Origin of the sequence: Tissierella sp. P1 (assembly GCF_002266425.1) — a bacterium.
Taxonomy (GTDB): domain Bacteria; phylum Bacillota; class Clostridia; order Tissierellales; family Tissierellaceae; genus Tissierella; species Tissierella carlieri.
Genome location: NZ_NPMN01000024.1, coordinates 1 through 57,671, shown reverse-complemented (window position 1 = coordinate 57,671; position 57,671 = coordinate 1). Strand labels below are relative to the sequence as shown.

The 57,671-nt window shown below is 32.5% G+C and carries 59 protein-coding genes and 3 pseudogenes (1 of these 62 running past the window's edge); 49 read left to right on the top strand and 13 right to left on the bottom strand.

What is annotated here, in order from left to right; translation table 11 throughout:
- Positions 1-175, bottom strand: partial view of an amidohydrolase family protein gene (locus CIW83_RS16130; protein WP_094903058.1) — the beginning only. It extends 1,067 nt beyond the left edge of the window; only the first 175 of its 1,242 coding nucleotides appear in the window; it begins with the start codon at positions 173-175; its stop codon lies beyond the left edge, outside the window.
- 147 nt (positions 176-322) lie between these two features.
- Here CIW83_RS16130 and prdR point away from each other — a divergent pair, with 147 nt between their 5' ends.
- The 10 genes and pseudogenes from prdR to CIW83_RS24955 all read left to right on the top strand — a co-directional run bounded on the left by prdR (position 323) and on the right by CIW83_RS24955 (position 9,437).
- Positions 323-2,116: a sigma-54 dependent transcriptional regulator PrdR gene (gene prdR, locus CIW83_RS16125; RefSeq protein ID WP_158220150.1), complete on the top strand. Its 1,794-nt coding sequence runs from the start codon at positions 323-325 to the stop codon at positions 2,114-2,116.
- 451 nt (positions 2,117-2,567) lie between these two features.
- Positions 2,568-3,872: a proline reductase-associated electron transfer protein PrdC gene (gene prdC / locus CIW83_RS16120; RefSeq protein ID WP_094903054.1), complete on the top strand. Its 1,305-nt coding sequence runs from the start codon at positions 2,568-2,570 to the stop codon at positions 3,870-3,872.
- Positions 3,873-3,894: 22 nt separating this feature from the next.
- Positions 3,895-4,395 (top strand): hypothetical protein, encoded by a 501-nt coding sequence (locus CIW83_RS23185; protein WP_201259956.1) that lies wholly within the window; start codon positions 3,895-3,897, stop codon positions 4,393-4,395.
- A gap of 161 nt (positions 4,396-4,556) precedes the next feature.
- The gene (locus CIW83_RS23180) at positions 4,557-5,048 is read left to right on the top strand and encodes a glycine/sarcosine/betaine reductase component B subunit (protein WP_201259955.1); all 492 of its coding nucleotides are present in this window, start codon (positions 4,557-4,559) and stop codon (positions 5,046-5,048) included.
- Between the two features lie 17 nt (positions 5,049-5,065).
- Positions 5,066-5,986 (top strand): glycine/sarcosine/betaine reductase component B subunit, encoded by a 921-nt coding sequence (locus tag CIW83_RS23175; protein ID WP_201259954.1) that lies wholly within the window; start codon positions 5,066-5,068, stop codon positions 5,984-5,986.
- An 18-nt stretch (positions 5,987-6,004) separates the two neighbouring features.
- The gene (locus tag CIW83_RS16110) at positions 6,005-6,256 is read left to right on the top strand and encodes a CBO2463/CBO2479 domain-containing protein (RefSeq protein ID WP_094903052.1); all 252 of its coding nucleotides are present in this window, start codon (positions 6,005-6,007) and stop codon (positions 6,254-6,256) included.
- Positions 6,256-6,981, top strand: a complete 726-nt coding sequence (gene prdB / locus CIW83_RS24480) for a D-proline reductase (dithiol) protein PrdB (protein ID WP_094903050.1) — start codon at positions 6,256-6,258, stop codon at positions 6,979-6,981. The genes CIW83_RS16110 and prdB overlap by 1 nt, the downstream gene beginning before the upstream one ends.
- Before the next feature lie 78 nt (positions 6,982-7,059).
- Positions 7,060-7,848 (top strand): proline reductase cluster protein PrdD, encoded by a 789-nt coding sequence (gene prdD / locus CIW83_RS24475; protein WP_201259951.1) that lies wholly within the window; start codon positions 7,060-7,062, stop codon positions 7,846-7,848.
- Positions 7,849-7,891: 43 nt separating this feature from the next.
- Entirely contained in the window at positions 7,892-8,368 is a 477-nt protein-coding gene (locus CIW83_RS24470; RefSeq protein WP_094903048.1) for a glycine/sarcosine/betaine reductase component B subunit, read from the top strand.
- A gap of 62 nt (positions 8,369-8,430) precedes the next feature.
- Positions 8,431-9,437, top strand: a pseudogene (locus tag CIW83_RS24955) (proline racemase).
- Between the two features lie 189 nt (positions 9,438-9,626).
- Here the strand turns inward: CIW83_RS24955 and CIW83_RS16085 are convergent.
- The gene (locus CIW83_RS16085; RefSeq protein WP_201259949.1) at positions 9,627-10,406 is read right to left on the bottom strand and encodes a class I SAM-dependent methyltransferase; all 780 of its coding nucleotides are present in this window, start codon (positions 10,404-10,406) and stop codon (positions 9,627-9,629) included.
- Positions 10,407-10,762: 356 nt separating this feature from the next.
- On the opposite strand from CIW83_RS16085, the gene CIW83_RS16080 reads away from it, so the two are divergent.
- A complete protein-coding gene (locus CIW83_RS16080) occupies positions 10,763-12,049 on the top strand; it encodes a putative DNA modification/repair radical SAM protein (protein WP_094903046.1) in 1,287 nt (428 codons plus the stop codon).
- Positions 12,049-12,783: a TIGR03915 family putative DNA repair protein gene (locus CIW83_RS16075; RefSeq protein WP_094903044.1), complete on the top strand. Its 735-nt coding sequence runs from the start codon at positions 12,049-12,051 to the stop codon at positions 12,781-12,783. Before CIW83_RS16080 ends, CIW83_RS16075 begins: the two co-directional genes overlap by 1 nt.
- 164 nt (positions 12,784-12,947) lie before the next feature.
- Here the strand turns inward: CIW83_RS16075 and CIW83_RS16070 are convergent, their stop codons facing one another.
- Genes CIW83_RS16070 through CIW83_RS16055 form a run of 4 tightly spaced genes read right to left on the bottom strand, consistent with a single transcriptional unit; the run spans position 12,948 to position 15,979 of the window.
- Positions 12,948-13,703, bottom strand: a complete 756-nt coding sequence (locus tag CIW83_RS16070) for an ABC transporter permease (RefSeq protein WP_094903042.1) — start codon at positions 13,701-13,703, stop codon at positions 12,948-12,950.
- A 28-nt stretch (positions 13,704-13,731) separates the two neighbouring features.
- Entirely contained in the window at positions 13,732-14,652 is a 921-nt protein-coding gene (locus tag CIW83_RS16065; protein ID WP_235601370.1) for an ABC transporter ATP-binding protein, read from the bottom strand.
- A gap of 2 nt (positions 14,653-14,654) precedes the next feature.
- Positions 14,655-15,110, bottom strand: coding sequence for a GyrI-like domain-containing protein (locus CIW83_RS16060; RefSeq protein WP_094903040.1), 456 nt, complete (start codon positions 15,108-15,110; stop codon positions 14,655-14,657).
- Positions 15,107-15,979 carry an AraC family transcriptional regulator gene (locus CIW83_RS16055; RefSeq protein WP_094903038.1) on the bottom strand — a complete coding sequence of 291 codons (873 nt, stop codon included), beginning with the start codon at positions 15,977-15,979 and terminating at the stop codon, positions 15,107-15,109. The genes CIW83_RS16060 and CIW83_RS16055 overlap by 4 nt, the downstream gene beginning before the upstream one ends.
- A 305-nt stretch (positions 15,980-16,284) precedes the next feature.
- Between CIW83_RS16055 and CIW83_RS16050 the strand changes: the two genes are divergently transcribed.
- On the top strand, positions 16,285-16,965 hold the full coding sequence (locus tag CIW83_RS16050; protein WP_094903036.1) for an N-acetylmuramoyl-L-alanine amidase: 681 nt from the start codon (positions 16,285-16,287) through the stop codon (positions 16,963-16,965).
- A gap of 599 nt (positions 16,966-17,564) precedes the next feature.
- A complete protein-coding gene (gene rsgA / locus CIW83_RS16045; protein ID WP_094903034.1) occupies positions 17,565-18,596 on the top strand; it encodes a ribosome small subunit-dependent GTPase A in 1,032 nt (343 codons plus the stop codon).
- 48 nt (positions 18,597-18,644) lie between these two features.
- On the opposite strand, the gene CIW83_RS16040 is transcribed toward rsgA, so the two are convergent.
- Complete coding sequence (locus CIW83_RS16040) at positions 18,645-19,301, bottom strand: N-acetyltransferase (RefSeq protein ID WP_094903032.1); 657 nt, start codon at positions 19,299-19,301, stop codon at positions 18,645-18,647.
- A 291-nt stretch (positions 19,302-19,592) separates the two neighbouring features.
- Between CIW83_RS16040 and CIW83_RS16035 the strand changes: the two genes are divergently transcribed.
- The 7 genes from CIW83_RS16035 to CIW83_RS16005 all read left to right on the top strand — a co-directional run bounded on the left by CIW83_RS16035 (position 19,593) and on the right by CIW83_RS16005 (position 25,883).
- The gene (locus tag CIW83_RS16035; RefSeq protein ID WP_094903030.1) at positions 19,593-20,168 is read left to right on the top strand and encodes an HD domain-containing protein; all 576 of its coding nucleotides are present in this window, start codon (positions 19,593-19,595) and stop codon (positions 20,166-20,168) included.
- A gap of 351 nt (positions 20,169-20,519) precedes the next feature.
- The gene (locus tag CIW83_RS16030; RefSeq protein WP_201259948.1) at positions 20,520-21,434 is read left to right on the top strand and encodes an exosporium glycoprotein BclB-related protein; all 915 of its coding nucleotides are present in this window, start codon (positions 20,520-20,522) and stop codon (positions 21,432-21,434) included.
- A 168-nt stretch (positions 21,435-21,602) separates the two neighbouring features.
- Positions 21,603-22,676: a glycosyltransferase family 2 protein gene (locus CIW83_RS16025; protein ID WP_094903028.1), complete on the top strand. Its 1,074-nt coding sequence runs from the start codon at positions 21,603-21,605 to the stop codon at positions 22,674-22,676.
- Between the two features lie 274 nt (positions 22,677-22,950).
- Positions 22,951-24,117: an alanine racemase gene (gene alr / locus CIW83_RS16020; protein ID WP_201259947.1), complete on the top strand. Its 1,167-nt coding sequence runs from the start codon at positions 22,951-22,953 to the stop codon at positions 24,115-24,117.
- A gap of 42 nt (positions 24,118-24,159) precedes the next feature.
- Positions 24,160-24,837 (top strand): uracil-DNA glycosylase, encoded by a 678-nt coding sequence (locus tag CIW83_RS16015; RefSeq protein WP_094903026.1) that lies wholly within the window; start codon positions 24,160-24,162, stop codon positions 24,835-24,837.
- A 91-nt stretch (positions 24,838-24,928) separates the two neighbouring features.
- Positions 24,929-25,543 carry an acetate uptake transporter family protein gene (locus CIW83_RS16010; RefSeq protein WP_094903024.1) on the top strand — a complete coding sequence of 205 codons (615 nt, stop codon included), beginning with the start codon at positions 24,929-24,931 and terminating at the stop codon, positions 25,541-25,543.
- A gap of 169 nt (positions 25,544-25,712) precedes the next feature.
- Positions 25,713-25,883 carry a zinc-ribbon domain-containing protein gene (locus CIW83_RS16005; protein WP_094903022.1) on the top strand — a complete coding sequence of 57 codons (171 nt, stop codon included), beginning with the start codon at positions 25,713-25,715 and terminating at the stop codon, positions 25,881-25,883.
- A gap of 35 nt (positions 25,884-25,918) precedes the next feature.
- Here CIW83_RS16005 and CIW83_RS16000 read toward each other — a convergent pair whose 3' ends face one another.
- Together CIW83_RS16000 and CIW83_RS15995 are read right to left on the bottom strand one after the other, a co-directional pair.
- Positions 25,919-26,218, bottom strand: a complete 300-nt coding sequence (locus CIW83_RS16000; protein ID WP_094903020.1) for a DUF1294 domain-containing protein — start codon at positions 26,216-26,218, stop codon at positions 25,919-25,921.
- A 1-nt stretch (position 26,219) separates the two neighbouring features.
- Positions 26,220-27,086, bottom strand: coding sequence for a DUF4438 domain-containing protein (locus CIW83_RS15995; RefSeq protein WP_094903018.1), 867 nt, complete (start codon positions 27,084-27,086; stop codon positions 26,220-26,222).
- 340 nt (positions 27,087-27,426) lie between these two features.
- Here CIW83_RS15995 and nuoE point away from each other — a divergent pair, with 340 nt between their 5' ends.
- The 7 genes and pseudogenes from nuoE to CIW83_RS15960 all read left to right on the top strand — a co-directional run bounded on the left by nuoE (position 27,427) and on the right by CIW83_RS15960 (position 35,193).
- Positions 27,427-27,912 (top strand): NADH-quinone oxidoreductase subunit NuoE, encoded by a 486-nt coding sequence (gene nuoE / locus CIW83_RS15990; RefSeq protein WP_094903016.1) that lies wholly within the window; start codon positions 27,427-27,429, stop codon positions 27,910-27,912.
- Between the two features lie 16 nt (positions 27,913-27,928).
- A pseudogene (locus CIW83_RS15985) lies at positions 27,929-29,817 on the top strand (NADH-ubiquinone oxidoreductase-F iron-sulfur binding region domain-containing protein).
- Positions 29,818-29,833: 16 nt separating this feature from the next.
- Entirely contained in the window at positions 29,834-30,769 is a 936-nt protein-coding gene (locus CIW83_RS15980) for a 2Fe-2S iron-sulfur cluster-binding protein (RefSeq protein WP_094903014.1), read from the top strand.
- Positions 30,770-30,843: 74 nt separating this feature from the next.
- Complete coding sequence (locus tag CIW83_RS15975) at positions 30,844-31,299, top strand: ferritin family protein (protein ID WP_094903012.1); 456 nt, start codon at positions 30,844-30,846, stop codon at positions 31,297-31,299.
- A 97-nt stretch (positions 31,300-31,396) separates the two neighbouring features.
- The gene (gene fdhF / locus CIW83_RS15970; RefSeq protein ID WP_094903010.1) at positions 31,397-34,078 is read left to right on the top strand and encodes a formate dehydrogenase subunit alpha; all 2,682 of its coding nucleotides are present in this window, start codon (positions 31,397-31,399) and stop codon (positions 34,076-34,078) included.
- Positions 34,079-34,099: 21 nt separating this feature from the next.
- Positions 34,100-34,588: a molybdenum cofactor biosynthesis protein B gene (locus CIW83_RS15965; RefSeq protein ID WP_094903008.1), complete on the top strand. Its 489-nt coding sequence runs from the start codon at positions 34,100-34,102 to the stop codon at positions 34,586-34,588.
- Between the two features lie 11 nt (positions 34,589-34,599).
- Entirely contained in the window at positions 34,600-35,193 is a 594-nt protein-coding gene (locus CIW83_RS15960; RefSeq protein ID WP_094903006.1) for a molybdenum cofactor guanylyltransferase, read from the top strand.
- Between the two features lie 40 nt (positions 35,194-35,233).
- Here CIW83_RS15960 and CIW83_RS15955 read toward each other — a convergent pair whose 3' ends face one another.
- The 4 genes from CIW83_RS15955 to CIW83_RS15940 all read right to left on the bottom strand — a co-directional run bounded on the left by CIW83_RS15955 (position 35,234) and on the right by CIW83_RS15940 (position 38,403).
- Positions 35,234-36,283, bottom strand: a complete 1,050-nt coding sequence (locus CIW83_RS15955) for a sulfate/molybdate ABC transporter ATP-binding protein (RefSeq protein ID WP_255374487.1) — start codon at positions 36,281-36,283, stop codon at positions 35,234-35,236.
- 17 nt (positions 36,284-36,300) lie between these two features.
- On the bottom strand, positions 36,301-36,975 hold the full coding sequence (gene modB / locus CIW83_RS15950) for a molybdate ABC transporter permease subunit (protein ID WP_094903002.1): 675 nt from the start codon (positions 36,973-36,975) through the stop codon (positions 36,301-36,303).
- Between the two features lie 18 nt (positions 36,976-36,993).
- Positions 36,994-37,851, bottom strand: coding sequence for a molybdate ABC transporter substrate-binding protein (modA, locus tag CIW83_RS15945; RefSeq protein ID WP_094903000.1), 858 nt, complete (start codon positions 37,849-37,851; stop codon positions 36,994-36,996).
- A gap of 201 nt (positions 37,852-38,052) precedes the next feature.
- Complete coding sequence (locus CIW83_RS15940) at positions 38,053-38,403, bottom strand: winged helix-turn-helix domain-containing protein (protein WP_094902998.1); 351 nt, start codon at positions 38,401-38,403, stop codon at positions 38,053-38,055.
- A gap of 380 nt (positions 38,404-38,783) precedes the next feature.
- Here CIW83_RS15940 and CIW83_RS24670 point away from each other — a divergent pair, with 380 nt between their 5' ends.
- From CIW83_RS24670 to tatC, 21 genes and pseudogenes are all read left to right on the top strand, one after another.
- The gene (locus tag CIW83_RS24670) at positions 38,784-39,533 is read left to right on the top strand and encodes a Tat pathway signal protein (protein WP_094902996.1); all 750 of its coding nucleotides are present in this window, start codon (positions 38,784-38,786) and stop codon (positions 39,531-39,533) included.
- Positions 39,534-39,563: 30 nt separating this feature from the next.
- A complete protein-coding gene (locus tag CIW83_RS15930; RefSeq protein WP_369819404.1) occupies positions 39,564-41,834 on the top strand; it encodes a molybdopterin-dependent oxidoreductase in 2,271 nt (756 codons plus the stop codon).
- Between the two features lie 14 nt (positions 41,835-41,848).
- Entirely contained in the window at positions 41,849-42,511 is a 663-nt protein-coding gene (locus CIW83_RS15925) for a molecular chaperone (protein WP_094902994.1), read from the top strand.
- 20 nt (positions 42,512-42,531) lie between these two features.
- Entirely contained in the window at positions 42,532-43,125 is a 594-nt protein-coding gene (locus CIW83_RS15920) for a 4Fe-4S dicluster domain-containing protein (RefSeq protein ID WP_094902992.1), read from the top strand.
- Between the two features lie 42 nt (positions 43,126-43,167).
- Positions 43,168-43,350, top strand: a complete 183-nt coding sequence (locus CIW83_RS15915) for a twin-arginine translocase TatA/TatE family subunit (protein ID WP_094902990.1) — start codon at positions 43,168-43,170, stop codon at positions 43,348-43,350.
- Positions 43,351-43,505: 155 nt separating this feature from the next.
- Positions 43,506-44,648 carry an ATP-binding protein gene (locus CIW83_RS15910; RefSeq protein ID WP_094902987.1) on the top strand — a complete coding sequence of 381 codons (1,143 nt, stop codon included), beginning with the start codon at positions 43,506-43,508 and terminating at the stop codon, positions 44,646-44,648.
- A 2-nt stretch (positions 44,649-44,650) separates the two neighbouring features.
- Entirely contained in the window at positions 44,651-45,661 is a 1,011-nt protein-coding gene (locus tag CIW83_RS15905; RefSeq protein ID WP_094902985.1) for an ABC transporter substrate-binding protein, read from the top strand.
- A gap of 6 nt (positions 45,662-45,667) precedes the next feature.
- Complete coding sequence (locus tag CIW83_RS15900; protein ID WP_094902983.1) at positions 45,668-46,804, top strand: HAMP domain-containing protein; 1,137 nt, start codon at positions 45,668-45,670, stop codon at positions 46,802-46,804.
- A 2-nt stretch (positions 46,805-46,806) separates the two neighbouring features.
- Positions 46,807-47,169 (top strand): sensor histidine kinase, encoded by a 363-nt coding sequence (locus CIW83_RS15895; RefSeq protein ID WP_094902982.1) that lies wholly within the window; start codon positions 46,807-46,809, stop codon positions 47,167-47,169.
- Positions 47,170-47,189: 20 nt separating this feature from the next.
- A complete protein-coding gene (locus CIW83_RS15890; RefSeq protein ID WP_094902980.1) occupies positions 47,190-47,534 on the top strand; it encodes a sensor histidine kinase in 345 nt (114 codons plus the stop codon).
- Positions 47,521-48,849: a sigma-54 dependent transcriptional regulator gene (locus CIW83_RS15885; protein WP_094902978.1), complete on the top strand. Its 1,329-nt coding sequence runs from the start codon at positions 47,521-47,523 to the stop codon at positions 48,847-48,849. The genes CIW83_RS15890 and CIW83_RS15885 overlap by 14 nt, the downstream gene beginning before the upstream one ends.
- A 246-nt stretch (positions 48,850-49,095) precedes the next feature.
- A complete protein-coding gene (locus tag CIW83_RS15880; RefSeq protein ID WP_094902976.1) occupies positions 49,096-49,872 on the top strand; it encodes a hypothetical protein in 777 nt (258 codons plus the stop codon).
- A 12-nt stretch (positions 49,873-49,884) separates the two neighbouring features.
- Positions 49,885-52,170, top strand: coding sequence for a molybdopterin dinucleotide binding domain-containing protein (locus tag CIW83_RS15875; RefSeq protein WP_094902974.1), 2,286 nt, complete (start codon positions 49,885-49,887; stop codon positions 52,168-52,170).
- Between the two features lie 13 nt (positions 52,171-52,183).
- Positions 52,184-52,918: a molecular chaperone gene (locus CIW83_RS15870; RefSeq protein WP_094902972.1), complete on the top strand. Its 735-nt coding sequence runs from the start codon at positions 52,184-52,186 to the stop codon at positions 52,916-52,918.
- Between the two features lie 18 nt (positions 52,919-52,936).
- A complete protein-coding gene (locus tag CIW83_RS15865) occupies positions 52,937-53,512 on the top strand; it encodes a 4Fe-4S dicluster domain-containing protein (protein ID WP_201259946.1) in 576 nt (191 codons plus the stop codon).
- Positions 53,513-53,774: 262 nt separating this feature from the next.
- On the top strand, positions 53,775-54,047 hold the full coding sequence (locus CIW83_RS23150) for a hypothetical protein (RefSeq protein WP_201259945.1): 273 nt from the start codon (positions 53,775-53,777) through the stop codon (positions 54,045-54,047).
- A 4-nt stretch (positions 54,048-54,051) separates the two neighbouring features.
- The gene (locus tag CIW83_RS15860; RefSeq protein WP_201259944.1) at positions 54,052-54,795 is read left to right on the top strand and encodes a molybdopterin-binding protein; all 744 of its coding nucleotides are present in this window, start codon (positions 54,052-54,054) and stop codon (positions 54,793-54,795) included.
- 11 nt (positions 54,796-54,806) lie between these two features.
- Positions 54,807-56,039: a gephyrin-like molybdotransferase Glp gene (glp, locus tag CIW83_RS15855; protein WP_094902970.1), complete on the top strand. Its 1,233-nt coding sequence runs from the start codon at positions 54,807-54,809 to the stop codon at positions 56,037-56,039.
- The gene (mobB, locus tag CIW83_RS15850) at positions 56,039-56,530 is read left to right on the top strand and encodes a molybdopterin-guanine dinucleotide biosynthesis protein B (protein ID WP_094902968.1); all 492 of its coding nucleotides are present in this window, start codon (positions 56,039-56,041) and stop codon (positions 56,528-56,530) included. The genes glp and mobB overlap by 1 nt, the downstream gene beginning before the upstream one ends.
- A gap of 24 nt (positions 56,531-56,554) precedes the next feature.
- Positions 56,555-56,743: a twin-arginine translocase TatA/TatE family subunit gene (locus CIW83_RS15845; protein WP_094902966.1), complete on the top strand. Its 189-nt coding sequence runs from the start codon at positions 56,555-56,557 to the stop codon at positions 56,741-56,743.
- A 59-nt stretch (positions 56,744-56,802) separates the two neighbouring features.
- Positions 56,803-57,524 (top strand): annotated as a pseudogene (gene tatC / locus CIW83_RS15840) (twin-arginine translocase subunit TatC).
- Positions 57,525-57,671 lie beyond the last annotated feature (147 nt).

Sequence of the window (57,671 nt, the reverse complement as noted above, 5' to 3'; positions counted from 1 at the left end):
TTAAACCAGGCATAATAGTTTTACCAGTTATATCAATTACTTCACCATCGAATTTAGTATCTGTAATAGGTCCAGCATATTTGATTTTTTTATCCTCTACAACTACCATAGAGTTTTCGATTACTTCTCCTGTACCATTTATTAATAGACCGCCAGTAAATATAAACTTACTCACTATGTATTCGCCCCCTTATAGTAATATTCATATACATTTTAACCTTTAATACTCCACTAATCAATCATTAAATTTATGCAAGTTTTTTTAAAATGTGATAGAATTATAATAATATTGAAAGCAAGAAAATATCGAGTAGGTGATAAAATGGCTGAATATTATACTGCAGATTTTAAGAACATTGCTGATATTATGAATGAAGATATTATATTTGCAGAGGAATCAATATCTATAGAGTCGGCCTTGAGAGAAATGCTTATAAGATCCAGATATGAGATTGTAATAGTTAAAGAACTTAAAAATAAGGCTGATTATAACAATGCTTTAGGGATTATTACAATTGAAGATATAGGGAAATTAGTTAAGAAGGAGATAAATCTTAAAGACAAGGTTGGAAATTGGATAAAGGGTGATGTAACTGGCATCAATGTAGAGGAAAGCATAAGGACGTCAAAGCTCCTTATGAAGGAAAAAGGTGTAGAAACATTGCTGGTTTTAAGGGAGGAAAAAATAGTAGGAATATTGACACCCTTGGAATTGTTCAGACATCAGGATTTCCAAAGAGATGAAATAGAGCTTCAGCTAAGGCTGATATTAGGTAATCTTCATGAAGCAGTATGTGTCATAAATACTTCTGGTATAGTTACATTTTGGAATGCTAGTTCTGAAAAATTATATGGTATAGAGGCAAATGAAATAGTAGGATCTCATATAGAAAAATTCTTTCCTAATGCTTTGCTTATAAGGGTTCTGAAGGAGAAAAGAACTTTCCAAAACTTAAAATATAAGCCTAAGGATGAATCAGATGTAATAATATCTGCTACCCCCCTTATATATAAAGGGGAACTAATAGGAGCAGTTTCTACGGATAGAGATCTTAATGAAATCACCAATTTATATATGGAATTAGATAGAGAAAAGACAAAGGTGGAAATCTTAAAGCAACAAATGAAGGAAATAACTCAGGATAAATATTTCTTTGGTAAGATTATCGGTAAGTCTAAGGCCTTAGTAGATGCCATGACTATAGCTAAACAAGTAGCTAAAACAGATGCAAGCGTATTAATCACTGGTGAAAGCGGAACTGGAAAAGAAGTATTTTCAAGGGCTATACATCAGGAAAGTGATAGAAAAGGAGATTTTATTCCAGTTAATTGTAGTGCTATACCTTCAAATCTTTTAGAATCTGAATTATTCGGATATGTGGAGGGGGCCTTTACAGGTGCTTATAAGAAAGGAAGACCAGGAAAGTTTGAACTAGCCAATGGTGGAACTTTATTTTTAGACGAGATTGGTGATATGCCTTTACTTATGCAGGCAAAGCTACTTAGAGTATTACAAGATGGAATCGTGTATAGAGTAGGAAGCAGTAAATCTATAAAGGTAGATGCAAGGATAATAGCTGCAACAAATAAAGACTTGCAACAACTTATGGAGGAAGGTAAATTTAGAGAGGACCTTTATTATAGATTAAATGTGGTATCCATACAAATACCTCCGCTTAGAGAACGAAAGGAAGATATACCAGAGCTTATAAATAATTTTATTGAAGAATTCTCAGAGAAAAATAATAAAGGAAAGATAGATATATCTCCAGATGCCATGAAGATACTGTCAGACTATCATTGGAGAGGTAATATCAGGGAATTAAAAAACACTATTGAAAGATTAGTAATTTTATCTAAGAATAATATAATTGAGAGTAATGATATACCTGCAGAAATAATAAGCAGTACAAATATGTCTCCTTTTATAAATTTGGATATAGACAATTCCTTTGATTTAAAGAATGCTGTAGAGGAATTTGAAAAGAATATAATTATAAATGCTTTAGCCACAGTAAAAGGTAATAAAGTTCAAGCAGCAGAATTACTGAATATAAAAAGATCTACACTATATTATAAATTAGACTTATACAATTTAACTGAATATTTTTCATAACATTGAATCTAAATAGGTATTTAAAAGAAAGTGTCAATTAATTGACATTCGAGTACAAAAAACTGACACTGGCTTTGTAGTTATTTTATCATGATAAATAATATTAATATCATTGTTATTATATATCAACTTGGTTAATGACTAGGTTTCTATAAAAAATATCTATAATAGGTGCGAATTAAATAAACCTAATATATGTCAGATATCTGACATATATTAGGTTTATTTTTATTTAATAAAGAAAAAAGATGTAATAATTAACAAATCAATGAAAAAGTTAAGAGACGTTTCATTCTTTGAAAGCATTGAAAATGTGTGGTTTATAGTGATTGAAGGTTATGAGAAATAAATTACAAAGTGCAAATATATTAGATAATGGGGTAATGGCATAATATTTGCATAGTAAATAATAAACAAATAATTATCAATATTTATTGTTGGGAGGAAGAAAATGGCATTATATAGAATTCCGCTAAGACAACATGTAGGTGCTCCTTGTGTAGCAACAGTACAAATAGGAGATGAGGTATTAAGAGGCCAATGTATTGCTGATCCAAATGGACTTGGAGCTAAAATACATTCTAGTGTGTCAGGTAAGATTATAAATATAACAGAAGAAGCTATTGAAATAGAAGGAGAAGTTATAGATAAACAAGATTATGTAAAAATAAAAAAATGTGAATCTATAGTAGAAATTGCCTATGAAGCTGGAATAGTAGGTGCTGGCGGAGCTGGATTTCCTACTCATATAAAGCTTAAATCAGAAATTCCAGATGGATATGTAATTGCAAACTGTGTAGAGTGTGAGCCGATTTTAAATCATAATATAAGACTTTTAGAAGAAAATCCTGAGATAGTTATAAAAGGTATTAGATATGCTATGGAATCTACAAAGGCTCCAAAAGGATATATAGCAATAAAAGCTAAAAATAAGAGAGCCATTGAATCATTGAAAAGTGCAATTGGTGAGGCAAAGGATATTGAAGTAAAAGAACTTAGAGATATGTATCCTATGGGAGAAGAAAGAGCAATAATTCATGAAATCTTTGGTAAATGGCTTACTCCAGAGCAGCTGCCTATTGAAGCCAAATGTGTAGTTATGAATGGTGAGACTTTGGCAAACCTTACAAGGGCAGTTGAGGATTTAAAACCTGTAATTGATAAGGATATTACAGTAGGCGGTAAATTAAAAAGTGGTAAAGAAGCGAATGTTTTCTTCCAAGTACCTATTGGTACTCCAATAAACAATCTCATTAATGAATGTGGAGGAATTGATGGAGATTTTGGTGAAGTAGTAATTGGAGGACCGTATACAGGAAAATCTGGAGATATTCATAGTTCTGTAGTTACTAAAATATCTGGCGGTGCCATAGTTACTATTCCTTTACCGGAATTTGATGGACCAATTGGACTTCTTGTATGTGCGTGTGGTGCAGACGAATCTAGACTTAGGGATATAGCTGAAAAAATGAAATCAGAAGTTGTTGCTGTAACAAAATGCAAAAATATTGTAGAAGTAAGAGGTACAAATAAATGCCTTACACCTGGGGACTGCCCTGGACAGGTTCAAGGAGTAATGCATCTTAAGAGAAATGGTGCCAAAAGAATTTTAATATCAAACTGTAGTGATTGTACAAATACGGTAATGTGTTGTGCTCCTAATATGGGGATACCGGTATATCATCATACAGATCATATATTTAGAACAGTTGATCATGAATTAACAAGAAGACTTCCTATGGAAGAAGAAAAATAGATTTTATCGAGGAGGTATGAATATGTCAATAAGCGCTGATGAAGCACAAAAGTTTAAAGATGAAGTTGCTGTAGTATGCTGTAGAACAGAGGCAGGGACAATAATATCAGCAGATAATCTGGAAGATCCAAATATATTTCCTGATCTTGTAGATTCAGGATTACTTTCTATACCAGAAAATGCTGCTAAGATAGGACAGGTTATTGGAGCTAAACTCTTAAAGACTATTGATTCATTGACACCTATAACACCAGAAATTATAGAGGGAATGAAGGTAGAAGGAACAGTTGATACAAATATAGAAAAGCTTATAGACTCAGATAAGAAGGCAGTATTAAAATTTAATATGAAGGCTGGAGATGTGATTAAGGCAGCTGATTTAGAAAATCCAATTAATTTTGACAAACTAGAGGATTCACTTCTGATTAAACTGGGTGACGGGGTGTTGACAAGAGGAGAAGTTATTGGAGCAAAACTTAATCAGAACGTACCAGCCTTACACCTGTTATTCCAGATATACTAGAAGGATTTAGTGTATCATCAGAAAAAGAAGTTATAGAAGCACCTTCTATAGCAAGCTCCATACAAGGTGGAGTACTAAAAATAAAAATAGCCGAAGGAAAAGGAATAGATATCGAAGTTCCTTTAGGAGGATATTCAATATCACCAACTTCAGCAATGCCAGTGCAGACTGTAGTAGCAGAAGCACCTTTAGCGGCAGAGAAAGTAGAAATGAAGGATGAAGAAGTTCCTGCTAAAGAAATCAGAAGGCTTGTTAAAAAACATTTCCAAATAGATGAAGTTAAATTTGGACCAGAAACTAAAATTGATGGGACTACTTTATATATCAGAGAAAATATTGGAGAAGATGCAGTTAAGGTAGATGAATTGGTAAAAAAGATAAAGGTAGAGATTATCACTCCTGATAAATATAATATGTATTCAGAAACCATAATGGATGTTCAGCCTATAGCAACAAAAGAAGAAGGAAGTAAATTAGGCACAGGAGTAACTAGAGTACTCGATGGAGTAATCATAATGGTAACTGGTACTGATGAAAATGGAGTTCAAATCGGTGAATTTGGTTCATCAGAAGGTATTCTTGAAGAAAATATTATGTGGGGAAGACCTGGTGCTCCTGATAAAGGGGAAATATTTATAAAACTGAGGTTGTAATTAAAGAGCATACTAACATGGAAAGACCAGGACCTCTTGCAGCTCATAAGGCTACAGATTTTATCACGCAAGAAATTAGAGATGTATTAAAAAAATTAGATGAGTCTTTAGTAGTAAATGAGGAATTATTTATTCAAACAAGAAGACATGGAAAGAAAAAGGTAGTAATAGTTAAAGAGATTATGGGACAGGGTGCTATGCATGATAATTTAATACTTCCTGTTGAACCAGTTGGAGTGCTGGGTGCTAAACCAAATGTTGACCTTGGCAATGTTCCAGTAGTTTGTTCACCATTAGAAATATTAGACGGGGCTATACATGCACTTACTTGTATAGGACCTGCATCTAAGGAATGTTCAAGACATTATTGGAGAGAGCCTCTTGTAATGGAAGCACTTAAAGATGAAGAGTTGGACCTATGTGCAGTTATATTAGTTGGAAGTCCTCAAATCAACTCTGAAAAATTCTATGTATCTGAAAGAGTTGGTATGACAGTTGAAGCTATGGATGTTCATGGTGCATTTGTTACTACAGAAGGATTTGGAAATAATCATATTGATTTTGCCAGCCATATTGAACAAATAGGTATGAGAGGAATACCAGTAGTTGGCTCATCATTCTGTGCAGTTCAAGGTGCATTAGTAGTTGGTAATAAGTATATGACACATATGATAGACCACAATAAATCAGAAGCAGGAATAGAGAATGAAGTATTATCCTGTAATACATTGACCAAAGAAGATGCACTTAGGGCAATTGCAATGTTAAAATCTGCCATTGCCAATGAAGAAGTAGCTCAGCCTGAAAGAAAATGGAATCCAAATGTTAAGGAAAATAATCTAGAATTAATAGAGAAGACAACAGGGATGAAAATTGAAAGACCAGAAAACGAAACTTCCATTCCAATGAGTGAAAAAAGAAAAGAAAAATATAGTTAATAAAATTAGGGTGCTAAAATGAAATATATTGATAATGTAAGATATATGGAAGGTATTATTGTTGAAGTAAGTGATGGTGCTGTAAGTATAGATTTCAAAGGAAGATTAGGATTTTTAAAGATTCCAATGAGAATGTTGATTACTGACTATCCACTAGAAGTGGGTCAGGAAGTTTGCCTCAATATGAGCTATGTGGAAGTTTTAAGTCCTATACCAAATGATAAATATATAAGTAATTTAGATAAGAAAAAGGATAAGGAGGTAAAGTAATGAGCCTAACGGTAGTGAAGGGATTACAATCTGAAATATTTGTACCAATTACACCACCACCAGTATGGACTCCTGTAACTAAAGAGTTGAAGGAGATGACCGTTGCTTTAGTTACAGCGGCTGGTGTTCACGAGAAAAAAGATAAAAGATTTAATCTTGCTGGCGACTTTTCTTTTAGAGAAGTCAAAGATACAACTCCATCCAGTGAATTAATGGTATCACATGGCGGATATGATAATGGAGATGTCAATAAGGATATTAACTGTATGTTTCCAATAGATAGATTACATGAGCTTGCAAAGGATGGAATTATAGAAAGAGTTGCCCCAGTTCATATTGGATTCATGGGTGGCGGAGGAAACCAAGAGAAATTTAAGAATGAAACAGGACCAGAAATTGCAAGGATACTTAAAGAAGAAGGTGTAGATGCTGTATTGATGACTGCAGGATGAGGTACTTGCCACCGCTCTGCCGTGATTGTGCAGAGAGCGATTGAAGAAGCAGGTATACCAACTATAATAATAGCTGCTCTTCCTCCAGTAGTAAGACAAAATGGTACTCCTAGAGCAGTTGCTCCATTAGTACCTATGGGAGCAAATGCAGGAGCTCCTAATGATATAGAAATGCAATATAATATTTGTAAAGAATCTTTACGAAAATTAATAGAAATCGATACTCCGGGAAAAATAGTTCCTCTTCCATATGAATATATAGCAAAAGTTTAAGAGATATGATAAATTTATTAGAAAGAGATTGCAGATATAGTAAAATATAGCTGCAATCTTATCTGATGAATAGTGACAGTGAAAAGGAATGATGATATGATGCTTGAAAAGGATGAAATTGAAAAAAGAAGGCTTGTAATAAAAAGTTTTCATATAAATGAAGTTCAGCTTTCATCTGAAACATCTATTGAGGACGGAGTATTGAGGGTAAATAAAGATTTAATTGATGAGATATTAAAAACAGAGCCTTTAATTGAGAGAATTGATTTAAATATAATAGAACCAAGAGCCCATAATAGATGGACTAATAGTATTATGGATATAATACCTATATCTGTAAAGGTCTTAGGTGTCTTAGGTGAAGGTATAACTCATACTATTACAGGAGCTTGTTTTATGCTTACAGGAGTTGATGCTGAGGGAATGCAAGTTGCAGAATTCGGCTCATCAGAAGGGATATTGAAAGACCAGTTGTCCTTGAATAAGGCTGGTACTCCAGCTGATACGGATATTATTATTTCTTTTGATGTAGTGCTTAAAGCTGGGGAAGGTCACCGCAGACAAGGACCAACAGCGGCTCATAGAGCTTGTGATAAAATGGTGCAGGATATTAGAGAAGTCCTGAAAAGGTTAAAACCCAATAGTTTTACTGAAAGACATGAGTACTATGACATAGCGAAACCGGGAAAGAAAAAAGTGGTTATAATAAAGCAAGTTGCTGGACAAGGTGCTATGTATGATACTCAATTGTTTTCAAAGGAGCCTTCAGGATTTGCAGGAGGACGATCTATAATAGACATGGGAAATGTACCTATTATAGTGAGTCCCAACGAATATAGAGATGGTGCAATAAGAGCGATGCATTGATTCAAATATGTAAAGCTATTCTATTAAAGGATGGTGTGTATATATGGGAATTGGACCTTCAACAAAAGAAACTACTCTCCATCATTTTAGAGATCCAATATTAAATATAGTATCTAATGATAAGGATATTGACTTATTAGGAATTATTATTGTGGGAACACCTCAAGATAATGAGGATAAATATTTTGTTGGCAGGAGAGCTGCCGCTTGGGTAGAGGCCATGAGAGCCGACGGAGTAATAATTTCTGCAGATGGCTGGGGAAATAGCCATGTAGATTATGCAAATACAATAGAAGAAATCGGAAAGAGAAATATTCCGGTAGTGGGAATTAGTTTTGTTGGTACTCAAGCCCAGTTTGTTGTAAAGAATAGATATATGGATACCATAGTAGATATTAATAAATCTAAAGATGGTATAGAGACTGAAGTAGTTGGAGAAAACACATTATCAGAATTAGATGCTAAAAAAGCCTTAGCATTGCTGAAGCTAAAGATGAGAAATAAAGAATCTAAAGAATAGAAATTAGGTTATTTGCATAAAGGATTGTTAAAAATCAAACTATAGTCAAAGGAGAGTAAGACATGAACTTTAGTAAAAGCTTACACGCAATTGATTCCCATACAATGGGAGAACCGAATAGAACTATAATAGGTGGATTACCTACTATACCTGGAAAGACTATGGCAGAGAAAAAAGAGTACTTAGAAAATCATTTAGATTATATAAGAACAGCTGTAATGCATGAACCAAGGGGACATAATGATATGTTTGGCTCCATAATTACTGCACCTACATTACCAGAGGCTGACTTAGGAATAATCTTTATGGATGGCGGCGGATATCTAAATATGTGTGGACATGGCACTATTGGTGCAGCTACTATTGCAGTGGAAACTGGAATGGTGGAAGTTACCGAACCAACTACAGATATAGTGTTAGAAGCTCCTGCTGGCTTAGTTAAAGCTAAGGTAAAAGTGGAAAGGGGAAAGGCTAAAGAGGTTTCAGTAGTCAATGTTCCTTCCTTCTTATATAAAAAAGATGTGCAAGTAGATGTACCGGATATCGGCACAGTTACCTTTGATATTTCATTTGGCGGCAGTTTCTTTGCATAGTAAAAGATAGTGAATTAAAGGTTGATATTGACCCGAAAAATACTAATCTAATAATTGAAAGAGCTATGAAGCTAAGAGAGATCATTAACAAGGAAATCCAAGTACAACATCCAACTCAGGGACATATAAAGACCGTTGATTTAGTGGAGGTATATGGACAACCTAAAAGCGAAGATGCAGATTATCAAAACGTAGTAATATTTGGCTCAGGACAGGCTGACAGATCACCATGCGGAACTGGTACAAGTGCAAAAATGGCAACATTATATGCTAAGGGAGAACTAGGTATTAATGAACCTTTTACATATGAAAGTATAATTAATACTAAATTTAAAGGAAGAATTTTAGAAGAAACTGCTGTTGGTGAATTTAAAGCTGTTATACCTGAAATAACAGGTTCTGCTTTTATAACAGGATTTAACCACTTAGTAATAGACGAAGAAGATCCAGTAGGATATGGATTTATTTTGAAATAAATAGGAATTAAACGCTAGAATTTTGTATATTTTAGATTAAAGAAGAATAAATAATTTTTATTCTCATAGATTTTGTTAAATAGTTTATAGAAGTAAAAGGACTTCGTGATGGCAAAGAAGTCCTTTTGCTTATTTTATTGTTACATTTAAATATTTCACTAATTCAAATAAAAATAAGATAGATAGTAACTATTCTACTTTCTTACAAGTATAAATCATTTGATAACTATCATTTTTTATGGGAGATTCATTCCAGTCACTGTAAATATTTAAAACTTCTAATTTATGAGCAAGTAAAAGTCGTTCCATTTCTTTTGGGAATACATATCTTAAACTTATTTTTGTTCTTTTTTCATCTATAACTTCACCATCTTGGTTTTTAGATCTTCTAATTGTAATATAATGTTGAAGTTGACTAAGAGAATCATAATTACTTATAGTATAAACATCTACTTTGTTTTTAGTATCACTATCTATATAGCTTTTCCAATATTCCTCTCCACTTGGTTGTAATAGTTCTTCTATACTTGGAAATCTCGTTTCAAAAATGAAAATTCCTCCAATGTCTAAGTGATTGTTTACAGAAGATAATAGTCCATCTTGGGCTTCATTTGTAAGGAAATGTTGAAAAGAGTTCCCAACTGAATATATAAACTTACTTTTTATATTTAGATTTAACTTAGTGCAATCTTGCTCTACCCACTGTATTTGTAAATTAAGATTAGATGCCTTTTTTTTAGCTTCTTCTAGCATTCCTCTATGAAGATCTACACCAATAAGAGAATATCCTTCGCTTGCTAAGGGAATAGTTGCTCTTCCAGTTCCGCAAGCTAAATCGATGATAGGCCCTTTTGTCTGTGAAGCCCATTTTAAAAGGAGTGAAATTTCGTCTAAGCCTTTATTTTCTTTGTCGTATAGGATTGGATCATTATATTCTTCAAAATTATCTAATATCATTTTATTGTCCATAAAACTTTCTCCTTTGATATAAAAATTTTAGAATTCATATGAAAAAAATACATCTCTTAAATAATAAAAATCTTAGTATGATAACTAACAGGCTTTATAAGCTAAAACTCAATGATTAGTTAAGTTCTTCAATTTTCCTATAATCTTAAGACGATTTATAGGGCATATTGTATAATAGGGTTAAGATTAAGTCAACATCCGCTGTAGGTTTAAATTAATTATATTTAAAGTAGGCATATTAGTAATAATTCTAAAGAGAAAAATAGATGTATAAAATTTTGCTCAAACATATGTTTGAACTTTTGTTCTTCTTGTGGTATAATTTACCTAAAATAATCGGTAATGAGGTGTTAGTGGTGGATGTTCTAGAGAAATTAAAGATATTATCTGATGCAGCTAAATATGATGTATCTTGCTCATCTAGTGGGAGTAATAGAAAAAACAAGAATGGTGGATTAGGAGATGCAAAAGCTTGTGGAATATGCCATAGCTGGTCAGATGATGGAAGATGTATTTCTTTATTAAAGATTTTAATGACTAATTATTGCATCTATGATTGTGTTTATTGCATCAATAGGTCTTCTAATGATCTACCTAGGGCTATTTTTACTCCAGAGGAGATAGTTGATTTAACTATAAATTTCTATAAAAGAAATTATATTGAAGGATTGTTTTTAAGCTCTGCTGTATTTAAATCACCTAATCATACTATGGAAATGATTTTTCAAGTAGTTAGGAATCTAAGAGAGGAACAAAACTTCAATGGATATATCCATACAAAAGCAATACCAGGGGCAGATAGGGAAATGGTTGAAAAAGTTGGTAGATATGTGGATAGAATGAGTGTAAATATAGAATTACCCACAGAAGAAGGATTAAAACTCTTAGCACCTCAAAAGAATAAAGAAAGTATCTTAAAGCCTATGGGCCTAATCAAAACAGGAATCACCCAATACGTAGAGGAAAAGAAAAAGTTTCGCTTTAGTCCAAAATTTGTTCCAGCCGGACAGACTACACAATTAATAGTAGGAGCAACTGTGGATAATGATTTAAAGATATTAAGATTATCTGAAGGTCTATATAATTCTTATAATCTTAAAAGAGTATACTATTCAGCCTTTGTACCTGTGTCAAATAATCCTAAGCTTCCATTGATTAAATCTCCCCCGCTGGTGAGAGAAAATAGACTTTATCAAGCAGATTGGCTGCTTAGATTTTATGGATTTGAAGCAAAGGAATTATTAGATGAAGATAAACCTGATTTTGATTTAGCATTAGACCCTAAATGCGATTGGGCACTTCGCAATATTCATTTATTTCCAGTAGAGATAAATAAAGCAGATTACGATATGCTTTTAAGAGTACCCGGTATTGGAGTAAAATCAGCAATGAAGATAATTCAAGCAAGAAGATTTTCATCTATAGATTTTTATGATTTAAAAAAGCTGGGAATTGTCTTGAAAAGAGCTCAATATTTTATTACCTGTAAAGGAAAATATTATGGAGTAAAGTCCATGGATAGCCAAATAATCCGTAATCAATTAGTAGAGGGTCCACAACTAGGAAAAAACTATCAGCAATTATCTTTATTTGACCAAGTCTCTCTTGAAGATAAATATATTCAGATAGGAGGTCAACTTTGATGCTTCATTATATTTATGATGGTAGCTTTGATGGACTCTTGACTTCAATTTATGAGGCTTATTATAGAAGAGAGGATATTGAGGATATAGTACCTAAAGACAGTATGGAAGAAAATTTTCTAGTACAGAAGGTTTTTATTTCAACAGATGGAGAAAAATCTAGAAAGGTATATGAGGCTATAGAAAACAAGATTTCGGAAGAAGCTTTAAAAAGAGTATTCTATGCTTATTTATCTGAGTTACCAAGACATGGAATAACAATACTTAAATACCTTCAATTAGGATTTAAATTTGGACCTCAAGTAGATTTGAACTTATCAAATGATATCATATTAAAAATGGATAATATTAATTATAAGGTGGGCATGGAAAAGCACAGGATGTTGGGACTTATTAGGTTTAAGCAACTTGAAAATGGGATACTTTATTCTTCTATAGAACCAGACTACAATATCGTAGGATTACTGGCACCTCATTTTGCATCTAGAATGATGAATGAAAACTGGGCAATACACGATGTAAAGAGAGGAATCGGTGTACTTTATAACAAAAAAGAATGGGTTATCAAAGATATAGAAGTCACCGATTCTTTAATGATAAAAGAAGATGAGGAAGATTATCAGGAGCTTTGGAAAGCATATTTTAAATCTATAGCTATTCAAAGTAGAATTAATCCAAAACTACAAAAAAGAAATATGCCAATGAGGTATTGGAAGCATTTGGTGGAGAAGTGATTTGAAATAAACTATTCTCAAAATACTGATTCAATAAATAGGGAAAAGATATAATAGAGTTATCTTTTCCTACTATCTTTAACAAGGAGTTCAGAACAGTGAGCATATGACGTGGCTAAGCCATTACCATAATCAATAATTACTGTTTTACCATATGCGATTTTCTATAAACTGGTTTCTCTTTTAAGTCTGTGTAATGCCCATAGAAAGCTGATGCCACACATAATGGCAAATAGGAGAAGTATATAGAATATTCTTGCAGGCTCAATATTTCCGTACAGAATTAGAGAACGTAACGCGTCAATTATATGGGTAAAAGGGTTAAGTTTGATTGCAATAGCAAAAATGCCTTTTATTTCATTAACGGGAAACAAAGCCGTACTAAGAAAGAATATGGGTAATACGATTGCGTTCATAACGGTTTCATATACAACTTCATTGGGAAGAATAAGGCTAATTGTATACGATAGACCCGCCATAAAGAACGCTGTTAGAAATACTAATAAAAGAATAAATAGTATTCCTGTTAAGCCAGTAGCGACTTTAACAGAGAATAAAAGGCTGACAATACTCATTATTCCTACTTCAAGAAACGTACATAAAACAGCTTCTAAAAGTTGTCCTAATACGATAGAGCTTCTTCGGACAGGAGCGATTAACACTCGGTAAAAACTTCCCTCTGATTTCATCATGTAATTCATAATTCCGCTGCTGCTGCAAGTGGAAAAGCTAACTAATATGACCAAACCAGGCAAAATGAAAGCGGTGTAGTTTTCAATCCCTGTATTCCTCATAGTTTGTCCTGCAACCGCGCTATAAAGGATTAACCAAAGTATGGGCTGTAAAATGGTAGTAACGATTGTAAAAGCATTATAAAAACGCCATTTGATATTTCTCTGTAAAATTGTAAAAACACTCATTCACATTCCCCCTATTCATTCTTTGCAGTTAAGCGTAAGAATACATCTTCCAAAGTAGGCTGCGATATTTGAATCCCATTATAGGGATATGGCTCTCTATTAAAAAAAGGTTTATCTTTTCTAAGTCAGCATGGCTATCCTTTGTATTGATGATAATGGTATCATTCTGTAAACGCACTTCTTTCAAGGAGCAATGTTCTGCAATATGGGTGACATATTCTTTTGCTTCTGCATTGGTTATAAACCTAATTTGCAAGGTATCTTGTCTGATATATGTCCTTAATTCAAATGGAGTTCCCTGTATTACTTCCTTTCCGTCTTTCATAATGCAGACAGTATCACTTAAACTGTCTGCTTCCTCCAAATAATGCGTTGTCAGAAAAATGGTTGTCCCGAAATCATCACGGATTTTCTTCATCATTTCCCACATAGCCATACGGGACTGAATATCCATTCCAACAGTAGGCTCGTCTAAAAACAAGATTTTTGGTTTTGACATCATATTAAGCGCAATATCAAGCCGCCTTTTGATACCGCCGGAATAGGAAGATACAGGATATTCCATATACTGTTTTAAGCCGAAATCAGAAATAAGGGTTTCCATGCGCTTTTTTGCTTCTGTTTTCGGAATTCTGTATAGTCGGCTTTGAAACATCATATTTTCCACTAAAGATAAATGCGTATCAATAGAGGTCTGCTGTGCAACACAAGCGATTTCTGAACGGATAGCCGCCGCTTCCCTAAAAATGTCTTTCCCTAACATCATAATTGTTCCAGAAGTAGGTTTTAAGTAAGTGGTTAATATGCGGATAAGCGTAGATTTTCCTGCACCATTTTGCCCTAACAGGGAAAAAATTTCGCCCGTCTTTACAGATAAGTTGAGATGTCTTAATGCCTGTACCCCATTCTTATACCGCTTATCTATGTTTTTTGCTTGAATGGCATACATGGTTATTCCTCCTTAATCGGGAAGTGGATTTCCGTAATGTATTTATCGGAATTACCTTTTAAGAGCATTCCTGGTCCTTTGATAAAGACCTCCCGAAAAGGGGGGATTAGTACGAGTCTCTTATCAGCCGCATATTTATCAATGGCGTTATAGGCATTAAAAAGTGTTTCATAAGATCCAATATGAGTAACGCATACTGCCTTTATCCGTGGCATTTCTTTTACTTCAATCCCGTTTCCATTTGGAGTTTCTTCAGTTGGTACGCATAATTCCATATTCCCCACTTTGGTTTCCGGGTTCATGGATAAGTAATTAAAAAACGGTGCGCCGCTGGTTTTACCACGGATTGACTTGAAAACATTTGGGAAAACCTTGTTAGCTTCGGTGGCCATTCCATTGTATTTCATATAAGCTATTCTCATAGGTTCAATATCTCTGATTTCGATTTGATAGTTCATAAATCAACTCTCCTTTTCTTTTTTACGGCAATCCATACTTCGGAATGACCGTTTAATGTTTTTTTCTCATAAATAGGGTATACCTCAATGTCCGGAAGCCCTGCATATTCGTAACCAGAAAACGGCAGCCACTCTATATAAAAACGCTGAAAAACACTTTGCACATTTTCTTTGAAACGTCCGTCATTTTCAAAGACTACCCATGTGGCGGCAGGTATTTCATACCCGTACATGCCTGTTGGTATAGGTTTGTCAGTAGCCGCAGCAATGTAGTAGAAAATATCTTTTGGACTTTGATAAATGCTGACACCTAATATTCCTTGCGGCTCTTGATTGGAAAGCTGGCATATTGGGGAAAATTGTTGTCCCTGTAATGTATTGTTCCAAAAGACAGGAACAGACTTCTGATTTTCCTCCATATCCTCAACTAATGGGGTACGAATACCAACGATACGCATAGCTTCTTTTTCTGCAATGTAATATGACATAGCACTTCCTCCCGTAACTTTAACTGAAAATTTAATTGGCGGGTACGCATTTAATGTGATTCCCATATTTCTAGCAGCAGCTGGGGCAATGCCATGAACATTCTGAAATGCCCGGTTAAAAGAGGTGGGAGACGTATACCCGTATTTAAGGGCAATGTCTATAACCTTTTTATCTGTCTGCTGTAATTCAAAAGCCGCCTGAGTCATTCTACGGCGACGAATATAATTTGATAAGGGAATACCCGCAACGTAAGAAAACATACGCTGAAAATAATAGGTTGAACAGCAAGCGATACTGGCTGCTTCTTCATAGGATATTTCTTTATCCAAATTATTTTCTATATACTCTATGGCATTGCTTAAATTGTTCAGCCATTCCATTTGTGTGTACCTCCTTGTGAATATCATATCTGAATTACAAATTTTATTCCTCGCTTTTCATGTCCTCTTTTGTAAACTGTAATGTAATAAAAATTTTATATCAATTCTTAAAAAATAAAATTTTTTGTTATAAAGATGAAGCATTTGATGGAGAAGTGATAATCTATTATTAGGAGAACTTTAAATTATTTTTAATATGTTCAGAGACTGTTACTTTAAGTCGCAGTCTTTTTTTATTTTCTTTCGTTATAATATGGTAAGGGGTATTTTCAACTTAAAAATATAAGCATATATGGAGGAGACAGATGATACTTAGAAGGATTAGAGCTATTTTTCTATTAATATTATTAATATTTATTATTTTTTTTGCATTTAGAGGATTATCCTTTTTTAGGAAGGACTTTATATCATCGAAGAAAGTTATAGTTATAGATCCGGGACATGGTGGAAAAGATTCTGGGACTATTGGATTTAACAATAGTTATGAAAAAGATATAAATCTAGACATATCTAAGAAATTATATAAAAAACTTAAGTCAGTGGGTTACAAAGTTATTTTAACTAGAGCAACAGATGAATTTATTGATAATAATACTAGAGCAGATATTGCAAATAAGAAGAGAGCTAGAGTATTTATTAGTATCCATGGTAATGCAATAGAAAATAATAATACTGTAAATGGAGTTCAAGTATTGTATTATCCTGATAGAGAAAGTACTATAAATGACCCAAATAGTGATTCATTAGCTCAAATCATATTAGATAAATTATTAGAGGAGACCGGAGCTGACAATAAGGGAATAGTAGATAGACCAGACCTAATCGTATTAAACCAAACAAAAATGCCAGCTATAATAGTTGAATGTGGATTCTTATCTAATGAAAACGAAGAAAAGCTTTTATTAACTGACGATTATCAAGATAAGATAGTGGATTCTATAGTAAATGGATTAGAAGATTACTTTGAGTTAAATTTAGACAATTAGGCAGGTTCGTTTAATTAATATAAGACTCTAGAATTTTTCAATAGAACATCTTAAGATATTATGTTAACCTAATATTGATAATATTAAAGGAATCAAGATAGAAGAATAATATATGATGATATTATAAGGAAAAGTGATGCAGATATAATTATGTTTATCTATAATAATACGGATTTCAAAATGATGATAGAAACAATGAGAAAATAAAGATAATAAAACTTTGATATCATTTCAAATATGTCTTGACAACAATATTTGGCAGATATATACTTAAAATATGTAAATAGTAAGGAGTCGATGTGATATGATAAAATTGATAATGGAGATTGTTCAATAAAATCAAATATGGGCCAAGGAATTAATGATTAGTGGTATGTTATTTTGTTGTGCAATAAAGTTACCTTGTGCCGTAGAAATCAACCCTTCACATCTACTTAAATCTAATAATAATTAAATAATATTACCGTAGATATCCATGGATGGTTTTGTCTGCGGTATTTTTATGCCCATTTTTAAGGAATTAAAAGGAGTGATGTTTTATGAAAAAGAATATAACTTTAATGTTACAAGTATAAAATTAATAAAATTGGAGGAATTAAATGATTAAAGGTATTGAAAACTATGGTTTTACAAATTATTTTAGTAACCAAATAGAATTAATTAATGGAGATAAAGATGATCTTGTACCAGCAAGAATAACTGAAGTACACAAAGAGATGTATACAATAATGTATGATAATATAGAAAAAAGAGCAAGGCTCAAGGGTTCAACATTCTATAACGATAAATATAGTATATATCCTGCTGTAGGTGATTTTGTTTTAGTTAAAAAAAATCCTTATGGAGAGGATATAATCCATCATGTATTAGATAGAAAAAGTAAATTTTCCAGATATGATTCACATTATGAGAAGGAGCAAATGGTCGCTGCGAATTTTGACCATGTATTTATAATTTCATCTTTAAACCATGATTTTAATATAAAACGAATTGAGAGATATCTTTCAATTGCATGGGAGAGTGGAGCGAATCCAGCAGTTATCTTGACGAAATCAGATTTAGTTGATGATATTGAAGAATATAGTATACAAGTAGATAATATTGCTATGGGAATACCAATTTTCTATATTAGTTCAGTAACAGGAGAAGGAATAGAAGAGTTAAAGGAATATCTTAAACCAAGAGAAACTATAGTGTTTCTAGGATCTTCGGGTGTAGGTAAATCTTCTCTGGTAAATGCCTTATCTGGTGAGAATATTATGAAGGTCAATGATATTAGGGAAGATGATAGCAAGGGAAGACATACTACAACTCATAGACAATTGATTATGTTAAGCAACGGAACTATGATTATCGATACTCCTGGTATGAGAGAGCTTGCACTTTGGAATATTGAGGATGGATTAGACACTACATTTTCAGAGATAGAAGAATTAAGTAGATTATGTAGATTTAAAGACTGTAGTCATAGTAAGGAGCCGGGATGTGCTATTAAAAAAGCACTACTAAGCGGTGAACTTTCCTATGATAGATGGAATAATTATATAAAGCTCCAGAAGGAGGCTAGGTTTGCCGCTAGAAAGGAACAGTTAAATCTTAGGAAGAAAGAAAAATTATCAAAGAAAAGATGATAGAATAAAGGAGATATGTAAAAGTGAAACCAGCTAGAATGGCTGGTTTTACTGATATATTACTTCATAAGAAAGTTTTCGTTTGTATAGATTTAGGTGATTTAAATCTAAATACATATAATTTGGATTAGTCTTCATCTCTACAAAGCCTAAAGATGAATAGAAAAGTTTCAAGTGCTTAACGGCTTTTTCCCTTTCTTCTCTACTCATTGATTCCATAGAATCATATTCTAAATTATCAGTAATGGGGTCAAGAAAAAGTCCTATATATCTAACATTATTCTCCATAAATAAATCTATATTTTTTTCAAAGGTATCTAATACATGCCGTCCAACTCCACTACCCCTATACTGAGGAAAAATGAAAAAACGATCTAGGTGATAGATGTTTTCGCAGCCCATTTTATAACATGATGTTTCTTTTATTAAACTATTGCAAATATCAAAGGTTTCTTCATCGTATTGATGAATTAAAGAGATGATATTATTTAATTGTTTATCATCATAAAGCTTACATAAGTTGAAAAAATGACCCTTTAGTTCACCTATAATAATTTCTGCACCATTTATCTCTTGGCAGATATCTATAAATATTTCTTTAGTATAAGGGTTAGACTCATGAGATAATTTAAAATTTTCTCTTAGATAAATAGTAGGGTCATGATCAATGTCTGAATCTTCACTATCAGTTTCGATACATCCCACTCCTTTTAATTATTTTGAATAAACTAGATTTAAAATATAAAACCCTGCATATCTCGCCTCCCTTTATATTATTATACCCATTATCTATGAAAAGTTTAAAAAATATGTTAATCTATTTTATAAGATGAACTGTCTACATTTTAAAGGAATCTTAAAAAATGAAAATTATACTTTTATTTTAATTTAAAAAATATATATTTAGGTTATTAGGTTATATAATATAGGCTAATATTATTAAATGCAGAGAAGGATATTTAATATATTGATTCATTTATTAAAGGGGGAAATATTATGACATATTCAGTAGATAGAGAAAGATTAAACTATATACTTGGTTCAAACAAAGATATAAAGGATTACAAAGATGAAATTCTTAGAATCATTCCAGAACTTATTATTTGTGTTGACTGTGAACAGAATATTCCTGCTCATATTTATAATGTATTCGATCATATATTAGAGACTGTAAACAGAGTAGATTCTGATTTGATTTTGAAGGTAACGGCACTCTTACATGATATAGGTAAACCTTATAAAAAAATTGTTATTAATAATGTTGATAGTTTTAAAGGACATGAGGAGGTAAGTGAAATAATTGCAAACTTAATTTTAGCAAGACTAGGATATGAGGAAGATTTTATAAATAAGGTATGTAAACTTATTAAATATCATGATTATCAAATTTTGCCCACGGTGGAAGGTGTGAAAGAATCTATTAATCTAGTAGGAGATGAGCTTATATCATACCTTTTTTGTTTTCAGAAAGCAGATTTGTTAGCTCACTCGGAACAACGCTATAAACCACTATTGCCCAAACTGAGTCAGGCTAAGGAAATATATGAATCGCTGTGTGGAAGAAGCTCTTAAAAACCCTAATATCGGCATCTTTTTGCCTAGATATTTATGCTCAATGATAATTATATTATCATATAAAAAGTTAATCTGTATAACATAACAATAGAAAATTTTAAAACCAATAATGGAGTTTAGTTAACTCTGTTATTGGTTTTTTTAGTCTTTCTTTTATAACATGTGCTTGTATAAAAAAACGTACACCTTTTATATTGTATTTCATATTATATTATAGAGATAAATTATTTAATAAACTGTTATAAAATAAAATACTGAATAGAAATTCTATTTTTACTGGATTGTACACACTTTATATTAAAGTGTAAAAAAATCATTGTAGTTGTAAATATAGAAAGGAGATTTAATATGTCATATATAGCTTATAATAATTGGTATGGATCAAAATGTGACCCTTGCAGAAGAGATCATGATTGCTGTAGAAGAGATCATGATTGTTGTAGAAAAGATCATGATAAATGCAAGCTTGAATGCGAATGTGTTCTAAGGTGTCCAACAGGTCCGACAGGTCCAACAGGTCCAACAGGTCCGACAGGCCCAACAGGTCCAGTAGGAACAGGAGTAACAGGTCCGACAGGTCCGACAGGTCCAACAGGTCCGACAGGTCCAACAGGTCCAACAGGAGCAACAGGTGCAGCAGGTCTGATAGGTCCAACAGGTCCAACAGGAGCGACAGGCGCAACAGGAGCAACAGGAGCAACAGGTGCGACAGGTGCAACAGGAGCGACAGGTGCAACAGGTGTAGCGGGAGGCGGGGCTATTATCCCATTCGCTTCTGGTGTAACACCTGCAGTGCTGACAACTGTATTAGGTGGAGTATTGAACACAGGTAGTATCGTGGGGTTTGGTTCCAACGTAACAGGTGTAACCGGTCTGGGTGGTGCAATTGATATTACACTAATAGGCGACCTAGCCTTCAATGTACCTCGCAGTGGAACATTAGATTCCTTATCTGCTACCTTTAACGTCACTCTAGGTTTGAGTTTAATTGGTTCTACTGCTACGGTTTCTGCAACAGTATATTCTGCACCAGCTGGAAGCAACTCTTTTACACCAGTTCCAGGTGCAACAGTTACACTTTCTCCTAGCTTTAGTGGTGTTATCCCTGTAGGAGCAATTGCCACAGGTTCAATTAGTGGTATTGGCTTCCCTGTCACAGCAGGTATGCGTTTGATGCTTGTATTCTCTTCTGCAATTACAGCTGGAATTGATATAGCATCTACACTAACTGGTCAGGCAAGTGGTGGCATTGGAATTATCTAAAAGACATCTTTTGGGTAAGAAGACCTTTATAAATCATGACCGTCGGCTTAGCCGGCGGTTTGTTTTGTCCCTATAAGGGGGCTGTTACCTATGTATATTTTAGTATAAATCACAAAAATAAATACTTTATCATATTATATAATGGAAAATTGTTTTTGAGGTGATTAGATGATAACTATAAGTTTATGTATGATTGTCAGGGATGAAGAAGATGTTATATCTAGATGCTTAGATAGCGTAAAAGATATCGTTGATGAAATAATAATAGTAGATACTGGATCTAAGGATAATACAAAAGAAATTGTCAAAGGATATACAGGTAAGGTGTTTGATTTTGAATGGATTGATGATTTTTCTGCAGCAAGAAACTACTCTTTTTCCAAAGCTACAAAGGATTTTATCCTTTGGCTAGATGCTGATGATGTTATTCTTGAAGGAGATAGAGAGAAGTTCAAGGATCTGAAACAAAAGTTAGATCATAATGTTGATATAGTAATGATGAAATATAACGTAGGTTTTGATGAAAATGGTAACATTACTCTATCATATTTCAGAGAACGCTTGCTAAAAAGAATAAATAATTATCAGTGGATGGAGCCCGTTCATGAATATCTAGAATTAAATGGAAACATAATAAATTCTGATATTTGTATAACTCACAAAAAAGAACGTCCCACTGTTGGAGGTAGAAATATAGCTATCTATAAAAAAGCTATATTAAGGGGAACAGATTTAACACCTAGGGGACTATATTATTATGCTAGAGAATTGTTTTATAATGAAGAATATGATGATGCAATAGAATACTTTAATAAGTTCTTAGACACAGAAAAAGGGTGGAGAGAAGATAATATAAGTGCTTGCCATAATCTTTCAATTTGCTATAATAATAAAAATGATAAAAAAAATATGCTAAGGGCTTTACTGAAGAGCTTTGAATATGATACTCCAAGGGCAGAAATTTGTTGCCAGCTTGGATATTATTATCTTAGTAATAAAGAGTATGAAAAAGCCATATTTTGGTATAAGTTAGTTTTAGAATTAGAAAAGCCAATTGATAATTGGGGATTTATTCAACATGATTATTGGGGATATATTCCATGTATACAATTATGTGTGTGCTATGAGAGGCTTGGAAACATAGAGGAAGCAATAAAATATAATGATAGAGCAGCAGAATATAAGCCTAATGATCCAGCTGTAGAATATAATAGGAGTTATTTTAAAAACATTGGTAAATAAGAAACTAAATATAGATTTATATAAATAAGTATTTAGCTATAAGAGGTAAAGAATGATATTAGCTGGATTTACAAATAGATTTTCGTTAAGACTTCCTATACATATAATAATCACATTATAGATGAGATTATTTATATATTTATCATAGTATGAATAGGAAGTCCCGTTTCTATAATTAAAGCTAAGCTGAAAAAGCTTAGCTTTAATTATAGATTTTTGATAGAATATATTATAATTTAATATACAAAGGATTAAAATAACGGAGGTGTCTTTATTGGAAAAACTAACAAGACCAGCATGGATGGAAATAGATTTAGACAATCTTATCCATAATCATAAGGAAATCAGAAGTATATTGAAAGAAAAAACTGAACTAATGGCAGTAGTTAAAGCAGACGCATACGAGCACGGTGCTGTACAAATAGTTAGGACTCTAATGGAAGAAGGTGTTAAAAAGTTCGGTGTGGCACATCTTTCAGAGGCACTTCATATACGAAAATATGTGAAGGATGCAGAAATATTAATCATGGGTTATACACCAGAGTACTTAGCAGAAAAGGCTATTTTAAATGATATTACTTTAACTGTGTATCTTAAAGAACAGGGTGAGATTTTTTCTCAGTTAGCAAAGAGATTAAATAGAACAGTAAAGATACATGTAAAAATTGAAACTGGAATGAATAGGTTAGGATTTATGCCTAATGAAGATGGTATAAAAGATATTAAGGATATTTATAACATGGATAATATAGAAGTAGAGGGAATGTTTACTCACTTTGCCGCTTCCGATGATGATCCTAGTTATACAATGGAGCAGGTAAGAAGATTTGATTATGTTTGTAACGCATTACAGAAGTTAGATATAAATATTCCAATAAAGCATATTAGCAATAGTGCAGCTATAATGAATTTCCCAGACTTAAACTATGATATGGTAAGAGCTGGAATTATTTTATATGGCGTATATCCATTCCCTAATGCCGATAGAGAACTTTTAAAACTTAAAAATATTCTAACATTAAAAGCTCAAATATCTCATGTGAAGGAAATTGGAAGTGGAGAAAAATTAAGTTATGGGCTTATATATGAAGCTAAAAAGAAAACAAAGATAGCCACAGTGCCAATAGGATACGCAGACGGATTTAGTAGAGAACTTAGCAATAAAGGAAATTGTATAGTTAATAATACTGTAGTTCCTATAGTAGGTAGAATTTGCATGGATCAATTAATGATAGATGTAACTGGATTAGATGTAAAAAGAGGAGATGAAGTAATACTTATGGGTAAGAGCTTAGATAAAGAAATTACCATAGAGGAAGTTGCAAATAAAAGTGGTCAAATTCCAGCAGCCGTGCAATGTATGTTTAACAAGAGATTGCCTAGAATATATATAAAGAATAAAGAAATAATAAATGTAACGGATTATTTATTAGAATTGTAGGATATGGAATTGACTCAGGATAATAAATAGAGGTGAAACTATATGAAAAAAATATTTAATAATGATTGGCAAGACTTATTAGAAGGAGAAATGCAAAAGGAATATTATCAAAAATTGAGACAATTTTTGATTAATGAATATAGGACTAGAACTATATATCCAGATATGAATGATATATTTAACGCATTACATTATACTTCTTATAAGGATGTTAAAGTAGTTATATTAGGGCAAGATCCTTATCATGGTCCTAATCAAGCATATGGACTAAGCTTTTCAGTAAAACCAGGAGTTAGGATACCACCTTCATTGGTAAATATTTATAAGGAATTAAAAGATGACTTAGGCTGTTATATACCAAATAATGGTACTCTAACTAAATGGGCTAAAGAGGGAGTATTGCTACTAAATACATCTTTAACTGTAAGAGCTGGAGATGCTAATTCCCATAGTAAAATTGGTTGGGAAATATTTACAGATCATATTATTAAATTGCTAAATGAGAGAGAAGATCCTATAGTATTTATTCTTTGGGGAAACAATGCAATTAAGAAGAGAGCTTTTATAACTAATCCAAAACACTATATAATAACCTCAGTTCATCCTAGTCCATTATCGGCTAGCAGAGGCTTTTTTGGGTCCAAACCTTTTTCTAAGACCAATAAATTTTTAGAATCCATAGGGAAAAAGCCCATAGACTGGCAAATAGAAAATATTTAAATCTATCCTTTAAATATGATAAAAAAATAACTTGATATAAATCTAAAACATGGTATTATATATGAGATTATATTATTTAAAGGAGGATTTTATGGAGAAAATTCAGACAGAAAATGTAAAAATTGTTAATGCAGATCCATCGGCCATGGGCTTATTTGGATTAGCAATGGTCACATTAGTGGCATCATCGCAAAAACTAGGTCTTACACAAGGTTTATCATTTGTAATACCATGGGCAATATTTTTAGGTGCTTTTGCTCAATTATTTGCTTGTATCAATGATTCAAAAAGAAATAATACTTTTGGTACGACTGCATTTGGAGCCTATGCGTTCTTTTGGATGGGTGTTGCTACATCTTGGATGATAAATATGGGAGTATTTGGACAAGCCCTAGCATCAAGTGTAGACACAAAACAATTAGGATTTGCATTTTTGGGATATCTAATATTTACAATTTTTATGACTATAGGTGCTATGGAAACACATAAGGTATTATTTTTAATATTCTTCTTTATAGACCTATTATTCATTGGATTAACTCTTGATTCCTTTGGTATTATGGGGGAATTTCCACATAAATTAGCAGCATATTCAGAATTGATAATTTCCTTATTGTCATTCTATGGCTGTGGTGCATCAGTATTAAATGAGCATTTTGGAAAAACCTTTTTACCTGTAGGTAAGCCATTTGGAATATTTAAATAAGATATAAAGAATTTTATTGCATAGTTTAAAAATTAGAATTATACTATTAGTATCAAATAAGATTTAAAATTAAGAAGATTACTAATCGAGCAAACAACATTTCCTCTTTTATGCAATATTTTTGATTTTGTTTTAAATCTTATAATAAATGTAAAGGAGGAATGTTGAAATGGCAGATAAGACAATAAAATGTAAAGACTGTGGTACTGACTTTGTTTTTACAGAAAGAGAGCAAGAATTCTACAAGGAAAAAGGTTTTGATAATGAACCGCAAAGATGTGTAGATTGTAGGAAAAAAAGAAAACAAGAAAAAGGTAACAACAGAGGTTTTAGAAGATAAGAATTAATGACAGGGATAGTTCCCTGTCATTATTATTATCTGATATTATTAAATATAATTAATTCAATGATCTTGTTCAATACAAGAATGCAAGGAATACCAATATAGAATTTCTTTTTACTTAATTTATGTTTAAAAACCACCATGCCAATTAAAGCACCTATAGAGCCACCAAAGGTAGACGTAAGAAGCAAAGATGCTTCAGATATTCTCCATTCTTTCTTTTCAGCTTTATTTTTATCTATACCAAATAATATGAAAGAAATAAGGTTTATGGATATTAAATAAATTAATAAAAAGATCTCCCTATTATTAAAATTTGAAATAAGATTCATTTTATTTTACACCTAAATAATTAGCTATGTTGGCATCCTCAGTTTTTATTCCCTTTATCTTAGAAGTCTTGCAGCTTAAAAGTCCAGTAACACCAGGGCCATGTCCTGCTAGTATGCAATTACTGTGTACTACTACACCAATAGTTACAGCACCTTCTAAATATTGACGCCCATAGGTATTGTCACAGTCTTTCAAAAGAACTAAGTCGCCAAACTTAAGTCTATCTATTCCATATTCTTTTACTGCTTTTTCATCTCCTGTAGTTATGTCATAATCTCCACTAAAACTAGTAGCACTACCTATGCCTGAACCCATTAGATGTGCTGGTATTTCAGTTACTACTGGAACTTCCAGTTCTCCATTTTCATTCTCTTTAATGCCTATTTTTTCAAATAAATTAGGATCAAGATTCATTACTACTATATCATCATGACCTTCAATTGCAAGGCCTTGACCATGGGCTTTAATAAGTATATTGTCATTTATAGCCATTTTTTCTAGGTCTTCTTGAGGGAAATATATCATAACATGTTCAATTCCACCATGCATTCCAGTAACAAATCCCTTTGCACCTTTTGCGTCGCCAGATATTACTCTAGCCTCGTTACCTACACAGGATAGAACCATTAAGGCTCTATTTTCAGCTACTTCTTCATTTCTAATACTTACACCTGGTTCTACATGGTCTCCTACAAGATCCATACAACAATCTCCGATTTGAAAATTGTATGTAATACCACCAGTGGCATGTAAAATCATAGGTCTGCCATCACCACTTATTCTATAAGGGCTTGGTCCCATTATAGGGCTATGAATTTTACCCTGTACCGATTGAATTACTAGTTTGTCTCTGTTAGTTTTTAACAAAAAAACCACCTCCTATTAGTCATATATAATAAATTATACTATATAAATATAGAAAGAAATGTAGAAAATAATAATTTTTATAAAATACTTATTATAAAAGTATATAAAAGTTTCAAATATATTCAGAAAAATGATGGTTTCGCCAGTATTAATGAGCATTTATAAATTGACAAAATATATGGACTATTATAGAATGATATTGTCTAATTGGGATACATAGATAAATTTAATAGATATTAATATCAGATATTGCATGGTGAAAATAGTAAATATTACTATGGACAGTACCTTTTGATTGTTGTATATTCTTTAGTAATATTAATAAAAAGGAGGGCTATAAGTGGAGTTTAAATTTGATTTAGAGAAGAATAAGGACAAGCTTGATGAATTTAAGATTTTTATTAAAGACAACAAAGAAAAGCAAGGAGCTTTAATGCCTGTACTACAAGAGGCACAAGCTAAATTTGGCTATTTGCCGGTTGAAGTTTTAGAAATGATATCAAAAGGATTAAATGTACCGTTATCCGAAATATATGGAGTAGCTACTTTTTATTCCCAATTTTCATTAATACCAAAAGGTGAATTCAAAATTGGAATTTGTTTAGGAACTGCATGTTATGTAAAAGGATCTCAAGAATTACTTAATAAGGTTATGGAAGAGCTAGGTATTGAATCAGGACAAACTACACCAGATATGAAATTCTCATTAACGGCCACCAGATGTATTGGAGCTTGTGGATTAGCACCAGTTTTATCAGTGAATGATGATGTATATGGTAGATTGAAGCCTGAAGATGTAAAAGGAATATTAGATAAATATAGATAATATGGAGGTGTAGACGATGACCACTATTAAAGAATTAAATGAAATTAAAGAAAAAAGTCTAAATAGAATTAAGCTTCGTCAGTCAGAGCTAGGCAAGGAGTTCATTGATGAGAGAGAGGGTTTCAAAAAACACCATGTATTAGTTTGTGGTGGGACGGGATGTCACTCATCAAATGGAGATAAGATTAAGAATTTAATAGAAGAGAAGGTAAAAGAAAAAGGGTTATCTGAAGATATACAAGTAATACTCACAGGCTGTTTTGGTCTATGTGAATCAGGACCAAATATAGTAGTCTACCCTGAAGGTGTATTTTATAGCCATGTTGAATTAGAAGATGTTGAGGAAATCGTAGAAGAGCATATAGTAAAAGGTCATATAGTTAAAAGAAGATTATTTAAGGAATCCTATGTGGAGGATAAGATTAAACCTGTTAGCGAAGTTAACTTTTATAAAAAACAAACTAGAATCGCACTTAGAAATTGTGGAGTTATAGCCCCAGAAGATATAGAAGAATACATAGCACTTGATGGATATTCAGCGCTAGCAAAAGTAATAACAGAAATGACTCAAGAAGAAGTAATAAAGACTGTGAAGGACTCTAATTTACGTGGTAGAGGTGGTGCAGGATTCCCAGCAGGGAGAAAGTGGGAAGAAGCATATAAATATGATGCAGATCAAAAATATATAATCTGTAATGCAGATGAGGGAGATCCTGGTGCATTTATGGATAGATCAATACTGGAGGGAGACCCTCACTCTGTACTGGAAGCTATGGCTATAGCTGGCTATGCAGTAGGTGCAGAACAAGGTTTTATTTACGTTAGAGCAGAGTATCCAATAGCTGTACAAAGATTAGAAGTAGCTATAAAGCAAGCGAGAGAATACGGACTATTAGGTAGAAATATATTAGGTACAGATTTCAATTTTGATATTGAATTAAGACTTGGGGCGGGAGCTTTGTATGCGGTGAAGGTACAGCTCTTATGGAATCCATAGAGGGAAGAAGGGGGATGCCAAGAACTAAAATCAATAGAACTGCTCATAAAGGTTTATGGCAGAAACCAACTATTATAAATAATGTAGAAACTCTTGCAAATGTACCAATAATATTTCAAAAAGGAGTAGAATGGTTTAGAAATATTGGTACAGAAAAATCTCCAGGAACTAAAGTTTTTGCTTTAGGTGGAAAGATTGAAAATACAGGACTAGTTGAAATACCAATGGGTATGACTCTTAGGGAAATCGTATATGATATTGGCGGCGGGATACCAAATGGTAAGGAATTTAAAGCTGTACAAACTGGTGGACCTTCAGGTGGTTGTATACCAGCTGAATATTTAGATGTGCCAGTAGACTTTGAATCCTTAGGTGCATTAGGTTCCATTATGGGTTCAGGCGGAATGGTTGTAATGGATGAAAATAATTGTATGGTTGATATTGCTAGGTTCTTCCTTGACTTTACTGTAGAGGAATCTTGTGGTAAATGCGTACCATGCAGAGAAGGTACAAAGAGAATGCTTGAGATTTTGGAAAGAATTACTGAAGGCAAGGGAGAAGAAGGAGATATAGAAAGACTAGAAAGCCTATCTGAAACAATTAGCTCTGCCTCTTTATGTGGACTTGGGCAATCAGCTGCTAATCCAGTAATAACTACATTGAAATATTTTAGACATGAATATGAGGCTCATATAAGAGATAAGAAATGTCCTGCTGGTGCATGTCAAGCACTTCTAGAATACTATATTACAGATAAATGTATTGGATGTACTAAATGTGCTAGAAACTGTCCTGTTTCCTGCATCGATGGAAAGGTAAAGGAAAGACATGTAATAGATACAGATAAATGTATTAAATGTGGTAATTGCATGACAGTATGTCCTGTTGGAGCAGTAATTAAGAGATAGAGAAGGAGGTAAAGTGATGAAATATGTAACACTTACTATAGATGGACAAAAGATCACGGTGCCTGAAGACTATTCTATAATCCAAGCTGCAAAAGAACTTAACATAGAGATTCCAGCTCTTTGCTATGACCCTAATCTAGAAGTGGTATCAGCCTGTAGATTATGTATAGTTGAAATAGAAGGCAGTAAAAAACTTGAAACCTCCTGCTCTGTCAAGGTTAGAGAAGGTATGGTTGTAAATACGGAGACTGAAAGAGTAGTAAATGCTAGGAAAGATATATTACAACTTTTATTAGATAGTCATCCAAATGATTGTTTGACTTGCCAAAAAGCAGGAGAGTGTTTATTACAGAAATATTCCTATAGATATAATGTTAGGTTTAGAGAACATGATGGCGCTATGAGACCCAGACTTATAGATACTTCAAGTCCATATATATTGAAAGATAACAGTAAATGTATCTTATGCGGTAAATGTGTTAGAACTTGTTCTCAGATAAAGGGAGAAAGAGAAGTTTTAGCCTTTGCTAAGAGAGGTTATAATACCCAGATAGTTTTAGATGATGATCAAAGCTTTGAAACCTCAAAATGTGTATCCTGCAATAGGTGTGTGACTGTATGTCCTGTAGGAGCTTTAGTAGATAAGAGACTACTGGGCAAGACGAGAGTTTGGGAAGCAGAGGTTAAAACTGTAAGCTGTAAGGTATGTGCATATGGATGTGAATTTGAAGTATTATCTAAGGAAAATAAAAACATTGCAGTAAGAGCCAAATCACCTTCTAATGGCAGACCTTTATGCTTGAAGGGGAGACTTACTACAGAATTAATGTATCTCCATAATCCAGATAAGCCTTATAGGAAGATAGGTAAAAAATTTGTTGAGTCTAGCTGGACTAAGACTCTTGGATTATCAGATATTATAGAAAAAATAGAGAAGATAGAGGAAAAATAATTCTCAAGATTTTAGTAGCAAAATATTAAATCTATTAATTTATAATAATATGATTTATAAGAAGGGGATATATAATGACAATCCATGAATTTAAATCAATTATAGAGTTTGCTGTAAATAATGAAGTTGAGGCATATGAATTCTATAGGGATGCTGCTTTAAAGGTACAAGATCAACATCTTAAAGAGACTTTTGAAGAATTAGCTGAAGAAGAATTAAAACATAAGAAGTTCTTAGAAGACTTTTTGGATAGTGGAGCGGATGAAATAAAAGTAAGTGAAGTTAGCGATTATAAACTAGCTGAAACCATAGATAAACCAAAGTTAACTGTGGAAATGAAGTTCGCAGATGCTATTGGCTTAGCAATAAAGAATGAAGAAGAAGCTATGAATATGTATAAAAATTTATCTAATATTTGTTTAGATGAGAATCAGAAAAAGCTTTTTCTTGGACTTATGAAGATGGAGCAAATGCATAAGACTAGATTAGAAGATATTTATGTTAATGTTGCTTATAGTGAAGTATGGTAACAAAAGAATTCATTAAAAGAAGATTTTGCATATCAATATAAAAGCATAAAATAGCCAATGATTTTTTAATGTTTTAGTACCGTGTGGAGGCGAAAATATGATTACATTTATTATGAATGGAAAAGAGGTTAAAGTAAAAGAGGGAATTTCTATATTAGAAGCTGCTCGAGAAAATGGAGTAGATATTCCTACTTTATGCTATGACAAAGAGCTTTCATCCTTTGGTGGATGTAGGCTATGTGTGGTAGAAGTAGAGGGCTCTAAAAACCTTGTTGCATCTTGTTCGGCTAAGGCAAGAGAAGGGATGGTAGTATATACAGAGTCTGAAAGGGTAGTTAAGGTACGTAGAGATATTTTAGATTTATTATATTCAAATCACCCAAAGGATTGCTTGACTTGCGAAAAGTCTGGAGAGTGTGGACTTCAAGATTTATGTTATAAATACGGAATAAAAGAAGGTTCTTTTAAGGGAGAAGTAAAACAGTATGCAATAGATAGTTTAAATCCTGTTATGGAAAGAGATCAAAGTAAATGCATCTTATGTGGCAAATGTGTAAGAGTATGTAGTGAAATTCAAGTGACATCTGCAATTGATTTTACAAATAGAGGTTTTAATTCTAAGGTTACTACTGGTTTTGATGAGCCTATTAATTATAAGAACTGTAGAATGTGTGGTCAATGTATAACAGCATGTCCTACTGGTGCTCTTATAAACAAGCAGTTGAAAGGTATTAGGCCATGGGAGGTTAAGAAAGTTCGTACCACTTGTCCATTTTGTGGAACAGGATGTAATTTTGATCTAAACGTAAAGGATGGAAAGGTAGTAGGAGTAACTCCTAATCCAGACTCACCAGTAAACGGAAAGTCCCTCTGTGTAAAGGGAAGATATCACACAGACTTTATAAACAATCCTGATAGAATCACTAAACCATTGATCAAAAAAGATGGAGAATTCGTTGAATCTAGCTGGGATGAAGCTATAAAATTAGTAGTTAAAAGCCTCAAGGATGTGAAAGAACAACATGGCGGAGATGCTATAGCAGGATTAAGTTCTGCACGTTGCACTAATGAGGATAATTTCGTATTTCAAAAGATGATGAGAGTTGCTTTAGGTACTAACAATGTAGACCATTGTGCCCGAACCTGACATGCTCCTACAGTTGCAGGTCTTGCAACTACATTAGGAAGTGGAGCTATGACTAATGCTATTGGAGAAGTAGAGGGAAATGAAGTATTATTCATTATTGGGTCTAATGCTACAGAGGCTCATCCAATAATTGGAAATAAAATGAAAAAAGCAGCTAAAAATGGATCAAAGCTTATAGTAATAGATCCACGTCGTACAGAGTTGGCAGAAATGGCTACTATATGGCTGCCTTTAAATTCAGGTACAGATGCCGCCCTAATAAATGGATTGATGCATATCATAGTAAAAGAAGGATGGCATGACAAAGAATTTATAGAAACACGCTGTACAGGATTTGAAAATGTATTAGAGACAATAGAAAATTATTTTCCAGAAGTAGTGGCTAGGATTACTGGAATATCTGAAGATATGCTATATGAAACTGCTAAACTCTATACAAGTACTAAGAAGGCAGGTATATTCTACACTCTAGGAATAACAGAACATACTACAGGAACAGCAAATGTTATGAACCTTGCAAACCTAGCTATGCTTACAGGACATTTAGGCTTAGAGAATTCAGGGATAAATCCAATGCGTGGACAGAATAATGTTCAAGGAGCTTGTGATATGGCGGCACTTCCTAATACATTCCCTGGATATCAAAACTTATCAGAGGAAAAAAATATAAAATTCTTTGAAGAATTTTGGAATGTAGAATTAAATCCTAATAATGGGCTTAGAATTCCAGAAATGTTAGATGAAGCACTGATAGGAAACGTTAAGGCAATGTATATTATGGGAGAAGATCCTGTACTTACAGATCCAGATGCGAACCATGTTAAGAAGTCCTTAAAGAATTTAGACTTCTTGGTAGTACAGGATTTATTCCTAACAGAGACTGCTAAATTTGCCGATGTTGTACTTCCAGCAACATGTTATGCTGAAAAAGACGGTACATTTACAAATACTGAGAGAAGAGTTCAGAGAGTTAGAAAAGCTGTTGAAGCACCTGGTGAATGCAGGCTAGATTGGATGATATTAAGTGAAATAGCCACAAAATTGGGAGCAAAGGGATTCGATTATAGAAACTCTGAGGATATATTTAATGAAATAAGAGAAACAACACCTAGTTATAGAGGAATAACTTATGAGAGAATAGATAAAGTAGGTTTACAATGGCCATGTCCAACGGAAGAGCACCCTGGTACTCCATATCTTCATAAGGGAACTTTCCCAAGAGGAAAAGGATTGATGATTCCAGTTGAATATGAGGCACCGGCAGAACTTACATGTGAAGAGTACCCAATACTTCTTTCCACTGGAAGGATGTTATATCATTATAACATAATGACTAGACATTCTAGAAACCTAGATGATATAAGACCTTATGAACTTGCAGAAATGAATCCAGTAGATGCTGAGAGGTTAGAAGTAGAAGAAGAAGATTTTGTAAGGGTAACATCAAGAAGAGGGTCTATATTGAGTAGGGTGACAGTAACAGATAAAGTTAAACCAGGAATGATGTTTATGACATTCCATTATAAAGAATCTCCTGTAAATGAATTAACTAATTCAGCATATGATCCAGTTACTAAGACTGCTGAATATAAGATTTCTGCAGTAAGAGTAGAAAAAGTTGAAAATATATAGACTATACTTGGAGTGGTTAATATGTTTAAGGTTGGAATAATAACAGCAAGTGACAAAGGCTCTGTCGGAGCAAGAGAAGATAAATCTGGGGAAATAATAACCGAAATAATAGAAAATAGAGGTTATATTGTATCAAGTAAAATTATAGTTCCTGACGAAAAAGAGACTATATATAATGAGATAATTAATATGGTGGATAATTTGCAGGTAGATTTAGTTTTGACTACTGGAGGAACAGGTTTTAGTGAAAGAGATGTTACTCCTGAAGCTACGATAAAGGCTTGTGATAGAATGGCAAATGGAATAGCTGAGGCTATAAGATATTATAGTCTCAGCATTACTCCTAGAGCTATGCTGTCTAGGGGAGTGTCGGGGATAAGAAATAAAACTTTGATAATCAATTTGCCTGGTAGTCCAAAGGCAGTCAAAGAAGCCTTGGATTATATATTAGATAGCGTTCATCATGGCTTAGAAATCCTAACAGGAAAAGATTCAGAGTGTGCTCGATAGAAGGTGAATCGGTGAAAAAGTTTGGAGCAGCAATAATATTAGCAGGCGGTAAAAGTTCAAGAATGGGCTTTGATAAACAATTTTTGAAGATTGATGAAAAAAGACTTATGAGTTTAGTGATTAATAAACTTGAAGAAGAGTTTGACGAAATCATTATTGTAACAAATAAGCCTGAAGAATATAATGAGTTTAACCAAAAAATAAGAACAGATATAATTAAAGGAATGGGACCTTTAAGTGGGATTCATTCAGGTTTAAATGAGGCTTCATCTAAATATGCTTTTGTAATTGCCTGTGATATGCCTAATATTGATATAGATTATATAAGATATATGAAAAAAGCTATTGAGAACAAAGATATAGATATTTGTGTGGCACGTATTAGAGATAAGATAGAGCCATTGCATGGCTTTTATTCTAAGAGGATAATAGAAAATATTGAAAAACATTTATTATCCAATATGAGGTCTATAAACTCTTTAATTACTAAATTAAAAACTCATTATATAGAAGAAGATGAGGTTGTAAAATTTAGTTTAAATAAAGATATATTTAAAAACTTAAATACAATAGAAGACTTAGATGAATTTCTTTTAATACAATAAAATGTTGGATATCCAACATTTTATTGTATTTTACTCTAAATTAATGTAATAATAAGAGCTTATCCTCATTTAGATTAACATAAATTGATTTCCCCTTATATAGTTCCTTTTTATTAACTTCTTCCTCAAAAGCTTTCATATAGATAGGAGACTGAGAAATTCCGTCATTATCCATTTCATTTTCTAATACTAAGGTATAAGAGTGTAAATTTTGTATTATATCCATTATATTTAATTTAAAAGTATTTATTGTCAATTCATAATCAGAGCAAAGATTAATATTTTGAGTATGGATACCGACATATCGGATATTATCCTTCACTATAGTATTGCATATTAATTCTAAACCCCAATCTATGGCGTAAATTTTATTTTCAGAAATTTTTTCTATTCTAGAAATATTTCTACAACCAATTAGCATTGCAGTATTAAGAGTTTCAGGATTGTTGAATAGATTTTCCTTATAATTAGTTTCTTCTATTTTTCCATTATTTAATACTGCGATTCTGTCACATATTCGATAAACTTCATCCTTGTTGTGAGATACATATAATGCACTGCCATTATGTTTTTTTAATATATCAATAAGCTCCTGCTCCATTTGCCATCTCAAATGTTCATCTAAAGCTGAAAAAGGCTCATCTAGCATTAATATTTTAGGTTCGTTTACTAACATTCTAGCCAGTGCTACTCTTTGTTGCTGCCCACCAGACAATTGATGAGGATAATTATTTTCCAATCCTTCCAAAGAGAAAGATTTAATTATTTCTTTTATAATCCCAGATTTGTTCTGGCGATTTTTTGGAGTTCCAATAGCTATGTTTCTTTCTAATGTCATGTTAGGAAAAAGAGCATAATTTTGAAACAATAATCCTACTTTTCTATTTTGAGGTAATATATTTATCTTTTTTTTACTATCAAAAAGCACTGCGTCATTTAATACAATCTGGCCCTCATCTGGTGTCTCGATTCCAGCGATACATTTAAGTGTCATACTTTTTCCGCAACCAGAGGCACCTAAAAGAGCTAATGTTTCTTTATTTGTTTCAAATTCTACATCTAGGAAGAAATCTCCAAATGTTTTTTTTATATTAGCATAAAGAATATCTAATTACCTCCTTTCCCTACTTTGTTGATTTTCACACTTTCTAACTTGTTCATTATCAATATTGCTATAAATGATATTGCAACCATAATAGCAATCCATTTATAAGCCAGAGCTCTATTACCTCCCTGAACAGCACTATAAACTGCAACTGCCATGGTTTGAGTCTTACCTGGAATATTGCCAGCTAACATAATCGTAGCACCAAATTCGCCTAATGCTCTTGCAAAGGCTAAAATAGTTCCAGCCATAATACTAGAGAAACTATTAGGTAGCATTATTTTTAAAAATATTTCATGTTCAGATAAACCTAAAGTTCTTGCTACATAAATCATATTTCTATCCAGTTGTTCAAAAGCACCTCTTGCAGTTCTATACATTAATGGAAAAGAAACAACTGCAGAAGCTATAATAGTAGCAGTACTAGAGAATACAATAGAAATATCATATAATGCTAAGAACTTACCAATAAAGCTATTCTTTCCTAAGAAAATCAATAGAAAAAAGCCTACAACAGTAGGGGGTAATACTAGAGGAAGGGTTAAAAACCCATCCACTAATCCTTTAAATCTTTTTAATTTTGTAGTTAAATATGCTGCATAAATTCCACAGATGAAAGTTATTATAGTTGCAATAATTGCAGCTTTTAAAGATATTAATAAAGGGGAATAACTCATATTATCCTCCGTTCATTTCTATTTCATTGAGAAACCATATTTTTCAAATAATTTAATAGCCTCATCTGTAGATAGGAAGTCTAAGAATGCTTGTGATCTATCAGGATTTTGACTATCTTTAATTACTGCCACTGGATAACTAACTTCTTTGTGGCTTCCTTCAGGAGCTTCAGTAATTATATTGATACTATCTGATGTAAATGCATCAGTAGCATAAACAATGCCGCAGTCAACCTCTCCGCTTTCTACCCAAGTAAGTACTGTTCTAACGTCATTTGCTAATACAAGTTTTGAATTAATCTTATCAGTTATATTTAAGTTATTAAATATTTCTTCACTATATTGACCTACGGGAACATTTCCTGGGTCCCCTATTGCAATTTTCTTTATTTCATCTTTAGCTAAGTCTTCAAAAGATTTCATATGAATCTTTCCATCCTTTGGAGTAATAAGTACTACTTTATTCACTAATAAAGTCTTAATTGTACCGTCTAATATATGGCCTCCTTCTTCTAAAGCATTCATTTGTTTTTGAGCTGCTGACATAAATACATCAACTGGTGCCCCTTCTTCTATTTGAGTTTGCAATGCTCCAGAACCTCCAAAAGTAAATGTAAGAGTAGTTTCGGGCTCTACAGTTTTATATACTTCTGCTAATTCACCTAATACATCTGTTAAACTTGCTGCAGCTGAAATAAGTAATTCTACAGGCTCCTTTGGTTTAACCTTTTCCTCTTTATCTGCTTCACTTTTATCTTCTGCTTTTACTTCAGTATCCTCATTAGGATTACTTGTTATACCTTTACTACATCCAACCATGAAGGTGGAAACCAAAACTAATGATAATAGAATGACAAATAAATTTTTTAACTTCATTTTTATATCCTCCCTTTTTTATATTATCTGGGGTAAAAGTTTGTCCCAGAGAAAAACTTAGATATTCATATTATAAAGCGAACCTCTTTTACAAGAGTAACGATGGCGTTTTTTTATCGCTCATTTGAGCGATAAATTTTAACATAGTTTAATTATTTTTTAACATTGTTTTATAGATGAAAGATAATTAACAATATTCTCCTAGTCAAAATATTTTTTATAAAGTTTTTCTGCTTCCACATTTAACTCGGAAACAAAGGATTGATACCTATTTAATAAATCTTCACCTTCTTTTGAAAGCTCAGATTTACCTCCGCCTTTGCCGCCTATAACACTAATAAACAAAGGAAAACCTAGTTCTTTTTCAGCATTTTTAATTATTTTCCATCCTTTGCTAGGTGATAATTCCATAATTCTATAGGCTTTAGATAAACTTCCTGTTTCCTTAACTAATTCCATAATTCTTGCAATCCCTGGGCCAAATGTAGAATCATTATAGACTATCTTTATTCTAGTATTAAAATGTGAATTTCCTTTAGAATCTAAGGTCACAGTAATCGCTCCCAATCTTCTTCATAAATTAGCTTTGATACAAAGCATTATAATATAAGAATATTATAATTGCAATTAAATTTAATAAAATACTTTTTATAAGTAGAGGAGTAGTAGTAAGTAGTATGTTTAACGATAAAACCTTGTCAATATGACAAAGAGCTCTGTCAATATGACAAGATAATTATAAAATCATATATGACAAAGTAGGATATATTAAATTTTTAACAAAAAATATTTTTTCAAGATGTGTAAACTATAGGATTACAAAAGAACATTTACTATCAGTAAGCATAATGGCATAAATATTGCAATTGATATTAGTTTGATAAAAAAATAATTTGCGAGGTGAACAAAATTGAAAAGACGTACATTTTAAAATGTTAGGAGGTATAGGAGCATTAAGTCTGACTGGTTTAACCATAGGATGTAATAAAAAAGACGCTGTAAATACTGATGTTCCAAATGAATTCCCAAAGCTTTCTCAATTACCAGGGCAAAAGCCAGAGGCTATGATCAATCTAGAAACAGGTGCTGTTGAAGTAGAACCATCAATATTGATGAGACATAGTGCATGTTTAGGCTGCTATAGCTCATGTGGAAATCGTGTAAAGATTGATAAAAATACTGGCAAAATATTGAGAGTATATGGAAATCCATATAATCCTAATAATGCGGAGCCACATCTTTCATTTGAAGAGCCTTTAACAGAATCATATTTAGCTTTTAGTAGTTATAAAGATAAAGGCAGCATGCATAGAGGTGCATTATGTGCTAGAGGAAATGCTACTTTAGAAAGTCATTATGACCCCATGAGGATATTAGTTCCGCTGAAAAGAACAGGAACTAGGGGAGAAGGAAAGTGGAAGCCTATCACTTGGGATGAGGCGGTGGAAGAAACTGTAGAGGGTGGAGAATTATTTAAGGATATAGGTGAAGATATTGTTATAGATGGATTTAGAAAAATAAGAGATTTAGAAACACCTATAGATTCAAAGGCCCCGGAGTTTGGTCCAAAAACAAATCAATTAGTTTTTTTTGGAGGACGTGGAGATGGAAGAACTTCATTTGCAGGAAGGTTTACGAGTTCATTTGGAACTGTAAATAACTTTGGACATGGTTATTCCTGAGGCGGTTCTAAAACACCTGCGGCGCAGGTAATAGCAAGTGGGCAAAATCTAAGGCCGGATATTAATAGTGCAGAGTATATATTATATGCTGGTGCATTCCCAGGACATAGTGGGAAACCTATGCAAACCATAGCACGTCAAATAAAGCTTGGAGTAAAGGAAGGAAATCTTAAGTATTCAGTAATAGACCCTATTCTTGCTGGAGGGGCTGTCACACCTTTATATGAAAATAGTGAATGGGTTCCAATAAAGCCAACAACAGATAATGCATTTGGTATGGCACTGATTAGATGGATTATTGAAAATCGTAGGTATAACAATGATTTCTTAAGTTCACCTAATTATGAGGCTAGTGTTTCTAAAGGATTTAATAGTTGGACTAATGCTACTCATTTAGTAATAGAAGACCAAAAACATCCAAATTATAAAAAAATGCTAAGGGCAGAAGACTTAGGATTGGAAGTTGGAAAGGAAGAAAAAGACATATTCATTGTAATCGATAATGCTACGAAGGAGTATGCTAGATTTGATAAGGCGACCACAGCGGATTTATTGTATGAAGGAAAAGTAAAAGGACCTAATGGAAAAGAAATACAAGTAAGAACATCCTTTGCTATTTTAAAAGAAAGTGCCTTCAGATATGAGATACATGAGTATTCAAGGGTTTGTGGTATTCCAGAGGACAAGATAGAAGAAATAGCAAAAGAATTTACTTCTCATGGAACTAAAGTAGCAGCAGATGGAATGGGAAGTACAGCTACTGCAAATGGGTCAGATATAACTATGATTCATTATATTTTAATGGCCATGGTAGGTAGTATAAATAAGAAGGGTGGAGCAATTACTAGAAGAAATTCATATAAATCTACTTCAGCTGGACCAAGATATCAATTAAACGTCATACCAGATGGACCAAAAGCATCAGGTATGAGAATTAGCCGTACTGGAGTTAGATATGAAGATACGACTGAATATAAAGAAAAGGTTGCTAAAGGAAAAAATCCATATCCATCAAAGATGCCATGGCACCCAATAGGAAGTGCCTCTGATAATCAAGGATTATTCTCTATTATAAATAAATATCCTTATCAGGCAAAAATAGTATTGAATTGGATGGCTAATCCTCTATTAGCAGTACCGGCTGGTGCTAGAAAAGAAGTGATTGAAGCACTGAAGAGTGTTGATAATGTTCCACTATTTATTTCTTGTGATGCATACATGGGAGAAATGACTGCATTAGCAGATTATATTATACCAGATACTACTCCCTATGAAAGTTGGGGCTTAGCTAATATTGAAGGAAACTTCTCAGGAAGAGGAGTTACTGTGAGATGGCCAATAGTAGAACCAGCAACCCCGAAGTTAGAAGATGGAAGACATATATCCTTTGAAACATACGTGATTGATGTTGCTAAAAAGATTGGATTACCAGGATTTGGAGATAAGGCAATATTAGATATGAATGATAACTTGCTACCATTAAACAGCAGAGAAGATTATTTCATTCCTGGTATTGCAAATATGGCATATGATGAAGAACCTGTGGCAGACATTTCACAAGAAGAAATAGAAATGCAAGATTTAGAAAATGCGGTTAAGGATTGGGCTGATATATTAACAAAGGAAGAATGGCCTAAGGTATTAAACATAATGGCGAGAGGCGGTCGTTTTGAAGACCATGGAGCAGGATTTGAAGGTGACAATCATAAATATGCTTATAAAGGATCTGTTGATTTATATATTGAGAAGTTTGCAACTAGCAGAAACTCATTAACTGGTGAATATTATAATGGTGTAGCTGCATGGAGTCCTGAATCATTCTCTGATGGCAGTTTAGTAAATGATGTATTCCCAGAAACAGAATGGCCATTTAAGGCGGCAAATTACAAACCTAAATTTAGAAGTATAAGTATGCTTGCTAACAGTTCCAGCCTTAGAGACTTAAGCAAACATAATTATATTGAGTTAAATACTGAAGATGCTAAATCATTAGGAATATCAACTATGGATAAAGTAAAAGTAATTCCTGCTACAGGCGGCGAATTTATAGGACATGCTCTAGTAAGACCTGGTATAGCAAAGGGAACCATAGGTATAGCATTTGGATATGGGCATTGGGAATATGGCACAAAAGGATATAACATTGAAGGAAAAGTCCAAGAGAGCAATGAATTCATAGGTACAGGAGTACATTTAATGAATTTAATAGATCCAAAGGTGAATGGACTATTTGGTATTTCTGAGTCTTCAACTGGAGGGCCAGGTAGAAATGGTGGAGCTTACAAGGTAGAGAAGGCATAGATAGGAGTGAAAAGATGATAAAAGAAAGTATTTTTATAGCAAAAAAACGATTAGAGCTATATGAATTTTTATCTTTTTCCTTTTTAAATACTCCTTCAGAAGAATTATTAAACTTAATAAAAGATAATTCTTCGCAATTTGAAGAATTAACTGAAGATAAAATAGACTCTATTGAGGAAAAGGACTTAGATTATTTTATACAAGAATATTATGATAGATTTTTTGTACCTACTTCAAAATTATTTGTCCCGCCTCATGAATCGGCAATTAGGAACAAAGATATAAAGAATGGCAAAATATCCTATGGTAAATTAGATAGTCAGGAAACTTTTCATGTAAAAGCATGCTATGAGATAGTAGATTTCAAAATAGACCAACTTAATGCTTTTAAGCCACTCAAGGATAATCATTATCCAGATCATATTGCATTTGAATTAGCTTTTTTGGTTTATTTAGCTAATTCTGAACTTTTAGCCTTGGAAAATGGAATGAGTGAAAAAGCTAATAAATGGAGGAAATTACAAAAAGATTTTCTTGTTGAACATCTATCTAAATGGATTGAAGCTTATGCTATTCTAAGTAAGGAAAGAGGAGAAGGGTTGTACTCTTACTTAACTAATATTTCCGCCAAATGGATAGCGTTAGATTTGGAATATCTGATGGGAGAAAATCAATAAATTTAAAGAGGTGATTTAGAATGAAAAGATATGGAATGGTCATAGATTTAGAGCGTTGTGTTGGATGCCATGCCTGTACTATTAGTTGTAAAATGGAAAACAACCTTCCTGAAGGATGCTTTAATACTTGGGTTGAAGAGTGGGATGCAGGAGAATATCCCAAAGTAGCAAGAGTAAAACTTCCAAAATTATGTAATCATTGTGTAGATGCACCTTGTGTTAAAGCCTGTCCTGTGAATGCAACCTTTGCAGTTGAAGGAGGTATAGTTGTAGTAGATGAAGAAAAATGTATAGGCTGCGGAGCTTGTGTAGCAGCATGTCCTTATGATGCTAGATATATGAATAATGACACTAAGAAGGTTGGGAAGTGTACTTTCTGCATTCAGAGAGCAGAGGTTGGATTGTTACCTGCTTGTGTAAGCACTTGTATATCTCATGCTAGATTTTTTGGAGATTTAAATGATCCAGAATCTGAAGTTAGCAAGATGGTTGCAGATAACAAGATTAAGGGATTAAAAGATGAGTTGAAATTAGATATTAGCGTTACTTATATTGGATTGGATAAGGCTTTAAAAGATGGAGAGCCAGAGGAACGATATAGAGGTGGAAAATAGATTAGATTCTGTATATATGCCATAGAGAAGGGAGAGATATAGATGTTTGGTAAAATAGGTGCTCCAGAATTAATTTTAATACTAGGTATCGCATTGGTTGTATTTGGGCCGGGAAAACTTCCTGAAATAGGAAAAGCATTCGGTAAAGCCATAGGAGAATTTAAAAACCATGCAAATAAAATATCTAAAGATGTAGAAGTGGACCTAAACGATAAAAAAGAATAATAACATAAGAGCAAGGTACTATATTATAGTACCTTGCTCTTATAAACCATTAATTAGTTTATTGACAAAGTTAATAACATGCCATACTATCATAGATAAAGATAATATATCAAATTATTACACAATCATTTTATGTTTAATATGGGGAGATAAAAATGCTAAAATTTGAAAAAATAATAGAAACTGCTACTTCTAGAATGGAACCAATAGCTTTGAATCATCAACGATGCTCAAGGGTACGTTCTCATCTAGGTAAGTGTAGTAAATGCATAGAGTGCTGTCCTGTAGAAGGGATAATCATTAAAAATTCAAAAATTGAACTAAATGATAATTGTATCCAATGTGGACTATGTGCATCAGTTTGTCCTACAGGAGCTATATCTATTCAGGAACCCACTGAATTAAATCTGTATAATTACATAGAAGAAGAAGGAAAACTAGATAATACAGTAATTTTAACTTGCAAGCATAATGATGATATCTCAAAAAGTGTTTTCAAAGTACCTTGTCTAGGAGGCCTGACTTTAGAATTCTTATTGGGAATAGATACTTTGCCATTTGAAATTAATGTTATTTTCTCCGAAGCAAAATGTAAGGAATGTATTGTAAAGAGTGGTATTGACTTATACTTAAATAATATTAAAAAGATCAAAAGAATAGAAGAAGATTTAAACCTATTAGGAGGATCTATAAAAAATACTGAAAAAGTTCCGAAGGTAAAGGCTAGAAAAACGTCTACTGAAGAAATTGATAATGAGAGAAGAGAGTTCTTATTTTCTATTTTTAAATCTGTTAAAAAGCTTCCCAACACCGCAATTAAATATGTATTAGGGGTTAATGATGAGGATGAAAAGTCAAATGCAATTGTTGCAAATGCAACAGTTAAAAAATATCCAGTACTAGGGAAAGTTTTTAGTAAGATAAAAGATGAAGAACTAATTAATTCTGAGATTATAGATTATTCAAAGCCCTCAATAGTAGGGACATGTACTTTTTGTAGAGCCTGTACAATGCTTTGTCCAATGGGGGCATTAAAGTATATAGAAGAAGGGGACAAGCTAAGCTTATTTCTTCTGAGAGATGCTTGTAGTGGTTGTGGTTTATGTGTTGAAGTTTGTTACTACGGTGCATTAGAGCTAAAATCTAAAAGAATTAAAGATTTTTCATTTGTCGAACCGAGTATTCTTGCTACTGGAACTAAGCAAAGATGTAGTATATGCAAACAGATAATTACAGCTAGTAATACTGTAGAAATTTGCTCCTCATGCTTAAAATTAGGTAGGATTTATAGGAGGTAAATATGAGAAAAAGGATAGCTGTTTTTTTATCAATAATATTACTAGCAGTATTTATATTTCATATAGAAAAAAAATTTACTAGATATGTTAATAAAAATACAAACACCAAATACAAAATTGGTGTTATTTCCGCTACAGATAGTAGGCTAGGGAAGGTTAATGCAATGATAGATGGATTATATAATTACGGATATGAAAAAGAAGATTTAGAAATTATCATAAAGAATGCTGACGGTGATAAGGATAAGATAGAGCCTTTAGTACAAGAACTGGTGAAAGAAAGAGTGGATATTATTATAACTACTGGAACTTTTGAAACATCTGCCGCAAAAAAGTATGCAGATAAAGAAAGTATTCCTATAGTATTTATAGGTGTAGGATGTACTGTTGAATTGGGATTTATTCAAGATAATATTTCTCCAGGATGTAATATAACAGGAGTAGATAGTCATTATGTTCAATTATCAGGAAAAAGACTAGAATTTCTAAAAAGAATAGTTCCAGACACTGAAGATGTATTGATATTATATAATCCACTTACAACTCCATTTGGTCCAAGTTCAAAATTTCTATATGAGGCAGCTGATAAGCTTCAAATAGAATTAGAATTAATACCAGTTACCAATAGAGAGGATATTATTGAGACTATATCGAAAAATTATGATAAATTTGATGGAATAATGTTAATGTGTAGTTTATTATTTGAATCAACTATTCAAGATATAGTAGATGCATCACTAGAGTATAAGATTCCTGTTATGGGAGTCAATGATATTCAAGTTGAAAAAGGTATGCTAGCTTTTTATGGGAGTACTAACTACAACGAAGGACTTCAATCAGCTAGACTAGTAGCCAATGTCCTTGAGGGACAAGATCCAAAAATCATCCCAATAGAGTCACCAGAGAATTTAGAACTTCATATAAACGTAGATACTGCTAATGCTCTAGGTATAGAAATAGACTATTCTAAAATGACTTTTGTAGATAAGTTCGTAAAAAAAACTGAAAGGTAGAATTACATGGGAATATATAACAAAAAACAATTTTTGGTTAGCATAAAGTCTAAATTAATTCTTATGATGATAGGTGTAGCTGTTATCCCATTAGTATTTTTAGTTTTGATTAATATTAGAACATTAAAAACCGAAGTTCAAAAGTCCATACATAAAGAACATGAGCTAACGGCGTCAAAAATATCTCAAACAGTTGTTGAAATGGTAAAGACAACACAAGAATCCTTAGAGACCATAGCCATAACAAATCCAGAATTATTTGATTGGAGCAACAAGTTCAATAGAGAAGATATAATATATAGAATGTTGAAAAAGTATCATCATTTAGAAGAAATATCCATGATTTCTCCTAATGGTATGGAGCTAGTGAAAATATCAAAAAGATATGCTATTTCTCCAAAAGAACTAGAAAATATTTCAACAGACGAAAAATTCAAAACTCTGAAATGTGGAGAATTATATATTGGAAAACCAGAAATAGATTTAGATAATCAAATTGTCTTTGAACTGGGAATTCCAGTTGGTGGAGATAAAGAATATCTGACTGGAGCTATTATTGCAAAAATAAGTTTACGACAGGTAATGAAAAAGATAAATGCTACAAAAACAAAAGAGGGAAGCTATATTATTTTAATAGACGATATAGGATATTTAATTGGCCATTCTGATTATAGTCAGGTAACGAGGAGACAAGACGTGACTAAAAGTAAGGGAGTAACAAGCTTACTTAAGATAAAAGCAGAAGAAAAGAATGTGTTGAAATATGAAAAATTCGAAACTATGATTTATGAATCATATTTAGGAGAAGATGTATTAGGTGTATACGGTTTAATTCCAATAGTAGATTGGGGTGTAGTAGTTGAACAACCATTAGATAATGCATATGCCACTATTAGACTAATGATAACTAGAATTATAATTACTTTTTTATTAACCATATTAATAATCGGAGTAGTAGGTTCTTTTCTAATATATCTTTTCATGAAGCCAATGAATGAATTAGCAAATGGAGTAAACTCTGTAAAGAGTGGGAATTTTGATTATAAAATACCGAAGCAAAACAATGATGAAATTGGAATGGTAATAGAAGCATTTAATAGTATGACAGAAGAGATAAAAAAAGGAGAGAGAATGAAAGTTTAATAATGTTAGCAGAGAAAAGAGCAGCCATTGGTACTTTAGCAGCAGGAGTAGCTCATGAAATTAACAACCCTATGAATAATTTAGGCTTTTATGCTACGGATTTATTAGAACGATTGGAGACAGAAGATATAAATGACTTATATGATAATAATGTTATTCAAAACTATTTAGAAATAATAAAAGGGCAGATTGATAGATGTTCTGCCATTACACAAAATTTATTAAGATTTTCAAGAGAATCGAAGGTTGATATTACGCTGGTTAATGTTTTTAAGATTATTGAAGACATATTAAAATTAATGGAACATAGGTTGAAAAAGCAAAATATAGATATTGTAATTGATGTAGCATTGCAGAGCCAATAATATTAGCGGATGAATCACAAATGCAGCAAATGTTATTAAATATAATAACTAATGCTGTAGACTCTATGGAAAATAAAGGAATTTTGACAATAGATATTAGTGAAATAGATAATGATGGTTTCTTAATACTTAAGATAATAGATACTGGATATGGTATTAAAGAGAAAGATAAAGCAAGGATATTTGATCCCTTTTATACAACAAAGCCTATTGGAAAGGGAACTGGCCTAGGACTATCCATTAGTCAGGCCATAATTGAGAGAATGAGAGGATATATTGAAATATATAGTGAAGAAAATATAGGTACAGAAGTAGAGATAAAACTTCCAATATCTAGAGGAGTGGAGGAAAATGGAAAGCTTTAGATTATTAATTGTAGACGACGAAGAAAAATTTATAGAAGTACTTAAAGATAGGTTAACAAGAAAAGGTCTTCATGTAGAAGCTGCTACATCAGGAATAGAAGCAATTAAATTGGTCGAAGAATTAGAGTTTGACGTAGCTTTATTCGATGTAATGATGGACAAAATAGATGGTTTAGAACTTCTGGAGAAAGCAAAAAAGATACAACCGGACATGGAAGTTATTATGCTTACTGGATACGGGACTATAGAGTCAGCTATAGAAGCCATGAGAAGTGGTGCATATGACTATTTATCAAAACCTGTAAATCCTATTGAATTAGAACTAGTTTTAAAGAGAGCTGCGGAAAAGAAAAGACTTAAGGGTTATAACGATAATCTCGTGGAAAATATTAAGCTCATAAATGATAAAAAAGAGATTGTAGGTGAGTCTCAAGTAATGTTGAACCTAAAATATATGATTGATAAGGTTGCTGATAGTCATTTACCTGTACTAATACTTGGAGAGAGTGGTACTGGCAAAGATTTAGTAGCTAATGCATTACATTATAAGAGTTGTAGAGGAGACAACCCTTTTATTCCTATAAATGCAGGTGCTATACCCGGAGAATTATTAGAAAGTGAATTATTTGGTCATGTAAAGGGAGCTTTTACGGGAGCTCATACTAATAAAAAAGGATTAGTTGAAATTGCAAATCAAGGAACTTTGTTTCTAGATGAAATTGGTGATATGGACCCAGCTTTGCAGGTAAAATTATTAAGATTTTTAGATACTGGAGAGTTTAGACCTGTAGGCAGCACTATGACTAAAAAGACTACAGTAAGAATTATAACAGCAACAAATAAAAATTTGGAAAAGGCAATCTATAATGGTAGTTTTAGAGAAGACTTATTTTATAGATTAAGTGTAGTTACAATTCCAGTACCCCCATTAAGGGAGCGTGGAGATGATGTATTGCTTCTTGCCAATTATTTTCTTAATAAAAATCCAAACAATAAAAAAGAATTAGCAGAAGAAACAAAAATGTTTTTAATAGAACATGATTTCCCAGGGAATGTAAGAGAATTAGCAAACTTCATTGATAGGGCAGTATTATTATCTAAAGGAAATAAAATTTATCCTTGGGACTTAATTCCAAGCTTAAATAATACTGAAAATCAATACAAAAAATATATTTCATTAGATGATGTAGAAAAAGAGCATATCATTGATATATTAAGACTAACTAATTGGGATAAGCCAGAGGCTGCAAAGATGTTAAAGATTGGTCTAAGAACATTATATAGAAAGATAGAAAAATATAAAATCGAGCAGTAAAAGTTAAGAATGATATATTTGTGTCAAAATGACAAAATTATAACTATATTTTTGTCATAAATGAAGTTTATATTATGAGCTTTTTTAATAAGGTTTGTAAATGGCAGTCAGAATATGTTCAAAAATTAACATTTTCACAATTTTTTAGACAATATATAGGTAAAATTTAATTATGGCATAGAAATTGCTAATATATAAATTTGTATTAAATTTATATATTAAAAATAATTATGCGAGGTGATAATTTTGAAGCGAAGAACGTTTTTGAAGCTTTCTGCTTTTACGGCTAGTGCTGCTGCCTTAGGTTTAGGCGTATCAGGATGTAGTAAGTCTACTAGTAAGACAGATCCAGTAGATGAATTTCCAGTGTATAAAGGGAATCCTAATAATTTAGTAGAAGCAACTGTGGATAAAAAAACAGGAGAAGTAACTCCTAATGAAAATGTCATGATACGCCATAGCGTATGTATGTCATGTTACAATAACTGTGGTAATAGAGTTAAAATTGATAAAACTACTAATAAGGTTATTGGTGTTACTGGAAACCCTTTTCATCCAGTATGTGCTGAGCCAGCACTAGACAATAATAATACTGTAGAAGAATCATATAAAGCCTTCAGTTTACATAATGAACAAGGACTTACTAATAGAGCTACAGTATGTGCTGTTGGGAACTCAGGCTTTGAGATAATTGAGGATCCATTAAGAATTACAGTACCTTTAAAAAGAGCTGGCGAAAGAGGAAGCGGCAAGTGGAGACCAATTAGTTGGGAACAGTTAATGGAAGAAACAGTAGAAGGTGGTCAGATATTTAAAGAATTAGGGGATGACACTAAAATAGAAGGATTTAGACAAGTGTTTGACCATGAAACTTTAATCAATCCTGAGGCACCAGAAATGGGACCAAAGAGCAATGGATTAGTGTGGTTATATGGTGGTTCATATGGCAGAAGAGAGTTTACAATAAGATTCGTAAACGGAAGCTTTGGATCTCCAAATGTTTATGTGCACTCTGGTACTTGAGGTGGTGCATGGGTGCCTGCGTGGCAGGCCTTATATGATAAAAAAGGTCAATTTACACATAGACCTGATATAAATGATGCAGAATTTGCATTATATCAAGGGGTTTATCCCGGACATAGTGGTATGGGATATCAAGGATTAGCTCGTAAGACTGTAAAGGCTGTAAAAAGCAATGGCTTAAAACTTGCACTTGTAGATCCAGTGATGCAAGGTGGTACAGATATTCCAGGTGGAACAAAATGGATTCCAATAAAACCAGCTACAGATGCTGCATTTGTATTAGCAATAATGAATTGGATGTTTGAAAATCAAAAATATAATGGAGATTTTTTAGCTTGCCCAACATTAGAGGCGGCTGAAAAAATTGGATATAAGAGTTTTACCAATGCTGCTTATCTTGTAATAATAGATGAAAAACATCCTAATTATAGAAAATTCTTAAGGGCGGAAGATATTAAATTAGAATTTGAACCTATAGAAGGAAAAGAATCATTTATAGTAATAGATAAGGCTACTAATAAACATGAAATCTTCAATAAAGTAGATACGGCAGATATATTCTTTGAAGGAGAGGTGGAAGGAATCAAAGTAGCCACTGCTCTTGCTATGTTAAAAAAAGGAGCTAATAAATATAGTATAGAAGAATATGCAGAAATATGTGGAGTACCATCATCACAAATAATTGATGTAGCTAAAGAGTTTACTAGCCATGGATATAAGGTGGGAGTAGATACATTAGGTGGAACTGTAGCTATAAATGGATTACCTTTCGCCGTTGGATTATTAATGCTTCCAGCTATGTTAGGAGCATTTAATATGAAAGGCGGAATGACTTTAGGCGGGGCTACACATAAAGCCCATTCAGATGGACCAAGATATAATTTAAATACTGTAGAAGGTTCACTAGGGCTTAAGGGACCTAGAATAAGTAGAGAACAATTCCTATATGAAAATACAACTGAGTACAAAAAGAAAGTAGCTCAAGGAAAAAATCCATATCCTTCTAAATTACCTTGGCATCCAAATGGATTTAATTTAGATGGACATGCTATATTTTCAGCTATAAACAAATATCCTTACCAATGTAAGATATTAGTAAATTGTGCAGCAAATCCAATTTATGGTGGTCCATCTACCTTTAATGAAAAAGTATTAACAGAGATAAAGAAAACTTCTAATATCCCATTATTTATTGCAATAGATACAGTAGTAGGTGAAACAAGTGCATTTGCAGATTATATTATACCAGATACAAATTTTAATGAGCATTGGGCAATATTAGGAGCAAGAGGAAACCACACAACAAGAATTACTGGAGTAAGATGGCCAGTTGTAGAACCTCCAACTCCAAAGGTAGGAGAATACGAGCAACATATAAGTATGGAAACATATATGATAGAAGTGGCTAAACGAATTGGTATGCCAGGATTTGGAGATAATGCTGTTACAGATTCTAATGGTAAAGTATGGCCGATTAACACTCGCGAAGATTATTGGATGAAGGCTATTGCCAATATGGCATATGATGAGGAAACTACTTTACCAATTACAGATAAAGATGCAAAATTGACAGGACTAGATAATATACCAAAGCATTGGAAGGAAGCTGTTACTGCTGAAGAACTTCCGTTAGTAAAGAATATCATGGCTAAGGGTGGTAAATTTGAGCCAGATAATAGCTATTATGATGGAGACTTTATGAAATATAAATCTACAGCTTGTATATGCTTCTATTCAGAAAATACAGCTACAACTAGAAATAGTATTACTGGAAAATATCATGAAGGTTCACCTATGTGGCTACCTGAAATGTTTGCTAATGGAGATTTAATAGATGAGATGTTCCCTGAATCAGAATATCCTTTTAGAATCTGTTCTTATAAGCCAAAGCTTAGAGGATTATCTATGATGAGTAATGCTCCAACACTTCAAAATATCGGAAGAACTAATTTTATTGAGATGAATAGTTTAGACGCTAAAGAACATGGATTAACTGATGGACAAGAAGTAATTGTTGAAAGTGCTGCTAATCAAACAAAAGGAGTTCTAAAGGTTAGAGAAGGAGTAGCAAAAGGAACAATAGGAGTTTGTTTTGGATATGGTAAATGGGAATATGGGAGTAAGGATATCATAATAGATGGAGAAACTGTGGTGGGAGATTCAATAAGAGGGGAAGGTACTGCTACTAACCAATTAGGTTTATTAGATCCAACAGTAGATGGTATTTACGGATTATCTGAAGCGACTACTGGTAGCCCTAATAGAAATAGTATTAGAGTAAAGGTTAAACCAGTATAAAGGAGGAACCTAAATGCCAAATAATAATGTATCTGCAATGGATAGAGGCGGACTATACGAATTAATAGCTTCCTTATATTTGCAGTTACCAACAATTGAAAATGTAGAGCAAATATCGAATGCATTAATAAATGCAGAAGATATATTTCATGACATAGATTTTTCAAAGTTAATTGTCGAAGCAAAACAAAGGAAAGAAAAACTTACTAAGGAACCAGATTATATAGAAGAGCTTGAGCAAGAATACTATGATCATTTTCTAGTCCCAATTGCCAGTTCTTATATTCCCCCATATGAATCCTTTATAAAAGGTGCTATTAAGTTAGCACCTGGTGAAGGAAGAAAAAATAAAGGTGGATGGAAATATAATCGTTCAACAGTGTTACTTGATTATAACGTGAATCTTGCTTATGATTCAGTAGGATTTCAGCCTCAAAACATGAACATTATAAAAGAATTAAAGCATCAAAATAAAATGGATCATTTAGGATTCGAACTAGCTTTCATGGCATTCTTGTGCAATATGGAATCACAAGAGTTGTTTAATGAGGAGCAAGAGTCAGATAGTGAAAGCAATATTAAAAACTCTGTTAAATGGTATAATTTACAAACTCAGTTTCTAAAGGAACATCTTTTAAGCTTTATAAATACTTACTACAAAATTTCTATAGAAAAAGCAAAGCCATTTTACAGAAGTCTATCAGAATTACTGAATAATTATATTGAATGGGACTTGAAAAATAGATAATTTTTGGAGGTGACTACATTGAGTGAAAATATAAAGTGGGGAATGGTAATAGATGTAAGTAAATGTATTGCTTGTCATGCATGTACTGCTTCTTGCCGTATAGAAAATAAACTTAGTACTGATCAAAATCGCTCATGGGTTATAGAAACAGAAGTCGGAGCTTATCCTAATGTCCATGTTCTAAAGGTAGCCCAATTATGCAATCATTGTGAAAAAACACCTTGCGTAGAGGCGTGTCCTGTAGCTGCTACAGGTAAAAATGAAGAAGGAATCGTTTTTGTAGATAAAGAAAAATGTATTGGATGTTATGCCTGTGTAGAAGCATGTCCATATGGGGCTCGTATAAAGGACCAAGAAGCTAAAAAGGTAGATAAATGCGATTTTTGTGCTCATCGTCTAGAGAATGGATTGTTGCCTGTATGTATTAGTACATGTACTACACAAGCTAGATATTTTGGAGATTTAAATGATCCAAATAGCTTAGTAAGTAAGTTATTAAAAGAAAATAAATATGAAGTACTACTTCCTGAAAAAGAATTAGAACCAAATGTATATTATATCGGTATAGAAGAATATAAAAACTTTGGGAAGTAATGTAAATAATAGCAATAATAATAAAAGAGATAGAATTAATTTGATTGAATGGGGAACTACAAAAGTAGTCCCTTTTCAACGTTAATATTTGAACAAATTAATATCAAAATCTTAGGATAGCAATTTAATGAATGGATTTTAAAATAAAGACAATTAATATCCTACTATGATATAATAAAAATATTATTAAATTAAAATCATATATAAGTAAGAATAAGAGCAATACCAATACCAATATAAAGTTATCCTAGAGGTGATTATTATGAAAGTAGTGAGAGTAGAAGAGGCAGTAGGAATGGTATTAGGACATGATATAACAGAAATAGTGCCAGGAGAGTTTAAAGGAGTGGCATTTAAAAAAGGACATATTATACAGGAAGCTGATATAGAAAGACTTCTTAGAATAGGAAAAGAACATATTTATATCTTTGAAATAAATGAAAATACATTACATGAAGATGATGCTGCCGTATCCATAGGAAATCTAATCTGTGGTGAAGGTATTTATTTTACCGACGAAAGAGGGAAAAGTTAATATTATGCCTAAGTATAGAGGATTATTAAAGATAAATAGAGAGATATTGGATGAAATTAATGATTTAGGAGATATGATATTAGCTACTATACATGGAGATAGATCTATTGATGAAGGACATTTAATAGGAGGATTTAGGGTAATCCCTTTGACTATTGAAAAAGAAAAAATAAATATTGCAGAAAAAATACTTAGGGAAAAAGGACCAATATTTGAGGTTAAACCATTTAAGAAACTAAAGACTGCTTTAATTATTACTGGTTCTGAGGTATATAAAGGTAGGATTGAGGATAAATTTGGTCCAGTTATAGAAAGAAAAGTTAAAGCATTTGATTCAGAGATTTTTTATAAAGTCATAGTTCCTGATGAGTTAGAAGTAATTAAAGATGAGATCCTTAAATCAAAGAATATGGGAGCAGAACTTATAATAGTTACAGGTGGAATGTCAGTAGACCCTGATGATAAAACACCTGGAGCAATTAAAGCAACTGGAGCTAATATAGTATCCTATGGAACTCCAGTTTTACCTGGTGCAATGTTACTTCTTGCTTATTTAGAGGATATTCCAGTAATGGGACTTCCAGGATGTGTAATGTTTGCACATACTACAGCATTTGACTTGTTGCTGCCTAGAATTTGTGCAGGTGAAAAAATTATTCGCAAGGATATTACAAGGATGGGCTATGGAGGACAATGTCTAAGCTGTAATGTTTGTACTTTTCCAGATTGTAACTTTGGAAAACATTAAGGAGGAAAAACATGTTAGTAAATATATCTATAGAAGAAGCAAAGGAAATACTTCTAAATCAGGATATTAAAATAAATACGATAGATATACCTATAATAGAAAGTTTAGGATATGTTTTAGGAGAGGACATTATCTCAGATATTAATATGCCTCCTTTTGATAGATCACCTCTAGATGGATATGCTTTAAAATCAGATAATATAAAAGATGCTAGTAAAGAAAATCCTATAGTATTAGAAGTAATAGACTATGTTCCAGCAGGATATGTAAGCTCTAGGAAGATAGAGAATGGGCAGGCTATAAGAATTATGACAGGGGCTAAAATACCTGAAGGAGCAGATATTATAATTAAATATGAGGATACTGAATTTACTGATAAGGATGTTAAAATATTTAATTATCTTAAGCCAAATTCAAACATTGTAAAAATGGGAGAAGACATAGAAGAAGGAGATATTGTTCTCAAAAAAGGTCATCTTATTGGGCCAGCCGATATTGGCATATTCGCCACATTGGGAATAGGTATAGTAAAAGTATATTCTAAACCTAAAGTAGCTATTTTAGCTACAGGGGATGAATTAATCGATATTGATGAGATCCCTAGAGAAGGAAAGATAAGAAATAGTAATTCTTATACGATAGCTGCTCAGATAAAAAGAATAGGTGGACAACCTATAATACTAGGAATATGTGGAGATGAAATAGAAGATATAAAAAGCAAGTTAAAAGATAGCTTAGAATGGGCAGATATGGTTATAACCACAGGAGGAGTTTCAGTAGGAGATGCAGATTTAGTTAAAGAGGCTTTTCAAGAAATAGGAGGAGATATCCTATTCTGGAAGGTGAATATGAAACCTGGGACGCCGATTGCAGTAGCAAAGTATGAAAATAAATTAATATTTGGTTTGTCGGGTAATCCGGCAGCGGCCAGTATAACTTTTGAGAAATTTGTGAGACCAACTATACTTAGATTAATGGGAAAGAGTAAACTTAATCTAGTAAAGGTAGAGTCAAGATTAGAAAATGAGTTTACGAAAGTAAGCAATCAGAATAGATATGTTAGAGCAATAACTTATTATAAAGATGGGCAATTCTTTACCAAATTGCCTAATAAGCATAGCTCTGGGATTTTAACATCTTTATCAGGTACCAACTCATTATTATATATTAGAGCTGGTGATGGCCCATTTAAAAATGGAGATAAGATAGAGGTTGAAATATTAGAATATCCGGAGGTAGAATAATGATACCTGTGTTTTCAATTATTGGAAGTAAATCTAATACAGGAAAAACCACGATTCTTTGTAAGATAATAAAAGAATTAAAAAATAGGGGATATAGAGTAGCGACTATAAAACATCATATGGGTGATTTTGAGATAGACCATCCAGAAAAAGATACTTGGAAGCATTCACAAGCAGGGTCCGATATAGTTGTTATATCCTCCCCGGTTAAAATAGCAAAGATTGAGAAGGTACGGGAAGAATACAAATTAGATGACATTATTAGTAAAATTGAAAATGTTGATATTATCATAACTGAAGGATATAAGAAAGAGAATAAGCCAAAATTAGAAGTAATAAGAAAAGAAATTTCACTAAGTCTTATTTCTAAAGAAAGTGAGTTATTTGGTATAGTTACAGATTTTCCATTGGAAAATCAAATACCACAGTTTAACTTTGAACAAGTAAAAGAAATAGTTAATCTTATTGAAGAGAAATTCTTGAAAGAATAATTTAGAATAAAGGAGGCAATGTATATGTTTGGAAAAATAGGTGCAACAGAATTAATATTAATCCTTGGAATAGCGTTGGTAGTTTTCGGACCGGGCAAACTTCCGGAAATAGGAAAGGCTTTTGGCAAAGCAATAGGAGAATTTAAAAACCATGCCAATCAAATATCTGAAGACGTAAAAATAGACTTAGAAGATAAAAAGGACAAGGAATAAAAAAGTATATTTAAAGCATAGCATAGAGCTTTAAATACTCAGCTTTAGGAGGGTACTCTATGGAAGATAAACAACTTACTCTAGTAGAGCATTTGAGTGAGTTAAGAAAAAGAATTATTATAATTTTCATAGCAATAATATTAGGAGCTGTCGCAAGTTATAAATACATTGATATTATCATTGAATATATGGTAAAACCAGCACAAAAGCTGGAATTCATTTATCTAAGTCCTCCTGAACTCTTTATGGCTTATATTAAGATAGCATAGTAGTTGGAATAATAATTTCCTCACCAATCAGTTTGATGCAAATATGGCTATTTGTAAAACCAGGACTTAAAAAAAACGAACGCAAATACTTATTATTAGCTCTATATTTGGGAATAGTATTTTTCTTAGTAGGATCTGTATTTGCTTATTTTACAATAATTCCAATAACTATAGAGTTTTTTACTCAGGTTTCAGTAGAACAGATAGCTCCACTATTTTCCTTTGATAGTTATCTGAGTTTTATTTCCTCTCTATTGTTTTCATTTGGTCTTGTATTCGAACTTCCATTACTGATTATATTATTGACACAGTTAAATCTTATTACAGCAAATACATTAAAGAAATATAGAAAGATAGTAATTTTAATAATATTTATTATAGCTGCTATACTGACACCACCAGATGTAGTATCACAAGTATTGTTAGCATTACCTATGGTCTTTTTATACGAATTAAGTATATGGATTTCAGCTTGGATTGGGAGAAGAAAGAAACAAAGAAATAATAGTTAAAAGTATTTTTTTATAGAAATTATTAAATAAACTATTAATTATATAAAGGATAGAATAGTCTCTATCCTTTACATTTATATAAATTTTTTATACATAGTTTACTCATACATACATTATTGTAGAAAATTATATTGAAATTATATTAGT

What these genes read in the sequence shown, in the direction of transcription:
- CIW83_RS15870 (WP_094902972.1), top strand. Translation starts at nt 52,184, where the DNA reads ATGCCAAATAATAATGTATCTGCAATGGATAGAGGCGGACTATACGAA.
- CIW83_RS15920 (WP_094902992.1), top strand. Translation starts at nt 42,532, where the DNA reads ATGAAAAGATATGGAATGGTCATAGATTTAGAGCGTTGTGTTGGATGC.
- CIW83_RS15905 (WP_094902985.1), top strand. Translation starts at nt 44,651, where the DNA reads ATGAGAAAAAGGATAGCTGTTTTTTTATCAATAATATTACTAGCAGTA.
- glp (WP_094902970.1), top strand. Translation starts at nt 54,807, where the DNA reads ATGTTAGTAAATATATCTATAGAAGAAGCAAAGGAAATACTTCTAAAT.
- CIW83_RS16000 (WP_094903020.1), bottom strand. Translation starts at nt 26,218, where the DNA reads ATGAATCTTATTTCAAATTTTAATAATAGGGAGATCTTTTTATTAATT.
- CIW83_RS16055 (WP_094903038.1), bottom strand. Translation starts at nt 15,979, where the DNA reads ATGGAATGGCTGAACAATTTAAGCAATGCCATAGAGTATATAGAAAAT.
- CIW83_RS16025 (WP_094903028.1), top strand. Translation starts at nt 21,603, where the DNA reads ATGATAACTATAAGTTTATGTATGATTGTCAGGGATGAAGAAGATGTT.
- CIW83_RS23185 (WP_201259956.1), top strand. Translation starts at nt 3,895, where the DNA reads ATGTCAATAAGCGCTGATGAAGCACAAAAGTTTAAAGATGAAGTTGCT.
- CIW83_RS23150 (WP_201259945.1), top strand. Translation starts at nt 53,775, where the DNA reads ATGAAAGTAGTGAGAGTAGAAGAGGCAGTAGGAATGGTATTAGGACAT.
- CIW83_RS16060 (WP_094903040.1), bottom strand. Translation starts at nt 15,110, where the DNA reads ATGAACTATCAAATCGAAATCAGAGATATTGAACCTATGAGAATAGCT.
- CIW83_RS24670 (WP_094902996.1), top strand. Translation starts at nt 38,784, where the DNA reads ATGTTAGGAGGTATAGGAGCATTAAGTCTGACTGGTTTAACCATAGGA.
- CIW83_RS16070 (WP_094903042.1), bottom strand. Translation starts at nt 13,703, where the DNA reads ATGAGTGTTTTTACAATTTTACAGAGAAATATCAAATGGCGTTTTTAT.
- CIW83_RS23175 (WP_201259954.1), top strand. Translation starts at nt 5,066, where the DNA reads ATGGAAAGACCAGGACCTCTTGCAGCTCATAAGGCTACAGATTTTATC.
- CIW83_RS16005 (WP_094903022.1), top strand. Translation starts at nt 25,713, where the DNA reads ATGGCAGATAAGACAATAAAATGTAAAGACTGTGGTACTGACTTTGTT.
- CIW83_RS16050 (WP_094903036.1), top strand. Translation starts at nt 16,285, where the DNA reads ATGATACTTAGAAGGATTAGAGCTATTTTTCTATTAATATTATTAATA.
- prdR (WP_158220150.1), top strand. Translation starts at nt 323, where the DNA reads ATGGCTGAATATTATACTGCAGATTTTAAGAACATTGCTGATATTATG.
- CIW83_RS16085 (WP_201259949.1), bottom strand. Translation starts at nt 10,406, where the DNA reads ATGGACAATAAAATGATATTAGATAATTTTGAAGAATATAATGATCCA.
- mobB (WP_094902968.1), top strand. Translation starts at nt 56,039, where the DNA reads ATGATACCTGTGTTTTCAATTATTGGAAGTAAATCTAATACAGGAAAA.
- CIW83_RS15980 (WP_094903014.1), top strand. Translation starts at nt 29,834, where the DNA reads ATGAAATATGTAACACTTACTATAGATGGACAAAAGATCACGGTGCCT.
- prdC (WP_094903054.1), top strand. Translation starts at nt 2,568, where the DNA reads ATGGCATTATATAGAATTCCGCTAAGACAACATGTAGGTGCTCCTTGT.
- CIW83_RS16035 (WP_094903030.1), top strand. Translation starts at nt 19,593, where the DNA reads ATGACATATTCAGTAGATAGAGAAAGATTAAACTATATACTTGGTTCA.
- CIW83_RS16010 (WP_094903024.1), top strand. Translation starts at nt 24,929, where the DNA reads ATGGAGAAAATTCAGACAGAAAATGTAAAAATTGTTAATGCAGATCCA.
- CIW83_RS16075 (WP_094903044.1), top strand. Translation starts at nt 12,049, where the DNA reads ATGCTTCATTATATTTATGATGGTAGCTTTGATGGACTCTTGACTTCA.
- CIW83_RS15845 (WP_094902966.1), top strand. Translation starts at nt 56,555, where the DNA reads ATGTTTGGAAAAATAGGTGCAACAGAATTAATATTAATCCTTGGAATA.
- CIW83_RS15900 (WP_094902983.1), top strand. Translation starts at nt 45,668, where the DNA reads ATGGGAATATATAACAAAAAACAATTTTTGGTTAGCATAAAGTCTAAA.
- CIW83_RS15910 (WP_094902987.1), top strand. Translation starts at nt 43,506, where the DNA reads ATGCTAAAATTTGAAAAAATAATAGAAACTGCTACTTCTAGAATGGAA.
- CIW83_RS24470 (WP_094903048.1), top strand. Translation starts at nt 7,892, where the DNA reads ATGGGAATTGGACCTTCAACAAAAGAAACTACTCTCCATCATTTTAGA.
- CIW83_RS15965 (WP_094903008.1), top strand. Translation starts at nt 34,100, where the DNA reads ATGTTTAAGGTTGGAATAATAACAGCAAGTGACAAAGGCTCTGTCGGA.
- CIW83_RS16030 (WP_201259948.1), top strand. Translation starts at nt 20,520, where the DNA reads ATGTCATATATAGCTTATAATAATTGGTATGGATCAAAATGTGACCCT.
- CIW83_RS16110 (WP_094903052.1), top strand. Translation starts at nt 6,005, where the DNA reads ATGAAATATATTGATAATGTAAGATATATGGAAGGTATTATTGTTGAA.
- CIW83_RS15860 (WP_201259944.1), top strand. Translation starts at nt 54,052, where the DNA reads ATGCCTAAGTATAGAGGATTATTAAAGATAAATAGAGAGATATTGGAT.
- CIW83_RS15925 (WP_094902994.1), top strand. Translation starts at nt 41,849, where the DNA reads ATGATAAAAGAAAGTATTTTTATAGCAAAAAAACGATTAGAGCTATAT.
- CIW83_RS15885 (WP_094902978.1), top strand. Translation starts at nt 47,521, where the DNA reads ATGGAAAGCTTTAGATTATTAATTGTAGACGACGAAGAAAAATTTATA.
- modB (WP_094903002.1), bottom strand. Translation starts at nt 36,975, where the DNA reads ATGAGTTATTCCCCTTTATTAATATCTTTAAAAGCTGCAATTATTGCA.
- modA (WP_094903000.1), bottom strand. Translation starts at nt 37,851, where the DNA reads ATGAAGTTAAAAAATTTATTTGTCATTCTATTATCATTAGTTTTGGTT.
- CIW83_RS15975 (WP_094903012.1), top strand. Translation starts at nt 30,844, where the DNA reads ATGACAATCCATGAATTTAAATCAATTATAGAGTTTGCTGTAAATAAT.
- CIW83_RS15895 (WP_094902982.1), top strand. Translation starts at nt 46,807, where the DNA reads ATGTTAGCAGAGAAAAGAGCAGCCATTGGTACTTTAGCAGCAGGAGTA.
- CIW83_RS15890 (WP_094902980.1), top strand. Translation starts at nt 47,190, where the DNA reads ATGCAGCAAATGTTATTAAATATAATAACTAATGCTGTAGACTCTATG.
- CIW83_RS16015 (WP_094903026.1), top strand. Translation starts at nt 24,160, where the DNA reads ATGAAAAAAATATTTAATAATGATTGGCAAGACTTATTAGAAGGAGAA.
- rsgA (WP_094903034.1), top strand. Translation starts at nt 17,565, where the DNA reads ATGATTAAAGGTATTGAAAACTATGGTTTTACAAATTATTTTAGTAAC.
- CIW83_RS16065 (WP_235601370.1), bottom strand. Translation starts at nt 14,652, where the DNA reads ATGTATGCCATTCAAGCAAAAAACATAGATAAGCGGTATAAGAATGGG.
- CIW83_RS15915 (WP_094902990.1), top strand. Translation starts at nt 43,168, where the DNA reads ATGTTTGGTAAAATAGGTGCTCCAGAATTAATTTTAATACTAGGTATC.